Origin of the sequence: Bacteroides finegoldii DSM 17565 (assembly GCF_000156195.1) — a bacterium.
Classification (GTDB): domain Bacteria; phylum Bacteroidota; class Bacteroidia; order Bacteroidales; family Bacteroidaceae; genus Bacteroides; species Bacteroides finegoldii.
Map to the genome: position 1 here is coordinate 173,014 of NZ_GG688317.1, position 56,499 is coordinate 229,512.

Consider the following 56,499-nt stretch of genomic DNA (forward strand, 5'->3'; position numbering starts at 1 on the left):
TCCAATGCCACGATGGTATTTTCGAATGTAGGGATTTCCGGACTTTCGATGATAGCTTCGATGTTTTGATTTTGCTCCTCGATACCTTTCAGGAAGGCAGGCTCATAATGTTCCAATTTGATTTTGTCAAAGGAAGGAACGCCATACTCGGTTTGGAACTCTGCAAAGAAAGGATTACTTTCTGTTTTTGTAGCACAGGAGTACATCATACAACTTACTGCTAAAAGGGTTAATGTCTTTTTAATCATCATTATGTGTTTTATAATATAGAATTCTCCGTTTTTATCGTTTGCTGATATAACACCAAATCGGATAGTGGTCCGAAGCCTTAATAGAACGGTCTACAGTACAATTATAGGCTTTCAGGTCAGGACTAATCAGGATATTGTCGATTCGGAAGTAGAACTTGTTCTGGTTATAGGAGATTCCCAATCCTTTACCGGACTGTGTGAAAGCGTCATCCAGTTCTTGAGTGAGAACCCGGTGGGTATACGAAATAGAACCGTCGTTGAAATCTCCACATACAATCATTGTAGGATAATGGTTTTCTGTAATGATTCTCGCTACGGAATCTGCTTGGGAGGCACGGATAGCCGATGCTTCCCCTAGTTTTCGAATTAGTTGTCGGAGCCCGGTCTTTACTTTTTTAGCATTCGGATCTTTTATCATATCTTCATAGATCCCTCTGTCTTCTTTGGTGAGTTTGTTGGATTCCAAGTGATTGTTGATTAATGTAATAGTGTCATTATTTACATTCAGCACATATTTCATAGAGCCGTTATAATCACTTTTATACTCAATAAGTTGTGACGAGAGTATCGGGAATCTAGAGAAACAGGCAAGCTGCACATCTCCTTTCCTTTGTTGGCGAATGGATTGATAGGGATACGCTTTCAACGCTTTCTTTACATCCTGCTCCGTTACGAACTTTTTATTGCTGGCTGTGTTGTATTCTTGCAGACAGATAATGTCTGCATTACTGTTTTTCAGATAAGATAAAATCGGATTCTTCCCATCTTTCTTCTTCAGATTACTAAAGCTCATTACATTGTAAGACAGAACTTTGATACTTCCTTCCGGTATTGTCCGGGTAGTAGAGTTGAAAGGAATATAAGTCCGTATTTGCGGAAAGCAAATCAGAAAACCGATGACGGGTAGTAGTGCATATCTGTAATTGACAAATGCCCAAAGAAACAGGAAAAATAGATTGATAATCAGGAATATTGGAAATGCGAGTCCGAGACAGGAAACTAACGGATTGACTTTGGGGCTGAGATAGGGGCTATAAGCGCTTAATATCAGCGTTCCCACGAAGAATGCGTTGATAGCCAGTATCAGATATGCGACAATTTTGCCAATATGTTCCATTCTTTTATCTTTTGCTTGCGTCGAACAAGCTTTTCTTTTCTTCTGTCGTCAGACTGTCGTAACCGGATTTTTTCAACTTTTCCAGAATACGGTCCACTTCGTCAGATTGTGCTTTTTTATGGGCATTATAATCATAATCTTTCCGTCGTTCGGTAGCATTACTGCCATAGTGTACTTTCATTTTAGGTTTGCGTTCCCATGTTTTCTTTTGGAAAAGAGAGATGAAACCATCCAGAATCCAGTTAATCCAGGAAGTTAAGTCAGTCCCTTTGCTTAGACTGGCTGCAAACCAGAGCCCGGCAAGAGCGCCTCCTAGATGGGCAATGTGTCCTCCGGCATTACTTGAGGTAATAGACAGTACATCAATTCCGATAACGACCAGTGCGAGATATTTGAGACGGACAGCACCAAAAAGAAAAAGTTGCACCCTATAGTTGGGTTCACGATAGGCCGTAGCCGCTACGATAGCCAGTACGGAAGCGGAAGCCCCGACTAACGTTGCTCCGGTCACTTGTGAGCTGAATAAAGGAAATACGTTGTAGGCGACCATATAAAGCAAACCTCCGCAGATACCTCCCAATATATATAGCCCTCTTAAATGCTTTGCCGAGAAAAAATAAAGAAATAAACTCCCGAACCAGTATAGCCAAAGCATATTGAATAGAATGTGCAGAATACCGGCATGCATAAACATATAGGTAAACAACGACCACGGTTGATGGATAAACCCGACAAGAGAGGCCGGTAAAGCGAATATGTTGAATATATCGAGAGTGTTGACTTCAAACAGTCGTAGAAAAACATGAATCAATGTGCCGATCACAAAGATACCGACATTGATATAAATCAGTTGGATAAAAATGTTTCCTCTTCTGAATGTTTCCTTCAAATCAGCTATAATATGTCCCATTGTTATTACTTTTTTTTTCTCCAATACAAAATCAGTATCAGTCCGAACAGCATTCCGCCTAAATGGGCGAAGTGGGCGACGTTGTCTCCTATGTTGTTGGCAAGTCCTGACCATAACTCAATTGCGGCATATCCGATTACGAAAAATTTGGCTTTGATCGGAAAAGGTAGCGGGAAGATAAACAACCGATTGTCGGGAAACAGCATACCGAATGCCAGCAATATGGCATAGACAGCTCCTGAAGCACCTACGGTAGTCATCATGTTCAGATACTCTTCCATGGGAATAATACTGGTACCTATATTTACTTGTGAGTATTGGCTGAGTTCTGTTGCATATTGAATATATTGTACTCCTTCTTGGATAACTCCCGCACCGATACCACAAAGGATATAATAGAACAGAAAACGTCTGGGTCCCCATGTTTGTTCGAGAATCGGACCAAACATGAAAACGGCGAACATATTAAAGAAAATATGGCTGAATCCGCCATGCATAAACATATAAGTGATAAGCTGTGCCGGATTGAAGTCACTTGCGAGGAAAAAATGTAATCCCAGATAATTAGTCAGATCTACTCCATAGCGTTGTGCTACGAATGTACCGAAAAACATTAGTACATTGATAATTATCAGGTTTTTAGTTACAGTTGGCATCATTTTTTTATTCTGAATATTATGATAATAGATGCAAAAGTACGAATAAATTCTGTTTTAAAGCATGAAAAGTGCTTCCTATTAGCTCTTTTTCAATAATTTGCTGCGTTTTTTTTATGTTTTTATTTGATATGTTGTTTTGTTCGGCTATATTTGTAGAATTAATCCATTGTGGGAGAATCTTTTGTGTAACATATATATTAATTAATCATTTTACGTATTATGAATAAGTCTGATCTTATTAATGCAATGGCTGCCGAAGCTCAAATGAGCAAAGCCGATGACAAAAAAGGCACTTGATGCTTTTGTCACTTCAGTTACTAATGCCATGAAAGCCGGTGAGAAAGTATCTCTCGTTGGTTTTGGTACTTTCTCTGTAAGCGAAAGAGCTGAAAGAACAGGTATTAACCCTTCTACAAAAGCAACTATTACTATTCCCGCTAAGAAAGTAGCTAAATTTAAAGCCGGTGCTGAATTATCTGCAGCTGTTGAATAAGATAGATAGTTGAAAGAATTTAATTTAGGAGAGGAGGCGTGAAACGTCTCCTTTTTTTGTATCTTTGCGCCCAAGAAACAACTTGATTATGAAGATAGAAGATAAACTTGTAGCGTCCGTCATCAACGGACTCAAAGCACTCTGCGGTCAGGAAGTCCCTGAAAAGATGGTGCAGTTGCAAAAAACGAAGAAAGAGTTTGAAGGACATCTGACTTTGGTCGTGTTCCCTTTCCTGAAAATGTCAAGAAAAGGACCGGAGCAGACAGCCCAGGAAATCGGTGAGTATCTGAAAGCCAACGAACCGGCTGTAGCTGCTTTTAATGTGATAAAAGGGTTCTTGAACCTGACTATTGCGTCGGCTACCTGGATTGAACTGCTCAATGAGATTCAGGCTGACGAGCAATATGGTCTGGTAAAAGCTACCGAAACTTCTCCGTTGGTAATGATCGAGTATTCTTCTCCGAATACAAACAAACCGCTTCACTTGGGACATGTGCGCAATAACCTTTTAGGTAACGCATTGGCTAACATTGTGGCTGCCAACGGCAACAAGGTAGTAAAGACTAATATCGTAAACGACCGTGGTATCCATATCTGTAAATCCATGTTGGCATGGAAGAAATACGGAAACGGTGAAACACCTGAGACTTCGGGCAAGAAGGGCGATCATCTGGTGGGTGACTATTATGTATCTTTCGATAAGCATTATAAAGCCGAAGTGAAGGAACTGATGGCTCAATTTACAGCTCAGGGGATGAACGATGAAGAAGCGAAGGCGAAAGCCGAAGCGGAATCTCCGTTGATGCAGGAAGCCCGTGAGATGTTGGTGAAATGGGAAGCCGGTGACCCGGAAGTACGCGGATTGTGGGAGATGATGAACAACTGGGTATATGCAGGATTTGATGAGACTTACAAGATGATGGGTGTCGGCTTCGACAAGATATATTATGAATCCAATACTTACCTCGAAGGAAAAGAGAAGGTGATGGAAGGGCTCGAGAAGGGTTTCTTCTTCAAGAAAGAAGATGGTTCCGTATGGGCGGACCTGACTGCCGAAGGATTGGATCACAAACTGCTTCTTCGTGGTGACGGAACCTCTGTCTACATGACACAGGATATTGGTACGGCCAAACTTCGTTTCGCTGATTATCCGATTGACAAGATGATTTACGTTGTGGGTAATGAGCAGAATTATCACTTCCAGGTACTTTCTATCTTGCTCGATAAATTGGGTTTTGAGTGGGGAAAGAGTCTGGTGCATTTCTCTTACGGAATGGTGGAATTGCCGGAAGGTAAGATGAAATCCCGTGAGGGTACAGTAGTGGATGCCGACGATTTGATGGAAGAGATGATCGCTACCGCTAAAGAAACCTCACAGGAACTTGGCAAGTTGGATGGTTTGACACAGGAAGAAGCGGATGATATCGCTCGTATTGTGGGGTTGGGTGCTTTGAAATACTTTATCCTCAAGGTTGATGCCCGTAAGAATATGACATTCAATCCGAAAGAATCCATTGATTTCAATGGTAATACAGGACCGTTCATACAATATACCTACGCGCGTATCCAATCGGTTCTGCGGAAAGCGGCCGAATCCGGTATTGTTGTTCCCGAACAAATCCCGGCAGGAATCGAATTGAGTGAAAAGGAAGAAGGACTGATTCAGATGGTAGCTGATTTTGCAGCCGTTGTGAAGCAAGCCGGTGAAGATTACAGCCCGTCTATTATTGCCAACTATACATACGATTTGGTGAAAGAATATAATCAGTTCTATCATGACTTCAGCATTTTACGTGAAGAGAATGAAGCGGTGAAAGTATTCCGTATCGCTCTTTCTGCCAATGTGGCTAAGGTCGTTCGTTTAGGAATGGGACTGCTAGGTATTGAAGTTCCTGCCAGAATGTAATATTCTCTTGAACAATATGTTATAAACGGAAAAAGGTGTTGCAATGATTATCAGAGCAACACCTTTTTTCCGTTTATTTTTTCTTTGGAGTCGTTTTCCTTTTCTTGGTTGTACCAGGTTCTTTTTCGTTCTGTACCTTGATTAGTTCCAAGCAACTCTTCAATGTCAAATCCTGTGGAACAATATCTTTGGGAATCTTATAGTTGGAACCTTTGTAAGTGATATAAGGTCCGTAACGTCCGTTCAGAATTTCAAGTTCCGGTTCTTCTTCAAACTTCTTGAGGTGACGTTCCATCTCCTTCTGGCGTTTTTCCAGAATTAGTTGCTCCGCTTCTTCCAAAGTGATGGTCATCGGATCGGCAGCTTTCGGCAGAGATACATATACCTTGTTATGTAAAACATAAGGACCGAAACGCCCCACACCCACACTTACTGTTTTTCCTTCGTATTCGCCTAATGTACGGGGTAATTTGAACAATTCCAGTGCCTCTTCCAATGTGATGGTTTCCATAGATTGCCCTTTCTTCATTTGTGCAAAGCGAGGCTTTTCTTCATCATCTGCCGTGCCGATCTGTGCGACAGGACCGAAACGTCCAATCTTAACTGAAACAGGTTTGCCACTTACCGGATCTTCTCCCAATATGCGTTCTCCTACCTTATGTTCAGTCTTGATAGCCAGAGTGTTTTCTACAGATGGGTGGAACTTATCATAAAACGTTTTCATGATGGAAGTCCATTGCGCTTCTCCTTCTGCAATTTCGTCAAATTCCTTTTCTACACTGGCTGTGAAGTTGTAATCCAGAATGTTCGGGAAATATTCAGTGAGGAAATCATTGACTACGATACCTGTGTCCGTAGGAAATAATTTCGCTTTTTCCGCACCGGTTATTTCAGTATGATTTTCGTCTTTAATCTGATTTTCTCTCAGGGTTAATACGTTGAACAGGCGTTCTTCCCCATCTTTGTTTCCTTTCTCTACATATTCGCGTTGTTGGATAGTGGAAATTGTCGGAGCGTACGTAGACGGACGTCCGATACCCAATTCTTCCAGTTTGCGCACAAGACTTGCTTCCGTGTAGCGTGGCGGGCGTTGAGTGAACCGTTCGGTTGCGATGATAGGGCCGTATTCCAGTCGCTGGCCTTTTTTCAAAGGAGGTAATAAGCGGCTTTCATCTTCCTGTTCATTGTCATCATCGTAGGACTCACGGTATACATGCAGGAATCCGTCGAACTTGATCACTTCGCCGGTAGCTGTGAATACATCTTTGTTACCGCTTATGCTGATTGTAGCAGTTGTCTTTTCCAGCTCCGCGTCTGCCATCTGGGAAGCGATGGTGCGTTTCCATATCAAGTCGTACAATTTTTTTTCCTGCGCTGACCCTTCGATGGATTGGTTTTCCATATAGGTGGGGCGGATAGCCTCATGAGCTTCCTGTGCACCTTTGGTCTTTGTCTCGAAGTGACGGGGATGTACGTAGTTTTCTCCCATCATTTTAGTGATAGCCTCTTTGCTTCCTATTGTTGCAAAATCCGAGAGGTTGACAGAGTCCGTACGCATATAAGTGATAAATCCCGATTCGTACAGGCGTTGTGCAAGCATCATGGTCTGCGCAACGGTATATCCCAATTTACGTGCTGCTTCCTGTTGCAACGTAGAAGTGGTGAACGGTGCAGGAGGTGTTTTCTTTACCGGACGGGTAGTGATATCTTCGATTGTAAAAGTGGCTCCCTGACAAGCTTCGAGGAAAGCTCTTGCTTCTTCCTTCGTCTTGATGCGACGTGTCAGTTCCGCTTTCATCTCCACCGACTTGCCATCTGTGTCCGGAACGAGGAATATGGCGGTGACGCGATAAGCGGCTTCTGTCTTGAAGGCATGTATTTCACGTTCACGCTCTACAATCAGACGAACAGCAACCGACTGAACACGTCCGGCAGAGAGGGCCGGTTTTACTTTTCTCCAGAGTACAGGTGAAAGTTCGAAACCTACGATACGGTCCAGAATCCGTCGTGCCTGCTGTGCATTTACGAGGTTGAGATCAATATCGCGTGGTCGTTCGATCGCTTTTAAGATTGCGCTCTTTGTAATTTCATGAAATACGATTCGTTTGGTGTTTTCAGGTTTTAGTTTTAAGACTTCGTACAGATGCCAGGCAATAGCCTCCCCCTCGCGGTCCTCATCGGATGCGAGCCATACGGTTTCTGCGCTTTTTGCTTCTGCTTTCAGTGTACTAACCAGAGCCTTTTTGTCTGCCGGAATTTCGTAGTCGGGTTTGAAGTCCTTCTTTACGTCAATGCTGAATTCTTTTTTCTTCAGATCGCGTATATGTCCATAACTTGAAAGGACCTTGAAATCTTTCCCAAGAAACTTCTCGATCGTTTTTGCTTTTGCCGGAGACTCGACAATGACAAGGTTTTTCTGCATAATTCTTTCTTTTAGAATGGCTTGTACCATAATATTTGGGGACAAAAGTAAAAAAAAAGATTCTCCTTACCTTATATTATAAGGAGAATTTAATAAAATCTTAAGATTTAGCTTAGAGGGAGAATGCTTGCCGACTTATTTTGTTGCGGATGAGGGGGCTTCTTTTATTTTTTTGAGAAACTCTGTCGGTAACATTCCAAATTGCTTCTGAAAACATTTGGCAAAGTAGGAAGAAGAGCTGAACCCGACGAGGAATCCTATTTCGGTAACCCGATATTCTCCCTCCACCATCATTTTGCAGGCTTTCTTTAGGTGACCTTGATGAAATCATTGGGAGTCATGCCAATAATGCCTTTGATTTTACTTTCCGTACATTCATTAATTGGACGAGTGAGCGTGTCATGTGAAGCCCGATACCAATGCCCAGTTTATTTATTTCACTGTTGTTCTTAACCTGATAGAATGCGTCGAATATTTTAGTCTTTTCTTGATCGGTGATGCCTATACCGTCATCGGTTACGGTGACTACTATCTCGGAATCCTTTTCTGTAGTTGTAATACGAATCGTGCTTTTGGCATATTTCAAGGCATTGCTTAGTAGATTGCTGATAATCTTGGTAAAAGCTTCTGTTTCATCATTATATCTACAAAGTCCTTGCCCATAAGTTCCCACCCATAGTCGTTTCTTGTTGTCGATAGCTAGCGTGGTGATTACATTCTTTGTTAGTGAATTCGGATGATCCGAACGTTGATAAGATGTTATCTTTTGGGTTCTGACATTGTATGAATATAATCCACTGATGCTTGTTCCTATCCATATTCTTCCGAAGTAATCTTCAATGCTATCCGATATTTTGCCTGTAAAAGAACCGATTCTGATGAAATTGTTTTTTTCGGGGTTATAGTAACAGAATCCTGCAGAGGTGTCCACGTAAATACATCCATTACTGGCTTTATATAGAGTGAATACGCTGTGCATTCACCACGAATGAATGTAAGCACAGGATTTGTATGGCTATCGAAAGAAATACTTTTTGCATGGGGATTCGTTTTATCTGTATTGGTTTTCATTAATATAGGACAATATTAGGAAGAATAAGTTGCATAAACAAATGATAGGCAATTTTTTTGGCGGTGGAACAAAACTTTTGAAAACGAACAAAAAAATCGTTCAAATCTTGGATAATTACTGGTGAATATGTTTATGCTCTTTGGAATAATTTATCGGATGAAATTAAATTTCGGTTAGTATAGATTAGTATCTGTATATTCTATGTACATTTGTCTCGTTAGTATGTTTGTTTTCGTTTGACTTAAGTTAAACGAAAGAATGACTTAAGTTGAACTATCGCTTGAGTTAAGTCAAACGAAAATAGAAATGTACTTTAGAAAATAAATCTATGGGAGGGAAGATGTTTATCTCTCCTAATAAAGAACTAATCAATAATGAGTGTAAATTATGATCTTTATGAAACTCCCGACCTTGCTAAAAGCGGAGAAGAACAGCCTTTGCATGCACGTGTAGTGTTGAAGGGAAGTTATACAGCCGAAGAATTTGTAGAACAAGTGACTGCGCTTCAGCATATGCCCCATGCGCAGGTGGTGGGTATCATAGAGGCTATATCAAAAGAATTGAGGCATTTGCTTTTAAAAGGATTCTCTGTTGAATTAGGGGATATCGGTTATTTTAGCCTTTCGTTGAGTGTTGACAAGAAGGTGAAGGAGGCAAAAGAATTGCGTTCGCCGTCTATATCTCTGAAAGATATTAATTTTCGTGTGAATCGCCAATTTAAGAAGGATATTGAGAGTGGTCTTGAATTACGGCGTTATCATTCACCCTTTCGTGTGAAAAATCCGTTGCCAGAGGAAAAGTGCCTGCAACGGTTAGAAAGGTTTCTAAAAGAGCACCCATGCATTAATCGGCAGGATTATGCCCTGCTCGTTGGAAAAACGAAAACACAGGCATTGCAGGATATTAATGCTTTCATCGAACAAGGTGTTTTGAAGAAGTATGGAGTGGGGCGTTCGGTAGTATATATAAAGGTATAGTAAATCATTTTATTGGATATATATACTTGATATTAAACATTTTCTGCTTACCTTTGTTTGCATGAAAAAAGATAACGAGAAAGGAGACGAGTCTATGGCAAGTAATTATATTCGTTTCGATTGGGCTATGAAGCGCTTATTGCGTAATAAAGCCAATTTTGCAGTTCTTGAGGGCTTTTTGACAACACTTCTCAATGAAAAAATTGTTATTCAGAAGTTGTTGGAAAGCGAAAGCAATCAAGAGGACGAGTTTGACAAGTATAATCGGGTAGATATGCTTGCCGAAAACTCTAAGGGAGAGCTTATTCTGATCGAAGTTCAGAATAATAATGAGTATGCTTATTTTCAACGTATGCTGTTCGGCACTTCCAAGTTGGTGACCGAATACATTAATCGTGGAGAAGGCTATGATAAAGTACGTAAAATATATAGTATCAATATTGTCTATTTTTCATTAGGTAGCGGAAAGGATACGGTTTATCACGGAAAAACGGAGTTCAGAGGTATTCATCAGAATGATGTGCTGGAGTTGACTCCTTTTCAGAGACAAACGTTCAAGGTAGATGCTGTGAGCCAACTTTATCCGGAATATTATATATTGAAAGTGAATGATTTCAATCAGGTAGCCAAGAGCCCGTTGGAAGAGTGGATATGTTATTTGAATACAGGTGATATCCCTGACAGCGCCACAGCACCGGGACTGGAGGAGGCCCGCGAGCGATTGAAACTTGATAAAATGACGAAAACCGAGCTTGAAGCTTATTATCGGCATTTGGATAATATTGTAATATTGAGAGATAATATATTTACGGAGCGTGCGGAAGGTCGTGCAGAGGGTCGTGCGGAAGGACTTGAAGAAGGACTTGCGAAAGGACGTGAGGAAGAAAAGAAAGAAATGGCACGAAATATGAAGTCTTTGAATATCCCCCTTGATACTATCTCACAGATAACGGGGTTGGAAATAGAAAAAATACGTGATTTGAAAATTTAGTTATCACTGATAGCTTTTCTTATAAATTTAGTGTGTCTTATCTGAATTATTCTGATTTTATATCAGGACGATTGAGATGAGACATTTTTTTTGTTAGGGGGTAACGATAAAATCGTTCACATTAAGAACAAATAGAAATAAGACGGTGGTATGGCGGTAAGAAAAAAGTGTAGTTTTACGATATTTTTTCAATTACAATAAACGGATGCTCTCTTGTTTGGATATATATTGCACAGAAACAAAGGCAATCAGATTTATATTTTCTATGGTGGATTTGTTATAAGGATAACAAAATAATTGAAGATTGTTTTGGTTTGTAAAGAGGGTGTGTCAAAACTAAAATGACCACTCTAAAAAGTTACAGATTGTAACTAACAATTATAAAAGAACCATATCAAACTCTGTTCTTGAGTAATGATATGGCTCTTTTCATCATTGATTTAGGGAGTCAAGTTTCAGATTAAAAGTTGTCCTTTCATCAGATTACGTTTTGCCCCCCCCCTTTTCTTTATCTTAGAACCGGAAACTCAGTCCTCCTAAGAAGTTGAATCCTTCGGCGGGATAGCCCAAATAATATTGATATTTCTTGTTTAGCAGGTTATGTACTTGCGCATAAACGGATACTCCTTTGAATACATTATAGCTGGCTCCGATATGCAGATCGCTAATATCTGACATATTGAAAGATGTTGCTTCCTCCTTGTGGCTGATGTAATCAAAACCGGCATTCAGTTGAAGTGCAGAGGTGGGATGTACGTTGAGAGAGATGGATGCTTCATTTTCAGGCTTTACGGCAAGTAGATATTCGTTATTGTCACTGTTCCAGTTGCGGTATATGTAATGGGCGGACAGGGACAGTACATCTTTGTAGTCATAAGTTAATTTTATGCCGGCATAGACATTATCGGTGTGTATTTGTGTGAAAGCGAGCATGGTACTTACTGTTCCGATGCTTGTATCGGACAAACTTGAATAGGAGTAAAGCAAGCCATTCTTTAAATTCTGGTATCCACCGAACAGTTGGAACCATATACCTGGATAAGGGCTGGCTTTCAGTCCTAGGCTAGCGTTCAGTTGTTCATACGTGTCATAAGGACGGCGGTTGCTTAATTCGGCAGATGTTGTTGAAAAGTAAGAGTCTCCGTATGGACAAAGGCTTTCCAATCTTCGGAAATCATTCAGTTGCTTACCGCCAGTTGCTTTTGCATAAACAATGTAACTGTCCGAGAAAATGTATTGTGCAGTGACATCCGGTGAAATACGGAATGACTTGTCGAATCCGAAAGATAAATCTACATTGGCTCCGATGTGTAATTTCCAATCGTCATTATTCAATTCATAATATGGATTCACAAGTAGAGTCGTATAGTTCTTGAAATATTCATCTCCCGTAGATGGGTTCTTAGTGTATCCACTGTATAAAAGATTATTCATTTCCAATGCGATAGTAACGGATTGTTGATCGTTGATGGCTCCTGTGACATCACCTTTGGTGCGTATGATTGTTTCCTTGATGGCTGTATTTGCATCATTTTCACTGATCATATTGTGTTGGCGTTCGTACATCAACAGGTTCGTTTCTGCATTGAAACGCAGTGGTGCAGTCTCATCAATGAAATGAATACCCGCATGGAAGTCACCGGAGGTGAATTTCTGCTTGCTGTTGACGCTTCCCGGCAGGAAGTTGAAGTTGCTTAGCCCGAAATTTCCGGCAATATTCAAGTCTAATTTATTGAACTGGTGCGTATAATCCACATTGGCACGTGTGCGGTAGTAAAAAGCATTCCATTTTTCGCCGTCTGTGTAAGGGAGAGTCAACTTTCCATCCATACCGTCCATTTGAAAACGTACATTCAGCTTATCTTTCTTCGACAGACGGAATAGATAATTGGCGAGGATGTCTAGATTGCCTAAATTGCCGTAACCGGCACGTACATATCCGGGGGCGCTTCCGGGTTGTATTTCTTTTCCGGTATAAGGATTCATCAACCCTGCCGGAACGGAAGTTGCCGGAAAGAATGTAGTGGCATATTCCACTTCTTTTTTGCTGACAGTCGGTTCTTCGACTTTAGGCAGGACGTTCACTTTGGAAGCATCCATGATGTCCGGATTGTATTCTTGTTCCACAACGACGGTACGATTCATGGTCGTATCTTTCGGCTGTGTCGTTTGGGCTAGGAGATGGGATGGCATGGAGATTGCCAATGTGATTCCACCTATTATATAAAGAGATCGTTTCATTTTAGTTTTATATTTTAGTTCTCAACTTTCAATTTTTAACTTTCAATTTGCTCAGTCTGCTTTCGATCATAGTTGCGATGTCATCGTTGCCTTGATAATTCTGTTGCAGACTCAACAGGTATTGGCGTGCATCCAAGTCTTTGCCCATGGCGGCATATACATCGGACAAAAGGACAAAACTGCGTGCCAGCCAATAAGCGTGTGGTGTACTTTGCTCTATGTAGTTGAGAAGTTCTTTCTCGGCGGCGTTGTATTCTTTTGCATCGTAAAGCGATTGCGCCACCAGATATTTGGCTTCAGCTCCATATGCATTACGTGTATCTTTGGCTAACTCACGCAAATCATCCACAGCTTTTTTATCGGCTTTCTGCTTGGTATATGCTTTGGCGCGATAATAAAGGGCTTCGTTTCTTAGCTCCGGACTAAGTTTGGCTTCTGCCAGCAAGTCGGTAGCAGCATGAATTGTTTCGATGTCGTCTCTCAGCAGAAAAGCGCAACGAAGTACTCCGGTTTCAGCAAGCTGGCGGCGTTCCACATTAGTTGCTTTCTCTTTCAGCATTTTATAGCTGGTCAAAGCGTCTGCAGTCTGTTGCTGATTGAACTGTACTTCGGCACGAAGAATAAGAGCCTCTTCTGCAAACGGATTGTTGGGGTATTCCAATAGCTTTCCGGAATGGAGAAGAATCATATCATAGTTCTTCTGTTCGCTTCCGATCAAGCAAAGATGGTAATGTGCGTTCAAGCTGAAAGCTCCTTCCGGGAAAGTCTGCAAGTATTTGTTGAAACTTGTTTTTGCTTCTTCCAGTCGTCCCCGCATATAGATTTTTTCTGCGGCAGTATATGTCAGAGAGTCCTGCTCATTGGCATCGAAGCGGATATGTCCCGGCATGGCATTGGCAAGAGCAGCAAATTCATCGATACGGTTGAGATCTACATAGATCGATTTTAGATCGCGCATAGCCATCCGGGCTTCTTCACTGCCCGGATATTTTTCGATAACTTGTTTATAGGCTTCGATTGCCTGGTTGTAATCATCCTTTTGATAATACAGCAAACCGATTTCTGCAGCGGCTTTTCTGCTGACAGGGCTTTCCGGATATTTGTTCATTAGTTCTTTAAAGGAAGTAATAGCCTGGTTATTGTTATCCATCAGCACATACGACCGTCCTTTTTCATAAATGGCATTCACAGCGTATGGAGAAGCCGGATATTTTCCTACCAGACGATTCAGTAGGGTGATTTTGCCGGAATAATCTTTCTGTAGACCGGACACAAGAGCCAATTGATAGAAAGAATAGTCTCCGGAGGGAGTATTCATTTGTTCGGCTTGTGAATAATAATGCTTGGCCTCTTCGAAATTGCGTACGTGTAGGTAACAGTCGCCAACACGGTTATAGGCATCGGCAAGCGCGGTTGTATTTTCTCCTTTCTCCAGCCGGATATATTTTTGGAAGTAGTGACTTGCCTGGGAATAATCTTTTCGGTGGAAAGCGATGTATCCTAAATTGTAATTGGCAAGTGCATACGTTTCATTGTTGGGTTGGGTTGTCAGTTGCAGATATGCATTGAAGTCACGTGCGGCTTCCGTCATACGGTTGAGGCGATAGTAGGATTCTCCGCACCAATAATACGCGTCTGCTTTCGTCTGACGGTTGTATTGTCCGATAGCTATGGATTGATTCAGGTATTTCAAGGCTTGTTCAAAGTTGGCATTGGCGAAGGACTGTGTACCTAACTGAAACAATATTTTCTGTTTGGCTTCCAATATCTGAGCGCTTGGCTTGGCTATCCGGTCGATGGATTTCAGGGCTGCATCATAACTACGGGTATTCATGTAAACTTCTACCAAATAGCTGCTGACTTTTTCAGCGTAAGGAGAAGTCGGAAATTCGTTCAGGAATTTCTCGAAAGCAGTAACGGATTCGCCGAAAGCGGAGAAAGAGGTTTCATGCAGGCAAAGAGCGTAATTGTAAGCTGCCTGTTCCTTGATTTGCATATTAGCATTGGAGGCGGCTGCTTGTTCGAAAGCCATACGGGCTTTGTTTTTTTCTGCCAGTTGCAGATAAGAGAGCCCCATGTGGAGGTATGCGTTTTGTGTAAGGGCGTCGTTGGTTGTTGTCACTTTACCTAATGTTTCGGCTGCTTTGGAATAGACTTTTGTCTGATAATAAGAAAGTCCCAGCATATAAAGTGCATCACGACGAGCTGCTGAGTGATCTTTATCAAGATATTCGTTAAATGATTCTACTGCTTGGTGATATTGTCCGAAGTGGTAGTAGGCATCTCCCAGAATGCGGTACATTTCTGCAGTATGTTCGTTGTTTGGATAGGCCGACAGATAGTTTTGTGCTACAATCTGTGCCTTATCGTAGTTTTGAAGCTGTGCATAAATTTCGGCAATGTAGTAGGGGACAAGTGCCTTGTACTTCGAATCGTCCTGTAACGGCAGGAAGCCTTTCAGTGCTTCGTTATAGCGTTTTTGCGTATAGCGGATATAAGAGAGATAATAATCACAGTCTTTGGCATATTTGGGACTGTTGGCACGTAATGTTTCAAACCAAATTGCGGCTTCTCGTAGATTATTGGTTTTCAGATAACAGGTGGCCAATTGGTAAGTGCAGTCATCCCGTTCTTCATTACCCAGCAGACCGAGGTCGGCAGAGTTGAAGAGCGCCAGTGCTTCATCGTATTTTCCTTCATAGAAATAGCAGGAGGCTAATAGTGCATAAATACGGTTGGCGTAAGGAGTGTCCGGATAGCGGTCGAGATACTTGCGCAGGATTTCGATCCGGTTTTTGTCTTTCAGTTCATAAGCGGAACTGGCCAGCATGTATTCTGCGTCTTGAAGAAGGCTGGTGGCAGGCTTTTGTTTTACAAATGCTTTCAGTGCTGGCAGGGCGGCTGCATAATTTTTTTCCTGGAAAAGTTCTTTCCCTTCTTTATAAAGGTTGTCGGTCGAAGTGAACTTATCACTTGTCTGGGCAAATCCTATAATAGGCGTGCAGCAGATAGCCGCACAAATGAGTCTAGTAATTTCTTTTTTCATAATCGGGTGTTTATGCAAAAGTACAGAATGAAAGGGGATATGTTTCTGTAGTTTGTTATATTTTAACGAATTATCTGCCAGATAAGAACTTTTTAAGTCCTCGGCGAATAGAATCCAGTCCAAAATCTTCTGGATGAATTTCGGAGAGAGGCAGGAAGAAAGCATCTGCTACATCATCCATGGCAGAGAAATGGCTCATGTTTTCTACAGTGCAGAGGAAAAACATATCGAGTGTGTGTACAGGAAAACCTGAATAAACATAAATATTGGGAAGTGTGAACTGGTAAACGGCTTTTTTAACTTTCAGCCCTGTTTCTTCCAGCACTTCGCGTGCAACGCCTTCTTCGCCTGTTTCATTCATATCGATGAATCCGCCGGGTAGGTCGAGAGTTCCTTTGGCTGGCTCTTTGGCACGTCGGCAGACAAGCAGTTCATTTTTCTCATTCAAGATGAGTGCTACTGTGGCGGCAGAAGGATTGAAATAATAGACAAAGCCGCAATCTGCACATTTTTTAGATTTCTCGTTGTTGACCTCAAAATGAGAGGAACCACATTCAGGGCAATATAAGAATTGGGCAAGAGGATGTTCCATAATCGTATATATTTTCCAGGTTTTTGTTTATGCACGCAAAGGTATAAAATGCTTTTATTAATTTCATCTATCACCGCATAGAAATATTCGATTGGACTTTTTTTGCAAAGGCGGGGCTTCTGCCTTTATCTTTGCACCAGAAACAAAAAACAAAACATTGTTTCTGATGTTATAAGTCAAATCAATTAATAACAATAAAAGCAATAAAGATTATGGAACCAATTTTAAATTCTCAACTTCCTGAATTCAGCGTTCAGGCTTTTCACAACGGAGCTTTCAAGACTGTAACCAACAATGACCTGAAAGGTAAATGGGCGATTCTTTTCTTCTATCCTGCTGACTTTACTTTCGTATGTCCTACCGAATTGGTGGATATGGCTGAAAAGTACGATCAGTTCAAGGCGATGGGTGTAGAAATCTATTCGGTAAGTACTGACTCTCATTTCGTGCACAAAGCTTGGCATGATGCTTCTGAAAGTATTCGCAAGATTCAATACCCAATGTTGGCAGACCCGACTGGCGCTTTGAGCCGTGCACTGGGTGTATATATCGAAGAAGAAGGTATGGCTTATCGCGGTACATTCGTTGTCAATCCGGAAGGAAAGATTAAAGTGGTGGAACTGAATGATAACAATATTGGCCGTGATGCAAGTGAATTGCTTCGTAAAGTGGAAGCTGCACAGTTTGTAGCCAGCCATGACGGAGAAGTTTGCCCGGCTAAATGGAAGAAGGGTGAGTCTACCCTGAAACCAAGCATTGACCTGGTAGGTAAGATTTGATAGATCTTGATAATGGTGATTATGGGAGGCCGGTAACGGGAAACGCTGCCGGCCTTTTTTAAGCAGTGGAGAGAGTACAAGTAATGAAGAGAAAAAAGAGAGAGAAAAAGAATAAGCGAGAGAAGAAATAATAAAGGAGAAAAAGTATGTTAGAATCCGCATTAAAAGAACAACTGAAGGGTATCTTTGCCGGACTGGAGGCAAATTTCGCTTTTGATATATCCGTATCGTCCAGTCATGAGAATCGTGCTGAACTGCTGGAACTTTTGGGAGATGTGGCAGACTGTTCCGATCATATCACTTATTCGGTGAATGAAGGAAACGGGCTGAAATTTACTTTATTAAAGAATGGTAACGCCACAGGAATTACTTTCCGCGGTATTCCGAACGGACACGAATTTACTTCTTTACTGCTTGCTATCCTCAATCTGGATGGTAAAGGGAAGAACTTTCCCGATGAGGCTGTTTGTAACCGTGTGAAAGCACTGAAAGGCCCTATGCACTTAGTTACTTACGTCTCACTGACTTGTACGAATTGTCCTGACGTGGTACAGGCTCTCAATGCAATGGCAACGCTGAATCCTGCCATTACTCACGAAATGGTAGACGGCGCACTTTATCAGGATGAAGTAGATGCATTGAAGATACAGGGAGTACCTTCTGTATTTGCCGATGGAAAGCTGCTTCATGTAGGCCGTGGTGAATTCGGTGAGCTGCTCGCCAAGCTGGAGGAACAATATGGTATTGACGATACCAAAGCGATGAATGAGGTGAAAGAGTATGATGTGATTGTAGCTGGTGGAGGTCCTGCCGGAGTATCGTCCGCTATTTATTCAGTTCGTAAGGGGCTGCGTGTGGCTATTGTAGCCGAACGCATCGGAGGGCAAGTAAAGGAAACTGTCGGCATTGAGAATCTGATTTCTGTCCCAAAAACCACGGGAAATGAACTTGCTAATAATTTGAAAACTCATTTACTGCGTTATCCGGTAGATTTATTGGAACATCGTAAAATAGAGAAAGTAGAAGTACTTGGAAAGCAAAAGATAGTAACTACCTCTGTTGGGGAGAAATTTCTGGCTCCGGCACTGATTATTGCAACCGGTGCAAGCTGGCGTAAACTGAATGTTCCGGGAGAAGCGGAGTATATCGGTCGTGGTGTTGCTTTCTGCCCTCATTGTGATGGGCCGTTTTATAAGGGAAAGCATGTAGCAGTAGTAGGTGGAGGAAATTCTGGCATTGAGGCAGCGATTGACTTGGCTGGTATATGTTCCAAAGTCACTGTTTTTGAATTTATGGATGAGTTGAAAGCAGACAGTGTACTTCAAGATCGACTTAAATCATTGCCGAACGTGGAAGTGTTTGTAAGTTCACAGACTACGGAAGTGATAGGAAATGGTGATAAACTGACTGCCCTGCGCATCAAAGATCGCAAAACGGAAGAAGAACGTTTGGTTGAGTTGGATGGTGTATTTGTACAAATCGGGCTTTCTGCGAATAGCAGTGTATTCCGCGACATAGTGGAAACCAACCGTCCGGGCGAAATCATGATTGATGCACATTGCCGTACGAATGTGACGGGTATCTATGCAGCCGGAGATGTTTCTACGGTTCCTTATAAGCAAATCATTATCTCTATGGGCGAAGGAGCGAAAGCTGCGCTTTCTGCATTTGACGATAGAGTGAGAGGGATTATCTGATATATTCAGATATGAAAGACATACAAACAAGACAATAAGAGGCCGCAAAGGTATGAATCCATATCTTTGTGGCTTTTTATTTTTTTCTTACCTTTGGGGGAACTTAACATACCCCCAAAAAATGAAGAACATGAAAAAGATCTTTTTACTCATTTCCGTCATCTTATTTATTTTTCCGGTACAGGCTCAACATACATTGAGACTGATGACTTATAATATTAAAAATGCGAATGGCATGGATGATATTTGTAGTTTTCAACGAGTAGCCAATGTGATAAATAATGCTTCTCCTGATGTCGTGGCTATACAAGAGGTGGACAGTATGACCCGTCGGAGCGGACAGAAATATGTGCTGGGTGAGATAGCTGAACGTACACAAATGCATGCTTGTTTTGCACCTGCTATAGAGTTTGAAGGAGGTAAATATGGAATCGGACTGTTGACAAAGCAAGTTCCGCTACGTTTACAAACTATCCCTTTACCTGGTAGAGAAGAGGCCCGCACCTTGATTCTGGCAGAATTTGAGGATTATATCTATTGTTGTACTCATATGTCGTTGACCGAAAAAGACCGTATGAAGTCATTGGAGGTCGTGAAATCATTCGTCGCTCCTTATAAAAAGCCTCTTTTTCTGGCTGGGGACATGAATGCTGAACCGGAATCCGACTTTATAAAGGAGTTACAGAAAAACTTTCAGATGCTCTCCAATCCTAAACAATCTACTTATCCGGCTTCTGATCCCAAGGAGACTATAGATTATATTACCGCATTGAAGTCAAATGCTAATGGCTTCGCTCTTATATCCTCTCAAGTGTTGGATGAACCGATGGCCTCCGACCATCGTCCTATACTTGTTGAGTTGCGTACAGCTGAAAAGGCAGATAAAATATTTCGTACTAAACCTTATTTACAGAATCCCATAGGTAATGGTATGACAGTTATGTGGGAAACTACCGTTCCGGCATATTGTTGGGTGGAATATGGAACAGACACTACTCAACTGAAACGCGCTCGTACAATTGTTGACGGACAGGTAGTCTGCAATAATAAGCTGCATAAAATACATATCAACGATCTGATACCGGGACAGAAATATTATTATCGTGTATGTTCACAAGAAATGTTGCTTTATCAAGCATATAAAAAGATATTCGGAAATACCGCCCGGTCGGAATTCAGTGAATTTACTCTTCCGGCAACAAATGCGGATTCCTTTACTGCTATTGTCTTCAATGATTTGCACCAACATACGAAAACTTTCCGTGCTTTATGTAAACAGATACAGCATATCAACTATGATTTTGTAGTTTTCAATGGCGATTGTGTAGACGATCCTGTCGATCATGAACAAGCTACCTCTTTTATCTGTGAACTGACCGAAGGTGTACATAGTGACCGTGTACCGACTTTCTTTATGCGTGGTAATCATGAGATTCGCAATGCTTACTCTATCGGTTTACGTGACCATTACGACTATGTAGGAAATAAAACATACGGTTCTTTCAACTGGGGAGATACCCGCATCGTTATGCTTGATTGTGGAGAGGATAAACCGGATTCCCATTGGGTCTATTATGATTTGAATGATTTTACCCAGTTGCGAAATGAACAAGTGGATTTTTTGAAAAAGGAACTTTCCGCCAAAGAATTTAAGAAAGCGAAGAAACGTATCCTCCTGCATCATATCCCTCTTTATGGCAATGATGGGAAGAATCTTTGTGCTGAACTATGGACTAAACTGCTGGAAAAAGCTCCTTTTGATATCTGTCTGAATGCTCATACTCATAAGTATGCTTATCACCCGAAAGGTGAGTTGGGGAATCATTTTCCAGTTATTATAGGTGGAGGATACAAGATGGAGGGTGCTACCGTGATGATTCTTGAGAAGAGGAAAGAAGAGCTCAGAGTCAGGGTGTTGAATGCAAAGGGAGAAACTTTGTTGGATATAACGGTCTGAATAATGTATATGATAGCTTGAATCGTGGAATTGAATTTCACCCCAAAAGTTTAGTATCTAACTTTTAGGGTCATAAGATGTGTTTTTTTTATTATGACGCAAAGCTAAAAGGAAAAATTAAGATAGAAAATATGGCATCGCCGAGACGCTTGCTGAGAGATGATGGGAAAAGTATGAGAGATACAGGCTGGTAGGATCATCTCTCATTTGCTATTCTATTGATAGTGTATGTGTTAACTGTAATTTATGAGAGATATGAGAGGTGAAAAATAAAAAAACGTTCTAGTATGCTGGGATTTTTGTTTTCTTACTATGAATGTTTAAAGTTTGCTACTCTTATGAAAATAGCAATTCCTTTCAATGGTTTTTCGTGAGAAAAGCTATACCTTCGAGGACTTTTAATATAGATATTGGAATGTTAGATTTAAAGCAACTTACAGCAGATGTGTGTCGTATTGCAACTGAAGCTGGACATTTTTTGAAAGAAGAACGTAAGAATTTCCGTCGTGAACGTGTTGAAGAGAAACATGCGCATGATTATGTCTCTTATGTAGATAAGGAGTCGGAAGTACGTGTAGTGAGAGCTCTTTCCGCTTTACTACCCGAAGCTGGAGTTATAACGGAAGAAGGGTCGGTCACTTACCAGGATGAACCTTATTTTTGGGTGATTGACCCGTTGGACGGCACTACGAATTATATCCATGATGAGGCTCCTTATTGTGTATGCATTGCTTTGCGCAATCGTACCGAGCTTTTATTAGGAGTCGTTTATGAAGTTTGTCGGGATGAATGTTTTTATGCGTGGAAAGGTGGAAAGGCCTTTATGAATGGTAAGGAAATCCATGTATCGGATATTCGGGATGTAAAAGATGCGTTCGTCATTACCGAGTTGCCTTATAACCATCTGCAATATAAACAAACGGCTCTCCATTTGATAGATCGGCTTTATGGGGTAGTAGGTGGTATTCGAATGAATGGTTCGGCCGCCGCAGCCATTTGTTATGTGGCTATGGGGCGTTTTGATGCTTGGGCGGAAGCTTTTATTGGAAAGTGGGATTATTCGGCGGCAGCTTTGATTGTGCAGGAAGCAGGAGGAAAAGTTACTAATTTCTATGGTGAGGACCACTTTATAGAAGGACATCATATCATTGCAACGAACGGATACCTTCATCCTTTATTTCAGAAGCTATTGGCGGAGGTCCCTCCGTTAGATATGTAGGAGAAACGGTCTGCTTATTAAACCCTTGCTACTATTATGAAACACACATTTTTTATAAAAGACTGGCTCAATTCATTCTTATCTTTATTGTTCCCTCATTGTTGCGTAGTTTGCGGCAGACCGCTGGCAAAAGGTGAAGAATGTCTTTGTATCATGTGCAATATCAATCTCCCGCGTACGAACTATCATCTCCGGAAGGATAATCCGGTAGAGCGACTTTTCTGGGGACAAATACCTCTAGAACGAGCCACTTCTTTTTTCTTCTACCGGAAAGGGAGCGATTTCCGACAGATTCTTCATCAGTTGAAGTATGGGGGAAAGAAAGAGGTTGGAATAATCATGGGAAGATATATGGCTGCCGAGCTATCGGATTCGGGTTTCTTCGAAGGAGTTGACGTGATAATTCCTATACCGTTGCATAAAAAGAAGCAACAGATTCGTGGCTATAATCAAAGCGAATGTATAGCACGGGGTATTGCGGCTGTGACGGGTATTACCGTATGTGTAGAATCGGTGGTTCGCCGAAAGAATACGGAGACACAGACACGCAAATCCGTATTCGAACGTTGGGAGAATGTAGATGGAATTTTTGAACTGAATCATGCGGATTCTCTGACCGGAAAGCATATTTTGATTGTGGACGATGTATTGACTACAGGGGCCACGACTATCGCGTGTGCTTCACGGCTGGCGGAGGTCGAAGGAACACGGACTAGTGTGTTGACTTTGGCGATGGCGGATTGAATGGAATATCACAAAAAAGTCACCCGAAAAGGTGACTTTTGCTCTTCCTCTTGGACTTGAACCAAGGACCCTCTGATTAACAGTCAGATGCTCTAACCGACTGAGCTAAGGAAGAATGTTTGCAATCAAGATTTTCAACTTTGCTCTTCCTCTTGGACTTGAACCAAGGACCCTCTGATTAACAGTCAGATGCTCTAACCGACTGAGCTAAGGAAGAATGTTTTTCTCAATTGCGATGCAAAAGTACTAGGTTTTTTTGAAATATGCAATATCTTTGCAAAAAAAATATTAGAAATGGATAAAATAATAGGATTGGGCAACGCCCTAGTCGACGTACTTGCAACCCTAAAGGATGATACGCTTTTGGATGAAATGGGGCTGCCCAAAGGAAGCATGCAACTTATTGATGATGCTAAGTTACAGCAGATTAACGCAAAATTCTCGCAGATGAAAACGCATCTGGCAACAGGCGGATCGGCAGGAAATACTATACTTGGACTGGCTTGTCTGGGAGCTGGAACTGGTTTTATCGGAAAAGTAGGAAATGATCATTATGGAGATTTTTTTCGTGAAAATCTTCGGAAAAACAATATTGAGGATAAAGTATTGGTGTCTGAACTGTTGCCTTCCGGTGTTGCATCTACTTTTATTTCACCGGATGGAGAACGTACCTTCGGGACTTATTTGGGAGCTGCCGCTTCTTTGAAAGCTGAAGAGTTATCTCTCGATATGTTTAAAGGATATGCATATTTGTTCATAGAGGGATACCTGGTGCAGGACCATGAAATGATTCTTCATGCCATTGAGTTGGCGAAAGAGGCGGGTTTGCAAATCTGTCTTGATATGGCAAGTTATAATATAGTTGCCGGTGATATGGACTTTTTCTCCTTGTTAATAAACAAGTATGTAGATATTGTCTTTGCAAATGAGGAAGAGGCGAAAGCGTTTACGGGTAAGGAACCGGAGGAGGCTTTGGAAATCATTGCGAAGAAATGCAGTATTGCCATCGTAAAAGTGGGGGCAAATGGTTCTTATATTCGCAAAGGGACAGAAGAAATTAAAGTCTCTGCTATTCCGGTAAAGAAAGTGATGGATACGACCGGAGCCGGTGATTATTTTGCTGCCGGTTTTCTATATGGCCTGACGTGTGGATATTCATTGGAGAAGTGTGCTAAAATAGGTTCTATTCTATCGGGAAATGTTATCCAGACAATCGGTACGACGATATCAGGAGAACGCTGGGATGAAATTAAGTTAAATATTAACAGGATTCTGGCTGAATAACCAAGTATTGAGTTACTTTTACGATTCATTTATATGAAAAGAAGTATGAAAAAATTGCTGAATGGGCGGATAGCTGTTGTTGGGGTAGCGGTTACGGCTATCGTAGCTTTCTTTAGTTTCAAGAGTGGTGACGACCGCAATTTCCAGATCGCCAAGAATCTGGATATATTTAATGCGATTGTGAAAGAATTGGATATGTTTTATGTCGATACGATTGATCCGAATAAGACGATCAGAGAGGGTATCGATAATATGCTTTTCACGTTGGACCCTTATACGGAGTATTTTCCGGAGGAAGATCAGAGTGAGTTGGAGCAGATGATAAAAGGATCTTTCGGTGGTATCGGTTCTTACATTACTTATAATACAAAATTGAAACGCTCTATGATTTCCGAACCCTTCGAGGGCACACCGGCGGCTAAGGCTGGATTAAAAGCCGGAGATATTTTGATGGAAATAGATGGGAAAGACCTTGCAGGCAAGAACAATGCAGAAGTCAGCCAGATGTTACGTGGACAGGCGGGAACTAGTTTTAAGCTGAAAGTGGAACGCCCGAATGTGAGGGGGGGACGTACACCGATGGAGTTCACCATTGTACGTGAATCTATTCAGAATCCGGCCATTCCATACGCTGCAGTGCTTGATAATCATGTCGGATATATTAATCTGAGTACTTTTTCCGGCAATCCTTCGAAGGAGTTCAAGAAAGCATTCTTGGATTTGAAGAAGCAAGGAGCTACCTCGTTGGTTATCGATCTTCGTGGAAATGGGGGGGGCTTGTTGGACGAGGCTGTAGAGATAGCAAATTATTTCTTGCCGCGTGGAAAGGTGATTGTAACGACTAAGGGAAAAATCAAACAAGCCAGCAATACTTATAAAACATTACGTGAACCATTGGACCTGGATATTCCGGTAGCGGTTTTGGTAAATAGCGGAACTGCTTCTGCTTCTGAGATTTTATCGGGTTCCTTACAGGACCTAGATCGCGCGATTGTTGTCGGTAACCGTACTTTTGGAAAGGGATTGGTTCAGGTTCCGCGTTCTTTGCCTTATGGGGGAACAATGAAAGTGACTACTTCCAAATACTATATTCCAAGCGGACGTTGTGTGCAGGCTATTGACTACAAGCATCGTAATGAAGATGGAAGTGTTGGAACCATTCCGGATAGTTTGACTAAGGTGTTTCATACCGCTGCAGGGCGTGAGGTCCGCGACGGGGGTGGTGTAATGCCGGATATTGTTATCAAGCAAGAGAAGTTGCCGAATATTTTGTTCTATCTGGTACGTGATAATTTAATTTTCGATTATGCTACCCAATATTGTTTAAAGCATCCTACCATTGTTGCTCCGGAGAAGTTTGAAGTAACCGACGCTGATTATAATGACTTTAAGGCATTGGTGAAGAAAGCTGATTTCAAGTATGACCAGCAAAGCGAAAAAATTCTGAAAACCTTGAAAGAGGCAGCCGAGTTTGAAGGATATATGGCGGATGCTTCGGAAGAGTTCAAGGCGCTTGAGAAGAAGTTGAATCACGATCTTGACCGTGATTTGGATTACTTTTCCGGTGATATAAAGAAGATGATCGCTTCGGAAATTATTAAGCGTTATTACTATCAGCGTGGTAATATTATCCAGCAACTGAAAGACGACGATGGCTTGAAAGAAGCGGTGAAGATATTGAATGATCCGGTGAAATATAAGGAAATGCTGAGTGCACCGGTTGCTAAGAAATAATAATATATTAAATGATTTACAATATGTCTACAGAATTATTCTCTACTCTGCCTTATAAAGTGGCAGATATTACGCTTGCCGACTTCGGACGCAAGGAAATCGATTTGGCAGAAAAAGAAATGCCCGGCCTGATGGCTCTTCGCGAAAAGTATGGAGAATCCAAACCGTTGAAAGGCGCCCGTATTATGGGATCGTTACACATGACTATTCAGACAGCCGTGCTGATTGAAACATTGGTGGCTTTAGGGGCTGAAGTACGTTGGTGTTCTTGCAATATATACTCGACGCAAGACCATGCTGCTGCTGCCATTGCAGCTTCGGGGGTGCCTGTATTTGCTTGGAAAGGCGAGACTTTGGCTGATTACTGGTGGTGTACATTGCAGGCTTTGAGCTTTGCCGGTGGCAAAGGTCCGAATGTGATTGTGGATGATGGTGGTGATGCGACAATGATGATTCATGTGGGATATGATGCGGAGAACAATGCGGCTGTGTTGGAGAAAGAAGTACACGCTGAAGACGAAATAGAATTGAATGCTATTCTGAAGCGGGTTTTAGCGGAAGATAAAACGCGTTGGCATCGGGTTGCAGAGGAGGTACGTGGTGTATCGGAAGAGACGACGACCGGTGTACACCGTCTGTATCAGATGCAGGAAGAAGGCAAATTGCTGTTCCCGGCGTTTAATGTCAACGATTCGGTAACGAAATCTAAGTTTGATAATCTGTATGGTTGCCGTGAATCATTGGCTGACGGCATCAAACGTGCGACGGATGTAATGATTGCCGGGAAAGTTGTGGTAGTATGTGGCTATGGCGATGTGGGTAAAGGATGCTCTCATTCTATGTGCTCCTATGGAGCACGGGTGCTTGTGACCGAAGTAGATCCGATCTGTGCTTTACAGGCCGCCATGGAAGGTTTTGAAGTCGTAACTATGGAAGAGGCTTGTACGGAAGGTAATATTTTTGTGACTACCACAGGAAATATCGATATTATTCGTATTGACCACATGGAGAAAATGAAGGATCAGGCTATCGTTTGCAATATCGGTCACTTTGATAATGAGATCCAGGTAGATGCTTTGAAACATTATCCGGGTATTAAATGTGTGAATATCAAGCCGCAGGTGGATCGTTATTATTTCCCGGATGGGCATAGTATTATTCTGTTGGCCGATGGACGTCTTGTCAATCTGGGTTGTGCAACCGGACATCCGTCGTTTGTTATGAGCAATTCATTTACGAACCAGACTTTGGCTCAGATTGAGCTGTTTAATAATAAATATGATATCAATGTATATCGTTTGCCGAAACATCTGGATGAAGAAGTAGCTCGTCTGCACCTTGAAAAGATCGGTGTCAAGCTGACGAAACTTACTCCGGAGCAAGCTGCCTATATCGGTGTATCGGTAGACGGACCTTACAAGGCTGATCATTATAGATATTGATTTAAGTTGAAAAGTATATGAAGAAACTCCTTCCTGACATAATTGCTATATTGGCTTTTGTTGTTATTTCTTTTGTCTACTTCTTTCCGGCAGATATTGAAGGGCGCATTCTGTTTCAGCATGACTCTGCTGCCGGTGCCGGAGCCGGACGGGATGCTCAAGAGTATTTTGAACGTACTGGTGAACGTAGCCGCTGGACAAACTCGATTTTCGGTGGTATGCCTACCTACCAGATGGCTCCGAGTTATGATTCGACAAAATCTTTGTCTTGGGTGGAGAAGACTTATCAACTTTACCTTCCGGAGTATGTAGTACTGACCTTTATCATGATGTTGGGATTCTATATTCTCTTACGGGCATTTGGAATTTCGGCTTGGTTGGCGGGGTTTGGCGGTATAATATGGGCTTTCTCGTCTTACTTCTTTATTCTGATACCGGCAGGGCATATCTGGAAGTTTGTGACATTGGCTTACATTCCGCCTACGATTGCAGGGATTGTCCTGGCTTATCGAAGGAAGTATCTGTTGGGAGGAATAATTACGGCTTTGTTTATAGCTCTTCAGATTCGTTCCAATCACATACAGATGAGCTATTATTTCATGTTTGTGATTCTGTTTATTATAGGAGCCTACTTCGAAGAAGCTTATAAGAAGAAAGAATTGACGCATTTCTTCAAGGCTAGTGCAATTCTGGCGTTGGCTGCTATGGTAGGCGTTTGCATTAATCTTTCTAACTTGTACCATACGTATGAGTATAGTAAGGAGACTATGCGTGGAAAGAGCGAGTTAAAGCAGGAAGGGAATGCTGCCAATCAGACCAGCAGCGGATTAGACCGTGACTACATTACGAACTGGAGTTACGGAATTGGGGAGACCCTGACTTTATTGGTACCTAATGTAAAAGGAGGAGCGTCATCGGATAATTTGTCACAGAGTGAGACTGCTATGGAAAAGGCAAATCCGATGTATAGTAGTATCTATTCGCAATTTCCGCAATATTTTGGTGATCAGCCGTGGACTGCCGGTCCGGTGTATGTAGGGGCATTTGTTATGTTCCTGTTCGTCCTTGGGTGTTTCATCGTAAAAGGTCCGCTTAAATGGGCATTATTGGGAGCTACTATTTTCTCCGTTTTACTCTCGTGGGGAAAGAATTTCATGGGACTGACGGATTTCTTTATAGATTATGTTCCGATGTATAATAAGTTCCGTGCTGTATCGTCTATTTTGGTTATTGCTGAATTTACTATTCCGTTATTGGCTATTTTTGCATTGAAGGAAATATTGGGCAGACTGGAAATTTTGAAATTGAAAGAGAACCGTACAGGTGTGATCGTATCGCTTGTGCTGACAGCTGGTGTCTCATTGCTCCTGGCTGTTGCTCCCAGTGTTTTCTTTTCTAGTTTCGTAACGGCGCAGGAGATGGCGGCTTTGCAACAAGGCCTTCCGGCGGAACACCTTACTCCGGTTGTGACAAATCTGACGGAGATGCGCAAAGCGATCATTGCTTCGGATGCATGGCGCAGTTTCTTTATTATAGCTGTGGGATGTTTCTTGCTGTTCTTATTCTTGCAGAAGAGGTTGAAAGCTTCTTTCACGCTGGTCGGTATTGTACTTTTGTGTTTGGTGGATATGTGGTGTGTTAATAAACGTTATTTGTATGATGAACAGTTTGTCCCGAAATCAAAACGGACAGAAGCATTTGTGAAGACTCAGGCGGATGAGATTATCCTTCGGGATACAGCTCCGGATTATCGTGTACTGAATTTTGTCGGTTTTCCGAGCAATACGTTTAATGAAAACAATACTGCTTACTGGCATAAGAGTGTCGGTGGCTATCATGCAGCGAAATTGCGTCGCTATCAAGAGATGATTGATCATCATATCATGCCCGAAATGCAGGATACTTATCAGGCTGTGGCTGCTGCCGGAGGTAGGATGGATAGTGTGGACGCTTCCAAATTCCGCGTATTGAATATGCTGAATACGAAATACTTTATTTTCCCAGCCGGAGAGAAAGGACAGCCTGTTCCTGTTGAGAATCCGTATGCATATGGTAATGCCTGGTTTGTGGATAAAGTGCAGTATGTGAATAATGCGAATGAGGAAATTGACGCTTTGAATGATATTCGCCCGACGGAGACTGCTGTGGTGGATGCGAGATTTAAAGAACAGCTAAAAGGGGTGACGGAAGGATACAAGGATTCTTTGTCTACTATCCGGTTGACGGATTACGAACCTAACCGATTAGTTTATAAAGTTTCTACTCCTAAAGACGGAGTTGTGGTATTCTCTGAAGTATATTATCCGGGATGGCAAGCGACGATTGATGGTCAGCCGGTAGATATTACCCGTGCGGATTATATCTTGCGTGCCATGAATGTACCTGCCGGTGAACATACCATTGAAATGTGGTTTAATCCGCAGAGCATACACGTCACGGAAAGTATCGCTTATGTCGCGTTGGCTTTATTGTTGGTCGGAGTGATGATTCTTGTGTGGACGAAACGTAATAAGTTCACAGGAAAAACTGAAGCGAAATAAGTGAATGTTTGCTTTTGAATAATTAAAGTAGCTGAGTTTGATAGGAACGACTCTCTTCTGGAAGGAAGAGAGTCGTTTTGTTTTTCTATGCAGTATATCCGGAATAGTCCGGTTTTGGGTAGATTATTGCTCGAAAAGGGAAAATATGAATATAAACAAATAGTTTGTGGATACTCTTATTATGTCATAAGCTGCTAAATTTGCAGCCAATAATAGCATATATATTATGAGAAGACTACTATTCATATTTTCTTTTCTTTCCTTACTTGTTGTGGACGGAAAAGCGCAAGAGGTGGAGACCCTGACATTAGAGGATTGCCTTCGTATTGGTATTGACAATAACTTGTCGTTGGAGGGGAAACGCAAAGAAATACAGAAAAGCAAGTATGGCGTATCTGAGAACCGGTCGAAGTTATTACCACAGATAACGGTGATAGCCGGTTATAATAACAATTTTGATCCACCTGTGTCCGTTACTGACGGCTCTTCTTATGGTGTCCCTTATAATATTACGAAAACATTGCAGCATACTGCCAATGCGGGGTTGGAAATGCAAATGCCGCTTTTCAACCAGACACTCTATACCTCTATGTCCATAGCTAAGGTGATGGAGGAAATCAGCCGCCTGTCTTATGGAAAGGCTAGGGAGGATATCATTATGCAAATCAGTAAAATGTATTATCTCGGACAGGTTACGGCCGAACAGATAGTACTGATAAAAGCTAATATCACTCGTTTGGAAGAATTGAGGGATATTACGCAAGCTTTTTTTGATAACGGAATGTCTATGGAAGTCGATCTGAAAAGAGTGAATATAAATTTGGAAAATCTGAAGGTACAATATGACAATGCGCAGGCTATGATGAAACAGCAGTTGAATATGTTGAAATATATAATGGATTATCCGGCTGAAAAGGAGTTTGTATTAACACCGGTAAATACCGATAGTATTACTACAGTGGCTTTGACCGGTTTGTCGGAAAATATTTATGAACTTCAACTTTCACAATCACAAGTGCAACTGGCAGAGAAACAAAAGAAGATAATTAGTAACGGTTATATACCTTCACTTAGCTTGACGGGTAGTTGGCGATATGCTGCTTATACGGATAAAGGCTACCACTGGTTTCACTCCGGCCCATCCAACCATTGGTTCCGCTCTTACGGGTTGGGACTGACGTTGCGTATTCCTATCTTCGACGGGCTGGATAAGACATATAAAATCAAGAAGGCGATGATTGATATCGAGAACAGTAAGTTGGCATGGGAAAATGCCCGGAAGAGTCTGCAAACTCAGTATCTGAATGCCGTGAACGACTTGATGAACAATCAGCGTAACTTTAAGAAGCAGAAGGATAATTATTTGTTGGCGGAAGATGTGTATACGGTCACATCCGACCGTTACCGTGAAGGAATTGCTTCTATGACTGAAGTGTTGCAGGATGAGATGCAAATGAGTGAGGCGCAGAATAATTATATTAGCGCGCACTATAATTACCGGATCACTAACCTAATGTTGTTGAAACTGACCGGACAAATCGAATCATTAGTCAAATAATAATCATAAATATGGAAACAATGGAAAATAATATTCCTTCCGCTACTCATCAGGAGAAAGCGAAGAAGATGAAGAAACTTCGTCGGTGGCAGATAGCAGTCAGCCTTTTGGGAGTGGCTATTATCGTTTGGGGAGTGATTGAAGTGATCTGTCTTTTCCTGAATTATAGTCAGACGGAGACTAGTAACGATGCACAGATAGAACAATATGTGTCGCCTATCAACTTGCGTGCATCCGGCTATATTGACAAAATCTATTTTACCGAGCATCAGGAGGTACGTAAGGGAGATACGTTACTGGTACTTGACGATCGTGAATATAAGATTCGGGTAATGGAAGCGGAGGCTGCTTTGAAAGATGCGCAAGCCGGTGCAACGGTTATCAATGCGACACTCAATACAACACAGACAACAGCAACCGTTTATGACGCGTCTATCGCGGAGATTGAGGTGCGTTTGGCGAAGTTGGAAAAAGACAGGAAGCGATATGAGAATCTGGTGGAACGGAAAGCGGCTACTCCCATTCAGTTGGAACAGATTGTCACGGACTATGAAGCTACACGTAAGAAGCTGGAGGCTGTGAAAAGACAGAAAAAGGCAGCTCTTTCCGGTGTGGATGAAGTGTCTTATCGCCGTGTGAGTACTGAAGCTGCCATCCAAAGAGCAACGGCTGCACTCGAAATGGCACGTTTGAATCTTTCTTATACAGTTGTGGTGGCTCCATGTGATGGAAAACTGGGACGTCGTTCTTTAGAAGAGGGGCAATTTATTGCAGCCGGACAGACTATTACGTATATTCTCCCCAATACGCAAAAATGGATTGTGGCTAATTATAAGGAGACACAGATAGAAAATCTGAGTATTGGACAAGAGGTATCTGTTACGGTAGATGCGATCAGTGATAAAGAATTCAAAGGGAAGGTGACCTCCATATCCGGAGCTACCGGATCCAAATATTCATTAGTACCAACGGATAATTCAGCAGGCAACTTTGTGAAGATTCAGCAGCGTATTCCGGTGCGAATTGATTTTACCGATTTGTCCAAAGAGGATAATGAACGATTGGCTGCCGGTATGATGGTAGTGGTGAAAGCTAAACTCTAATTACCTACCACCTCCTCCCGCACTATATCTCCTTCTTTAATTTTTAATTTATAATTTTTTATTAAACCCAATGCCCTCTTATCCTAAAAACTATCCTTTTTACAGTTGGATGCCCAAGCCGTTGGGTATTATAATTCTTTTGTTCTTCTTTCTGCCGATTCTTACGGTAGGTGGGGTTTATTCGGTCAATAGTACCGAAATGATGAGTGGGCTTGGTATTATTTCCGAACATATACAGTTTGCCAACTTTGTAACTTCGATAGGTATGGCGGCTTTTGCTCCCTTCCTTTATCAATTGGTATGTGTGCGGCGGGAAAAGATGATGTGTATTGTCGGGTTTGCATTCATGTATATATTCAGCTATATCTGTGCAAAGACTGATAGTGTTTTTCTGTTGGCACTTTGCAGTCTTTTGACAGGCTTTTTGCGCATGGTGCTGATGATGGTCAATTTGTTTACGCTCATTTGGTATGCCGGTGGTATGGAAGCTACCCGCAACATTACTCCCGGTTTGGAACCGAAAGACGCTTCCGGATGGAATAAGTTGGATATTGACCGGTGTGTGAGTCAACCGGCAGTTTATCTGTTTTTTATGATTCTGGGACAGTCAGGTACGGCGCTGACGGCCTGGCTGTCCTTTGAATATGAGTGGAAATATGTATACTATTTTATGATGGGGATTCTGCTGGTATCTATTTTACTTCTTTTTATAACTATGCCGAATTATAAGTTTCCGGGACGGTTTCCTATTAATTTTCGTAAATTTGGCAATGTTACAGCGTTTTGCGTCTCTTTGACGTGCCTCACTTATGTGTTGGTCTATGGGAAAGTACTCGATTGGTATGATGATGAGTCCATCCGGTGGGCGACGGCTGTCAGTATTCTTTTTGCGGGAATATTTCTTTATATGGATGCGAGGCGCCGCTCTCCTTATGTATTGTTGGATGCGTTTAAACTGCGTACCATACGTATGGGAGCATTACTTTATTTGTTGTTGATGGTGATAAACTCCAGTGCAATGTTTGTCAATGTGTTTGCGGGGGTCGGTATGCATATTGATAATTTACAGAATGCGGCGTTGGGTAACTGGTGCATGGTAGGGTATGCTATTGGTGCTGTACTTGCTATGGCGTTGGGAAGTAAAGGATTGCATTTTAAGTATCTATTTGCTATGGGATTCTTTTTTCTGTCTTTGTCTGCCGTATTCATGTATTTTGAAGTGCAGACCGCAGGAGTTTATGAGCGTTTGAAATATGCGGTTATTATCCGTGCCACGGGTATGATGATTTTGTATGCGCTGACGGCTGCCTATGCTAACCAACGTATGCCCTTTAAATATCTTTCCACATGGATCTGCATTATGCTTACCGTGCGTATGGTTGTGGGGCCGAGCATTGGAGGAGCACTCTATACAAATGTATTGCAAGAACGGCAACAACATTATGTAACCCGTTATGCACAGAATGTGGACCTGCTTAATCCGGATGCTTCCGCTTCTTTTCTCGGTACGGTGCAAGGAATGAAATATCAGGGGAAGAGTGAGACGGAAGCCCGTAATATGGCCGCCATATCTACCAAAGGCCGTATTCAGGTGCAGGCTACACTTTCCGCTCTTAAAGAAATGGCGGGATGGACGATCTATGGTGGATTAATTTGTATGATATTTGTGCTTGTTATTCCTTATCCTAAACGAAAATTGTTAACTTAGTGCCGTTTTTAGTAGTACTCTGTTAATATGTTGTTATAATGGGAATTGGACGAGATCGTTTGCTGCAGTTTGAACGCGATTTGCTAAACGGAAAAAATATATGTAGTTCAAGAGGAATATTTGTGACTTTTCCCTCCCCGCTGCAAGCACCTTTTCGTATGAAGGGGTTGGGGGTGATTGTTTGTGGACAAGGAGAGTTTCTGTTTTTACTCAATCAGAAGAAACATTTGGCTAAGGCGGGTGAAAGTTTGTTTATTCCTGAAGATGGTGAATTTCAGATCCTCGAAGAATCTAGGGATTTGGAAATACAGATGTTGTTTTATCAGATAGATCCTATTCGGGATATTATGGGTAATCTGGTTGTTTCCATGTATATGTATTCTCGGTTGACATCTGAAGCCCCTTCTTGCGTGTGGAATACCGGTGAGGAGGAAGATATTCTGAAATATATGTCTTTGTTGGATAGTGCTTTGCAGCCTGAAGAGAATTCATTTAAGTTCTATGAACAGAAGTTGCTTCTGCTTGCACTGACATACCGGATTTGCTCTATTTATAATCGTAAACTTGTTGGTGAAAGACGAGATGCGGGAGGGCGTAAGCGTGAAACCTTTATCCGCTTGATTCAACTGATCGAGCAGCATTATATGCAGGAGCGGGGAGTCGAATTTTATGCAGATAAATTATGTCTGTCACCCAAATATTTGTCTGCTATATCTAAAAGTATCTGTGGATATACGGTACAGGAACTCGTTTTTAAGGCGATTATACGTAAATGTATCTCCTTGCTTAAAAATACTCAAAAAAATATTCAGGAAATATCCAATGACTTTGGCTTCCCAAATGCCTCCTATTTTGGTACTTTCTTTAAGAAGCAAATGGGGATGTCGCCACAACAGTATCGGAAAAGTCTCTAAAGGATTATTCCTTTTCTCCGTAAGCAAGGTCGCCTGCGTCACCCAATCCGGGAACGATATAAGAATGTTCGTTGATTTCAGGATCAATAGCGGCACACCAGATAATAGTCTTGTCTTCGGGGAATATATTTTTGATATGTTCGATGGCTTGTTGGCTGGCGATAATGGAAGCTACATGAATCTCGGCTGGGTGACCTTTGGTCAGCATTGCCTGATAACTGAGTTCCATGCTACTACCCGTTGCCAACATGGGATCTGTGATGATTAGTGTTTTGTCATCAATGCGTGGTGAAGCAATATATTCTATGTGTATATCAAATTTCAGTGTATCCTTATATTTACGGTAAGCAGAAACAAATGCGTTCTCCGCTCCGTCAAAATAGCTTAGGAAGCCTTGATGAAAAGGTAGACCGGCACGTAGAATAGTACTGATAACCAATTGGTCGTCCGGAGTGCTGACTGGGGCAATTCCGAGAGGTGTCCGAATGTTCTTTACCGAGTAGGTAAACTCCTTACTCATTTCATAAGCCATGATTTCTCCGATACGCTCAATGTTACGGCGGAAACGCAGGCGGTCGTTCTGAACTTCTACATTTCTAATTTCGGAGACGTATTGGTTTAGAATCGAATTTGTTTTGCTAAAATCAACTACTTTCATGATGAATAATTATTTAATGTATCCCGCATTATTTTGTTTTGCAAAGTAAGCGATAATCTTTCAAATTGCAATATTCAGTTTGCAGATATTGTTAGGAATTTATAAAAGAGATTCAATTAGGGAAAAATTTCTCTAATCCCTTCTTGCATTCCAAAGAAAGTATTACTTTTGTACCCGGATTTACAAGAGGGTATCCAATCTCCTCTGCATTTATATATCATAGAAAGAGATAATAAAACAAAATACCAATTTTAATTAATTCAAAAGAAAATGGCAAATTTAGATTTGAGCAAGTACGGTATTACAGGTGTAACAGAAATCCTGCACAACCCGTCTTATGATGTTTTGTTCGCTGAAGAAACAAAACCGAGTCTGGAAGGCTTTGAAAAAGGTCAAGTAACTGAATTAGGTGCTGTTAATGTAATGACAGGTATCTATACCGGTCGCTCTCCTAAAGATAAATTCTTCGTTAAGAATGAAGCTTCTGAAAATTCAGTATGGTGGACTTCTGACGAATACAAAAACGACAACAAACCTTGTACTGAAGAAGCTTGGGCTGACTTGAAGGCTAAAGCTGTGAAACAGTTGTCTGGCAAGCGCTTGTTCGTTGTTGATACTTTCTGTGGCGCTAACGAAGCTACTCGTATGAAAGTACGTTTTATCATGGAAGTAGCTTGGCAGGCTCACTTCGTGACTAATATGTTTATTCGCCCGACAGCAGAAGAGCTTGCTAACTACGGAGAACCTGATTTTGTATGTTTCAACGCTTCTAAGGCTAAAGTTGACAACTACAAAGAACTGGGCTTAAACTCAGAAACTGCTACAGTATTCAACTTGAAGACTAAAGAACAAGTTATCCTGAACACTTGGTACGGTGGTGAAATGAAGAAAGGTATGTTCTCTATCATGAACTACATGAACCCGCTTCGTGGTATCGCTTCTATGCACTGTTCTGCTAACACAGATATGGAAGGTACTAGCTCTGCTATTTTCTTCGGTCTGTCAGGTACAGGTAAGACTACTTTGTCTACTGACCCGAAACGTAAATTGATTGGTGACGATGAACACGGATGGGATAACGAAGGTGTATTCAACTACGAAGGTGGTTGTTATGCTAAGGTTATCAACTTGGATAAAGACAGTGAACCGGATATTTACAATGCTATCAAGCGTAACGCTTTACTGGAAAACGTAACTGTTGATGCTAATGGTAAGATCGATTTCACGGATAAGAGTGTAACGGAAAATACTCGTGTTTCTTATCCTATTTATCACATCGAAAACATCGTTAAACCTGTATCTAAAGGTCCTCACGCTAAACAGGTTATTTTCTTGTCTGCTGATGCGTTCGGTGTATTGCCTCCGGTATCTATCTTGAATCCTGAACAGGCTCAATACTACTTCTTGTCTGGATTTACAGCTAAGTTGGCTGGTACAGAACGCGGTATCACTGAACCTACTCCGACTTTCTCAGCCTGCTTCGGTGCTGCTTTCTTGTCATTGCACCCGACTAAATATGCAGAAGAACTGGTTAAGAAAATGGAAATGACCGGTGCTAAAGCATACTTGGTTAACACTGGCTGGAATGGTTCCGGCAAACGTATCTCTATCAAAGATACTCGTGGTATTATCGATGCTATCCTTGACGGTTCTATCGACAAAGCTCCGACTAAGGTTATTCCTTATTTCGATTTTGTTGTTCCTACAGAACTTCCGGGTGTTGATCCGAAAATCCTTGATCCGCGCGATACTTATGAATGTGCTTGCAAATGGGAAGAGAAAGCAAAAGATTTGGCTGGACGTTTCATCAAGAACTTTGCTAAGTTTACAGGTAACGAAGCTGGTAAGGCTTTGGTTGCTGCAGGTCCGAAGCTCTAATTGGAAAATCAGATATAATAGAAAAGCGGTTCGAATGTCGGACCGCTTTTTTGTTTGCTCAACATGAAAATATCTAAAGAAAATTGCGTTATTTTGCAGAATAACTATTAATCATATAAAATATGGAAGAACAAAATAATAACGGTCAATTGCAGATTGAATTGAAGGAAGAAGTGGCACAGGGTACATATGCCAATCTTGCTATCATTACCCATTCAAGCTCAGAATTTATTCTTGATTTTATACGTGTAATGCCGGGTATGCCTAAGGCTGGAGTGCAATCTCGTATTGTTGTAGCTCCTGAGCATGCAAAACGCCTGTTGCGGGCTTTAGAAGATAATATCGCTAAATATGAACGGGTATTTGGTCCGATACGTATTTCTGACGAATCTTCGATTCCTCCTTTAGCGAGCGTAAAAGGCGAAGCGTGAGACTGATATAAAAATATTAAAAAATAAAAAAAGGTTGTAGTGCATTGAATATTCAAATATTATTCGTATTTTTGCAGCCCAAAATGTATAGTTACGAAATTAATATAACAATAATATAAATCAAAAAACAATTAAAATGCCTACAATTCAGCAATTAGTAAGAAAAGGACGCGAAGTGCTGGTGGAGAAAAGTAAATCTCCGGCCTTGGATTCTTGTCCTCAAAGACGTGGCGTTTGCGTGAGAGTATATACTACTACTCCGAAGAAGCCGAACTCTGCAATGCGTAAAGTAGCTCGTGTACGTTTGACTAACCAAAAAGAGGTTAACTCATACATTCCGGGAGAAGGACACAACTTGCAGGAACACTCAATCGTTTTGGTACGTGGCGGTCGTGTAAAAGACCTTCCAGGTGTACGTTATCACATTGTACGTGGAACTCTTGATACAGCAGGTGTTGCTGGTCGTACTCAAAGACGTTCTAAATACGGCGCTAAGCGTCCGAAACCGGGACAAGCTGCACCGGCTAAGAAAAAATAAGGATTAAAACCTAATTAAAATTAAAGTAATAACTTACGTTTTAGTTTGTTGGAGATGCTAAAGGTTGAGTAAATTCTCCGGTGGGAGAGTTGAAGAAGTCAAGAAGTAGACAACCAAGAACAAAAAACATTATTTTTCAAACAAATGAGAAAAGCAAAACCAAAAAAACGCGTTATCCTTCCGGATCCCGTGTTTAATGACCAAAAGGTTTCTAAGTTCGTAAACCATTTGATGTATGATGGTAAAAAGAATACATCTTATGAAATCTTTTATGCCGCTCTGGAAACAGTGAAAGTGAAACTTCCTAATGAAGAAAAATCTGCTCTCGAAATCTGGAAAAAGGCTTTGGATAATGTGACTCCGCAAGTGGAAGTTAAGTCTCGCCGTGTAGGTGGTGCTACTTTCCAAGTTCCTACTGAAATCCGTCCGGATCGTAAAGAATCAATCTCAATGAAGAATCTGATTCTGTTTGCTCGTAAAAGAGGTGGTAAATCAATGGCTGATAAGCTGGCTGCTGAAATCATGGATGCCTTCAATGAACAAGGTGGTGCATACAAGCGTAAAGAAGATATGCACAGAATGGCTGAAGCTAACCGTGCATTTGCTCATTTTAGATTCTAATACTATAAGATACAATCATTAAAACTTAAAGTAAAAGGAATTAAGATGGCTAAGCAAGATTTACATTTGACTCGTAATATCGGTATCATGGCTCACATCGATGCCGGAAAAACAACAACTTCTGAACGTATCCTGTTCTATACCGGATTGACTCACAAAATTGGTGAGGTACATGATGGTGCTGCTACTATGGACTGGATGGAGCAGGAGCAAGAACGTGGTATTACTATTACATCTGCAGCAACGACTACGCGTTGGCAATATGCAGGTGATACTTATAAAATTAACTTGATTGACACTCCGGGACACGTTGACTTTACTGCTGAGGTAGAACGCTCATTGCGTATCTTGGATGGTGCTGTTGCTGCTTACTGTGCAGTAGGTGGTGTAGAACCTCAGTCAGAAACTGTATGGCGTCAGGCTGACAAGTACAATGTACCTCGTATTGCCTACGTAAACAAGATGGACCGCTCTGGTGCAGACTTCTTTGAAGTAGTTCGTCAGATGAAGGATGTGCTTGGAGCTAATCCTTGTCCTATTGTTGTTCCTATCGGTGCTGAAGAATCTTTCAAAGGTCTTGTTGACCTTATCAAAATGAAAGCTATCTATTGGCATGATGAAACAATGGGTGCTGACTATACTGTAGAAGAAATTCCAGCAGACCTTGTTGATGAAGCAAACGAATGGAGAGATAAAATGCTCGAAAAAGTAGCTGAATTTGATGATGCTTTGATGGAGAAATATTTCGATGATCCTTCTACTATTACAGAAGAAGAAGTCTTGAGAGCTCTTCGTAATGCAACAGTTCAAATGGCTGTTGTTCCAATGCTTTGCGGTTCTTCATTCAAGAATAAAGGTGTACAGACTTTGCTTGACTACGTTTGTGCTTTCTTGCCTTCTCCATTGGATACTGAAAATGTGATAGGTACAAATCCGAATACTGGTGCAGAAGAAGATCGTAAACCGAGTGATGATGAAAAGACATCAGCTTTGGCGTTTAAGATTGCTACTGACCCGTATGTTGGTCGTTTGACTTTCTTCCGTGTATATTCAGGTAAGATCGAAGCTGGTTCTTATATTTACAACTCTCGCTCTGGAAAGAAAGAACGTGTTTCTCGTCTGTTCCAGATGCACTCAAACAAACAGAATCCGGTTGAAGTAATCGGTGCTGGTGATATCGGTGCAGGTGTAGGTTTTAAAGATATCCATACAGGTGATACATTGTGTGACGAAAGTGCTCCGATTGTACTTGAGTCTATGGACTTCCCGGAACCGGTTATCGGTATTGCGGTTGAGCCTAAAACTCAGAAAGATATGGATAAATTGTCTAATGGTTTGTCTAAGCTTGCTGAGGAAGATCCGACGTTTACGGTAAAAACTGATGAGCAGACAGGTCAGACTGTTATCTCTGGTATGGGTGAGCTTCACTTGGATATCATTATCGACCGTTTGAAACGTGAGTTCAAAGTAGAATGTAATCAAGGTAAACCGCAGGTTAACTACAAAGAAGCAATTACAAAAACAGTTGATCTTCGCGAAGTTTATAAGAAACAATCCGGTGGTCGTGGTAAGTTTGCTGATATCATTGTTAAGATTGGTCCGGTTGATGAAGACTTCAAGGAAGGTGGATTGCAATTTGTTGATGAAGTAAAGGGTGGTAATATTCCTAAGGAATTTATTCCGTCGGTTCAGAAAGGTTTTACAACTGCGATGAAAAATGGTGTATTGGCGGGTTATCCGTTGGATTCACTGAAAGTAACTTTGGTTGATGGTTCATTCCATCCGGTTGACTCTGACCAGTTGTCTTTCGAAATTTGTGCTATCCAAGCATATAAGAATGCATGTGCTAAGGCAGGTCCGGTGCTGATGGAGCCTATCATGAAGTTGGAGGTTGTAACTCCGGAAGAAAATATGGGTGATGTCATTGGTGACTTGAACAAACGCCGTGGCCAGGTTGAAGGTATGGAGTCCAGCCGTTCAGGTGCTCGTATCGTGAAAGCAATGGTTCCGTTAGCTGAAATGTTTGGTTATGTAACAGCGTTGCGTACAATCACTTCAGGTCGTGCAACTTCATCTATGGTTTACTCTCATCACGCTCAGGTTTCTACTTCTATTGCTAAGGCTGTATTGGAAGAAGTGAAGGGACGTGCTGATTTACTCTAAAATATCTAAGGCAGCAGGCTAGCGAATGACTCTTAGCCTGCGGCTTTATTTTATTTATAACTATCTAAATTTAAAATTGTAATGAGTCAGAAAATTAGAATTAAATTGAAATCTTACGACCACAACTTGGTTGACAAATCAGCTGAGAAGATTGTAAGAACCGTAAAGGCTACGGGTGCTATTGTTAGTGGTCCAATTCCTCTTCCTACGCACAAGCGTATCTTTACAGTGAACCGCTCGACTTTCGTAAACAAAAAGTACTCGTGAACAGTTTGAACTCTCTTCTTACAAGAGATTGATCGACATCTATAGCTCAACAGCTAAGACGGTAGATGCTCTGATGAAGTTGGAGTTGCCGAGTGGTGTGGAAGTAGAAATTAAAGTTTGATAATTAAAAATTAGTGAAATGCCAGGATTATTAGGAAAAAAAATCGGAATGACATCCGTTTTCAGTGCCGATGGTAAAAATGTACCATGCACTGTTATCGAAGCAGGTCCTTGTGTTGTTACTCAAGTTAAAACTGTAGAAAAGGATGGCTATGAAGCTGTTCAGTTGGGTTTCCAAGACAAAAAGGAAAAGCACACAACTAAACCGTTGATGGGTCACTTTAAAAAAGCTGGAGTAACACCTAAGAGACACTTGGCTGAGTTCAAAGAATTTGAAACAGAATTGAATCTGGGTGATACAGTCACTGTAGAAATGTTTAATGACGCTAACTTTGTTGACGTTGTTGGTACTTCTAAAGGTAAAGGTTTCCAGGGTGTAGTAAAAAGACATGGTTTTGGTGGTGTAGGTCAGACTACTCACGGACAGCACAACCGTGCTCGTAAGCCGGGTTCTATCGGTGCTTGTTCTTACCCTGCAAAGGTATTCAAAGGAATGCGTATGGGTGGACAGCTTGGTGGTGACAGAGTCACTGTACAAAACTTGCAGGTATTAAAAGTAATCGCGGATCATAACCTTCTTTTGGTTAAAGGTTCTATCCCGGGTTGCAAAGGTTCAATCGTATTAATTGAGAAATAATGGAAGTTAACGTATATAACATTAAAGGTGAAGACACTGGGAGAAAGGTTACGTTAAACGAATCTATCTTCGGAATTGAGCCCAACGACCACGCTATTTATTTGGACGTAAAGCAGTTTATGGCTAATCAGCGTCAGGGTACTCATAAGTCAAAAGAAAGAAGTGAAATCAGTGGTTCTACTCGTAAGATCGGTCGTCAGAAAGGTGGCGGTGGAGCACGTCGTGGTGATATGAATTCACCGGTTCTTGTTGGTGGTGCTCGCGTATTCGGCCCGAAACCAAGAGACTACTTCTTCAAGTTAAATAAAAAAGTTAAGACATTGGCTCGTAAGTCCGCTTTGTCTTATAAAGCTCAAAACAATGCGATCGTTGTCGTTGAAGATTTCAATTTTGAAGCTCCAAAGACGAAAGATTTCGTTGCAATGACAAAAAATCTTAAAGTTTCCGATAAAAAGCTACTTGTGATTTTACCGGAAGCAAATAAAAACGTATATTTGTCAGCTCGTAACATCGAGGGTGCTAATGTTCAGACTATCTCAGGATTAAATACTTACAGAGTATTGAATGCTGGGGTTGTTATGCTTACAGAAAACTCTCTGAAAGCTATTGACAATATCTTAATTTAAATAGGAGGCTTAAATAATGGGAATTATTATTAAACCGTTGGTAACAGAGAAAATGACTGCAATTACAGATAAGCTGAATCGTTTCGGCTTTGTTGTGCGTCCTGATGCTAACAAACTGGAAATTAAGAAGGAAGTTGAAGCTCTTTATAATGTTACAGTGGTTGATGTGAATACTGTGAAGTATGCTGGCAAAAATAAGAGCCGTTATACCAAAGCAGGTATCATCAATGGTCGTACGAATGCTTTCAAAAAAGCAATCGTAACATTGAAAGAAGGAGATACTATTGATTTTTATAGCAATATTTAATAAAAATGGCAGTACGTAAATTTAAGCCCACAACACCGGGGCAAAGACATAAAATTATTGGTACTTTCGAGGAAATTACTGCATCAGTACCAGAAAAGTCTCTTGTATATGGTAAGAAATCATCTGGCGGTCGTAACAACGAAGGTAAGATGACTATGCGCTACATTGGTGGCGGTCATAGAAAGGTGATTAGAATTGTTGATTTCAAGAGAAATAAGGACGGTGTTCCAGCAGTGGTTAAAACAATTGAATACGATCCGAACCGTTCGGCTCGTATCGCTCTGTTATTTTATGCTGATGGAGAAAAAAGATATATTATTGCTCCCAATGGATTGCAAGTTGGTGCGACTCTGATGTCAGGTGAAACAGCAGCGCCAGAGATTGGTAATGCTCTTCCTCTTCAAAACATTCCGGTGGGTACTGTGATTCACAATATCGAATTACGTCCGGGACAGGGTGCTGCTCTGGTTCGCTCAGCTGGTAACTTTGCTCAGTTGACTTCTCGTGAGGGTAAGTACTGTGTAATTAAGTTGCCTTCAGGTGAAGTAAGACAGATTCTTAGCACTTGTAAAGCTACTATCGGTAGTGTAGGTAACTCTGATCATGGATTGGAAAGTTCAGGTAAAGCTGGACGTTCTCGTTGGCAAGGACGTCGTCCTCGTAACCGTGGCGTTGTAATGAACCCGGTTGATCACCCGATGGGTGGTGGTGAAGGACGTGCTTCCGGAGGTCACCCAAGATCACGTAAGGGATTGTATGCTAAGGGACTTAAGACTAGAGCTCCTAAGAAACAATCATCTAAGTACATTATTGAGAGAAGAAAAAAGTAATCTGATTAATTGAGTAAACTATGAGTCGTTCATTAAAAAAAGGTCCATATATTAACGTTAAGCTTGAAAAGAGAATTCTTGCCATGAATGAATCAGGTAAGAAAGTCGTAGTAAAGACATGGGCCAGAGCTTCAATGATTTCGCCTGATTTTGTAGGCCATACAGTTGCAGTTCACAATGGAAATAAATTTATTCCTGTTTATGTTACCGAGAATATGGTAGGACACAAGTTGGGCGAATTTGCTCCAACTCGTACATTCAGAGGACACGCTGGTAATAAGAAAAAATAACAGGATTTATTTGAAATAATAAAGTATAATAATAATGGGAGCAAGAAAAAAAATATCGGCTGAAAAAAGAAAAGAAGCCCTTAAGACCATGTATTTTGCAAAATTGCAAAATGTTCCTACTTCTCCGCGTAAGATGCGTCTGGTTGCAGACATGATTCGTGGTATGGAAGTGAACAGAGCACTTGGTGTTTTGAAATTTTCTTCAAAAGAAGCTGCTGCAAGAGTGGAAAAATTGCTTCGCTCTGCAATTGCTAACTGGGAACAGAAAAACGAACGTAAAGCTGAAAGCGGAGAATTGTTCGTAACAAAGATTTTTGTTGATGGTGGAGCTACACTCAAAAGAATGAGACCGGCACCACAGGGTAGAGGTTATAGAATTCGCAAACGTTCAAATCACGTAACATTGTTCGTTGGTGCTAAAAGTAATAACGAAGATCAAAATTAAGGTAGATGGGACAAAAAGTTAATCCAATAAGCAACCGTTTAGGAATTATCAGAGGATGGGATTCTAACTGGTATGGTGGAAATGATTACGGTGATTCTTTGCTGGAAGATAGCAAAATCCGTAAATATCTTAATGCAAGACTTGCAAAGGCAAGTGTATCAAGAATCGTAATTGAACGTACGCTGAAGCTCGTTACTATTACTGTTTGTACTGCTCGCCCAGGCATTATCATTGGTAAAGGTGGCCAGGAAGTTGATAAGTTGAAGGAAGAGTTGAAGAAGGTTACCGACAAAGATATTCAAATCAATATCTTTGAAGTGAAAAGACCGGAACTGGATGCTGTGATTGTTGCTAATAACATTGCTCGCCAGGTAGAAGGTAAAATTGCCTATCGCCGCGCCATCAAGATGGCTATCGCAAACACTATGCGTATGGGTGCTGAAGGTATCAAAATTCAGATTTCAGGACGTTTGAATGGAGCTGAAATGGCCCGTTCTGAAATGTATAAAGAAGGAAGAACTCCGTTGCACACTTTCAGAGCTGATATCGACTACTGTCATGCAGAAGCATTGACTAAAGTAGGTTTGCTGGGTATCAAGGTTTGGATTTGTAGAGGTGAAGTGTTTGGTAAGAGAGAATTGGCTCCGAACTTTACACAAAGCAAAGAAAGTGGTCGTGGAAACAATGGTGGAAACAACGGCGGAAAGAACTTCAAAAGAAAGAAAAATAATCGCTAAACGAATTTGAATTTTAGGAAACTATGTTACAACCGAAAAAGACAAAATTCAGAAGACAACAGAAAGGCCGTCAGAAAGGTAATGCCCAGAGAGGTAACCAGTTGGCTTTCGGTTCTTTTGGCATAAAGGCTTTGGAGACTAAGTGGATTACAGGCCGTCAGATCGAAGCTGCTCGTATTGCAGTAACAAGATATATGCAACGTCAAGGACAGATCTGGATCCGTATATTCCCGGATAAGCCGATCACTAGAAAGCCTGCCGATGTACGTATGGGTAAAGGTAAGGGTGCTCCAGAGGGATTTGTGGCTCCCGTAACTCCAGGTAGAATCATTATTGAAGCTGAAGGAGTATCTTACGAAATCGCGAAAGAAGCATTGCGCTTAGCTGCTCAAAAGCTTCCTATTACAACGAAGTTTGTCGTAAGACGTGATTATGATATTCAAAATCAAAATGCGTAAGTGTTATGAAAATTGCAGAAATTAAAGAAATGACTACTAATGATTTAGTAGAAAGAGTAGAGGCAGAAACAGCTAATTATGACCAAATGGTTATCAATCATTCTATTTCTCCTTTGGAAAATCCTGCTCAAATCAAACAATTACGCAGGACTATTGCGCGTATGAAAACTGAGTTACGCCAAAGAGAACTTAACAATAAATGATCAGCTTGATGGAAGCAAGAAATTTAAGAAAAGAAAGAACAGGGGTTGTGTTGAGCAATAAGATGGATAAGACTATCACAGTTGCTGCCAAGTTTAAGGAAAAACACCCTATATATGGTAAGTTCGTTAGTAAAACGAAGAAGTACCATGCTCACGATGAAAAGAATGAATGCAATATCGGTGATACTGTAAGCATCATGGAAACTCGTCCTTTGAGCAAGACTAAAAGATGGAGATTAGTAGAAATAATTGAAAGAGCTAAGTAATTATGATACAAGTAGAATCCAGACTTACAGTATGTGATAACAGTGGAGCGAAAGAGGCTTTGTGTATCCGCGTTTTAGGTGGTACAGGTCGTCGTTATGCTTCAGTGGGGGATGTCATTGTTGTTTCAGTGAAAAGCGTTATCCCTTCTAGTGATGTTAAAAAAGGTGCAGTATCAAAGGCTTTGATTGTACGTACAAAGAAAGAAATCCGTCGTCCTGATGGTTCTTATATACGTTTTGATGATAATGCTTGCGTGTTGTTGAATAATGCAGGTGAAATTAGAGGAAGTCGTATTTTCGGTCCTGTAGCAAGAGAACTTCGTGCTACAAACATGAAAGTTGTGTCACTTGCGCCTGAGGTACTTTAATTTTGTAAAAGATTTAAGTAATGAGTAAATTACATATTAAAAAAGGCGATACAGTTTACGTAAATGCTGGTGAAGATAAGGGCAAAACTGGTCGTGTATTGAAGGTTCTTGTTAAAGAAGGACGTGCATTTGTAGAAGGTATCAATATGGTATCTAAAAGCACAAAGCCGAATGCTAAGAATCCGCAGGGTGGTATTGTGAAGCAGGAAGCTTCTATCCACATTTCAAACTTGAACCCGGTTGATCCAAAAACTGGTAAAGCAACGCGTATTGGGAGAAAAGTAAGTTCTTTGGAAGGTAAAAGAACTGTAGTGCGTTATTCTAAAAAATCAGGAGAGGAGATTAAGTAATGAGTAATACTGCTAGTCTTAAGAAAGAATATGCAGAGCGTATAGCACCTGCATTGAAATCACAGTTCCAGTATTCTTCTACAATGCAGATACCCGTACTTAAGAAGATTGTTATCAATCAGGGTTTAGGTATGGCTGTTGCTGACAAGAAGATTATTGAAGTTGCAATCAATGAAATGACAGCTATCACAGGTCAAAAGGCTGTAGCTACCATTTCTCGTAAAGATATCGCGAACTTTAAGTTGCGTAAAAAAATGCCGATTGGCGTTATGGTGACTTTACGTCGTGAAAGAATGTACGAATTCCTTGAAAAATTGGTTCGTGTAGCTCTTCCTCGTATTCGTGACTTCAAAGGTATCGAAAGTAAGTTTGATGGTAAAGGTAACTATACCCTTGGTATTCAGGAACAAATCATTTTCCCTGAAATAAATATCGATAGTATTACAAGAATTCTCGGAATGAATATTACCTTTGTAACCTCTGCGGAAACAGATGAAGAAGGTTATGCATTGCTGAAGGAATTCGGTTTACCTTTTAAAAACGCTAAAAAAGACTAATAGATATGGCAAAGGAATCAATGAAAGCACGTGAAGTTAAACGTGCTAAATTAGTAGCCAAATACGCCGAAAAAAGAGCTGCTTTGAAGCAAATCGTAAGAACAGGTGATCCTGCTGATGCTTTTGAAGCTGCACAGAAATTGCAAGAGTTGCCAAAGAATTCTAACCCGATTCGTATGCACAATCGTTGTAAACTGACTGGACGTCCTAAAGGTTATATTCGTCAATTCGGAATTTCGAGAATTCAATTCCGTGAGATGGCGTCTAACGGACTGATACCAGGCGTAAAAAAAGCAAGCTGGTAATTATTGTTTAAATATTGTCAGGGTAGTCCTGATTAATTTAATTTATTTTTTATATGACTGATCCAATAGCAGATTATTTGACGAGGTTGCGGAACGCGATTGGTGCAAAGCACAGAGTTGTTGAAGTTCCCGCTTCGAATTTGAAAAAAGAAATCACTAAGATTCTTTTTGAGAAAGGCTACATTCTTAATTATAAGTTTGTAGAAGATGGTCCTCAAGGAACTATTAAAGTTGCCTTGAAGTATGATTCTGTTAACAAAGTTAACGCAATCAAGAAGTTAGAAAGAATATCTTCTCCGGGTATGCGTAAGTATACCGGTTACAAAGATATGCCGCGTGTTATTAATGGGTTGGGTATTGCTATAATATCTACTTCCAAAGGTGTAATGACTAACAAAGAGGCTGCAGAACTGAAGATCGGTGGTGAAGTCTTGTGTTATGTATATTAATTAGGAGGAATTAGAATGTCAAGAATAGGAAAATTACCCATTAGTATCCCTGCTGGAGTGACAGTCACTCTGAAGGATAATGTGGTTACCGTAAAGGGACCCAAAGGCGAAATGAGCCAATATGTGAATCCTGCTATCAATGTTGCGATTGAAGACGGACACGTAACTTTAACAGAAAACGATAAGGAAATGCTTGATAATCCGAAGCAGAAACATGCTTTCCACGGCTTGTATCGTTCATTGGTTCATAACATGGTTGTGGGCGTATCTGAAGGATATAAGAAAGAGTTGGAACTTGTTGGTGTAGGTTATCGTGCTTCTAACCAAGGTAACATCATTGAACTGGCTTTAGGTTATACACACAATATTTTCATTCAATTGCCTGCTGAGGTAAAAGTTGAAACTAAGTCTGAAAGAAATAAGAATCCTCTTATCATATTGGAATCGTGTGACAAACAGTTGCTTGGTCAAGTTTGCTCTAAAATACGTTCTTTCCGTAAGCCTGAACCATACAAGGGTAAAGGTATTAAGTTTGTTGGCGAAGTAATTCGTAGAAAGTCTGGTAAATCAGCCGGTGCTAAGTAAATCATATAAAATTAGATTATTATGACAACAAAAATAGAAAGACGAATTAAGATCAAATATAGAGTACGCAACAAAATTTCAGGTACTACTGAATGTCCGCGTATGAGTGTATTTAGAAGTAACAAGCAAATTTATGTCCAGATTATCGATGATCTTTCTGGCAAAACTTTGGCTGCCGCTTCTTCTTTAGGTTTGACTGAGAAAGTCGCTAAAAAAGAACAAGCTGCTAAAGTGGGTGAAATGATTGCTAAAAAAGCTCAGGAAGCAGGTATAACTACTGTAGTTTTTGACCGTAATGGTTACTTGTATCATGGGAGAGTAAAAGAAGTAGCTGATGCTGCTCGTAACGGTGGACTTAAATTTTAATCATTATGGCAGGAGTTAATAATAGAGTTAAGATTACTAACGATATAGAACTGAAAGATAGATTGGTTGCTATCAATCGTGTTACTAAAGTTACCAAAGGTGGTAGAACTTTTAGTTTCTCTGCAATCGTTGTTGTAGGTAACGAAGAAGGTATCATTGGTTGGGGACTTGGTAAAGCAGGTGAAGTAACAGCTGCTATCGCTAAAGGTGTTGAGTCAGCTAAAAAGAATCTGGTAAGAGTACCTATTTTAAAGGGTACTGTTCCTCACGAACAATCAGCTAGATTTGGTGGTGCTGAAGTATTCATCAAGCCTGCGTCGCACGGAACAGGTGTTGTAGCTGGTGGTGCTATGCGTGCCGTATTGGAAAGTGTTGGTGTTACTGATGTTTTGGCTAAATCTAAGGGTTCTTCAAATCCGCACAACCTTGTTAAAGCTACAATTGAAGCTTTGAGTGAGATGCGTGATGCAAGAATGGTTGCTCAGAACAGAGGTATTAGTGTTGAAAAAGTATTTAGAGGATAAGGAGGAGATATGTCAACTATAAAGATTAAACAAGTTAAAAGTAGAATTGGTGCTCCGGCTGATCAGAAGAGAACTCTTGATGCACTGGGACTTCGTAAACTGAACCGCGTGGTTGAACACGAAAGCACTCCTTCAATTCTTGGGATGGTAGATAAAGTAAAACACTTGGTTGCCATTGTTAAGTAATTATTTGTTGAATAATAAAACGAAATTACAATATGAACTTAAGTAATTTAAAACCTGCAGAGGGATCTACTAAGACAAGAAAAAGAATTGGACGTGGTGCTGGTTCTGGATTAGGCGGTACTTCTACAAGAGGTCATAAAGGAGCTAAATCAAGATCTGGATACTCTAAGAAAATCGGTTTTGAAGGTGGTCAGATGCCTCTTCAACGTCGAGTTCCTAAATTTGGTTTCAAGAATATCAATCGTGTAGAATATAAAGCTATCAACTTGGATACTATCCAAAAACTCGCTGAAGTTAAGAGTTTGGTAAAGGTTGGTATAAACGACTTTATCGAAGCAGGATTTATTTCTTCAAATCAGTTAGTAAAAGTATTGGGTAACGGAACTCTGACTAACAAGCTGGAAGTAGAAGCTCATGCATTCTCTAAGACTGCAACTGCTGCTATCGAGGCTGCTGGTGGAACTGTAGTAAAACTCTGATTCAATGAGAAAAGCTATTGAAACATTAAAGAATATATGGAAGATTGAGGATCTGAGACAGCGGATCCTCATCACCATATTGTTTGTGGCAATTTACCGTTTTGGGTCATACGTCGTATTACCGGGTATCAATCCGGCGATGTTGGCAAAATTGCACGAACAAACAAGTGAAGGCCTTTTAGCCTTGTTAAATATGTTCTCTGGAGGAGCATTTTCTAATGCCTCTATTTTTGCATTAGGAATTATGCCTTATATCTCTGCATCTATCGTGATCCAGTTGTTGGGAATCGCTGTGCCGTATTTCCAGAAATTACAGCGCGAAGGTGAGAGCGGCAGAAGAAAAATGAATCAATATACTCGTTATCTGACGATTGCTATATTGTTAGTTCAGGCCCCTTCTTATTTGCTCAATCTTAAAATGCAGGCTGGCCCTTCCTTGAATGCTTCATTAGATTGGACTCTGTTTATGATTACCTCTACCATTATTTTGGCAGCTGGTAGTATGTTTATTTTGTGGCTTGGTGAAAGAATTACTGATAAAGGTATTGGTAATGGTATTTCATTTATTATCTTGATTGGTATTATCGCTCGTTTCCCTGATGCTTTGTTGCAAGAAGTTGTATCCAGAGTAGCAAATAAGAGTGGTGGTTTGATCATGTTTATAATTGAAATCGTATTCTTGTTATTAGTGATTGGTGCCGCTATTCTTTTGGTGCAGGGTACAAGAAAGATTCCTGTACAGTATGCAAAAAGAATTGTAGGTAACAAGCAATATGGTGGCGCTAGACAGTACATTCCTTTGAAAGTGAATGCTGCAGGTGTAATGCCTATCATCTTTGCTCAGGCAATCATGTTTATACCTATTACATTTATCGGTTTCTCAAATGTAAATGATGCAGGCGGTTTCTTGCATGCGTTTACAGATCATACAAGTTTCTGGTATAACTTTGTCTTTGCGGTAATGATTATATTATTTACATATTTCTATACTGTAATTACAATCAATCCGACTCAGATGGCTGAGGATATGAAGAGAAATAATGGTTTCATCCCTGGTATCAAACCGGGAAAGCAGACAGCAGAGTATATCGATGATATTATGTCACGTATCACTTTGCCGGGTTCTTTCTTCTTGGCTTTGGTTGCCATTATGCCTGCTTTTGCCGGTATATTCGGAGTGCAAGCTGGATTCGCTCAATTCTTCGGCGGTACATCTTTGTTAATTCTTGTAGGTGTTGTTCTTGATACCCTGCAACAGGTTGAAAGTCATTTGTTGATGAGACACTATGATGGTCTGTTGAAATCCGGTCGTATCAAAGGGCGCGCTGGTGTAGCGGCATATTAATTCTTTAGATTAGAAATGATATTTCTTAAAACAGAAGATGAAATAGAATTGCTCCGTCAGAGTAACCTGCTTGTTGGTAAAACTCTTGCAGAGGTTGCTAAACTGGTGAAGCCTGGTGTAACTACACGTGAGTTGGATAAAGTTGCTGAAGAGTTTATTAGAGATCATGGGGCAACTCCAACTTTCAAAGGATTTCCGAATCAATATGGAGAACCGTTTCCCGCATCCCTTTGTACTTCTGTAAATGATCAGGTAGTACATGGAATTCCGAATGATATTGTTCTGAAAGATGGTGATATCGTGTCTGTGGATTGTGGAACTTATATGAATGGTTTCTGTGGTGATTCTGCTTATACTTTTTGTGTAGGAGAGGTGGACGAGGAAGTTCGTAATTTGCTGAAGGTTACTAAAGAAGCGTTATATATCGGTATTCAAAACGCAGTGCAAGGCAAGAGAATCGGAGACATCGGGTATGCTATTCAGCAATATTGTGAGTCTCACTCTTATGGTGTAGTGCGTGAGTTTGTAGGTCATGGCATCGGTAAAGAGATGCACGAAGATCCTCAAGTTCCTAATTATGGTAAAAGAGGATATGGACCTTTGATGAAGAGAGGTCTTTGCATAGCGATAGAGCCGATGATAACATTGGGAGACCGACAAGTGATTATGGAACGTGACGGGTGGACTGTGAGGACCAGGGATCGTAAATGTGCTGCGCATTTTGAACATACGGTAGCTGTTGGAGCTGGTGAAGCTGATATTTTGTCTTCATTCAAATTCATAGAAGAAGTTTTAGGAGATAAAGCAATATAATATGGCAAAGCAATCTGCAATAGAACAAGATGGAGTTATAGTTGAAGCATTGTCAAATGCAATGTTTCGTGTTGAATTAGAAAACGGACATGAGATTACTGCACATATTTCAGGTAAGATGCGGATGCATTACATCAAGATCCTGCCGGGAGATAAAGTGAGAGTCGAAATGTCTCCTTACGACTTATCGAAAGGAAGAATTGTGTTTAGATATAAATAAAATAAGATATGAAAGTAAGAGCATCATTAAAGAAACGCACGCCAGAATGTAAGATCGTTAGACGTAATGGCCGTTTGTATGTTATTAACAAGAAAAATCCTAAGTATAAACAACGTCAAGGATAATTTGTTATTTTTGCAAAAAAAATAATTTAGTATATGGCTATAAGAATAGTTGGTGTAGACTTGCCTCAGAACAAAAGAGGTGAAATTGCGTTGACCTATGTATATGGAATAGGTCGCAGTAGTTCAGCAAAAATTTTAGATAAAGCTGGTGTAGATAAAGATCTGAAGGTTAAAGACTGGACAGATGATCAGGCTGCTAAGATTCGTGAGATTATCGGTGCAGAGTATAAAGTAGAAGGTGATCTTCGTTCTGAAATCCAATTGAACATTAAGCGATTAATGGATATTGGTTGCTATCGTGGTGTACGTCACCGTATTGGTCTGCCTGTAAGAGGTCAGAGCACTAAGAACAATGCACGTACTCGTAAGGGTAGAAAGAAAACCGTTGCTAATAAGAAAAAAGCTACTAAATAATAATTGTTGATATGGCAAAAAAAACAGTTGCAGCTAAAAAGAGAAATGTGAAAGTAGACGCTAATGGACAGTTGCATGTTCATTCATCTTTCAACAATATTATTGTTTCTCTTGCAAATAGTGAAGGGCAGATTATCTCTTGGTCATCTGCTGGTAAAATGGGATTTAGAGGTTCTAAAAAGAACACTCCTTATGCAGCGCAGATGGCTGCCCAAGATTGTGCTAAAATTGCATTCGATCTTGGTCTAAGAAAGGTAAAAGCATATGTGAAGGGTCCAGGTAACGGACGTGAGTCTGCTATTAGAACTATCCACGGTGCTGGTATCGAAGTTACTGAAATCATTGACGTGACTCCGCTTCCACATAATGGTTGTCGTCCTCCGAAAAGACGTAGAGTTTAATTTACCTTTAACTTACACAATGATCTTGATTTTGTTTTTGGATTACATTTAATTTCTCTCTGTAAACGCGGCTGCAACAAATTAAGTTCATGAATAAACAATTAAATATTTAAAAGAAATGGCTAGATATACTGGACCAAAATCAAGAATCGCCCGTAAATTCGGTGAAGGAATCTTTGGAGCTGATAAAGTTTTGTCAAAGAAGAATTATCCTCCCGGACAACATGGAAATTCAAGAAAAAGAAAAACTTCCGAATATGGTGTGCAACTTCGTGAAAAGCAGAAAGCTAAATACACCTATGGAGTTTTAGAAAAACAATTCCGCAATTTGTTTGAAAAGGCAGCTACTGCGAAAGGTATTACCGGTGAGGTACTCCTTCAATTGCTGGAAGGCCGTCTTGACAACGTAGTATTCCGTTTGGGTATTGCTCCTACACGTGCTGCTGCTCGTCAGTTGGTTAGTCACAAACATATTACTGTAGATGGTGAAGTAGTAAACATTCCTTCATACGCAGTAAAACCAGGACAATTGATTGGTGTTCGTGAAAGATCTAAATCTTTGGAAGTAATTGCTAATTCTCTCGCTGGTTTCAATCATAGCAAATATGCTTGGTTGGAATGGGATGAAGCTTCAAAGGTTGGTAAAATGTTGCACATACCTGAGAGAGCAGACATTCCTGAGAACATTAAAGAACATTTGATCGTTGAATTGTATTCTAAATAATAATTAATTTCATGGCGATATTAGCATTTCAAAAACCTGATAAAGTATTAATGTTGGAGGCGGACTCCAGATTCGGTAAATTCGAATTTCGTCCGTTGGAACCCGGTTTTGGTATTACTGTAGGTAATGCGTTACGCCGTATCCTTCTCTCTTCATTAGAGGGTTTTGCTATCACAACTATCAGAATCGATGGTGTGGAGCATGAATTTTCTAGTGTACCTGGAGTAAAAGAGGATGTTACCAACATTATCTTGAATCTGAAACAAGTGAGATTCAAGCAAGTAGTTGAAGAGTTCGAGAGCGAAAAAGTGAGCATCACTGTCGAGAATTCCAGTGAATTTAAAGCAGGTGACATAGGTAAGTATTTGACTGGATTTGAAGTGTTAAATCCGGAATTAGTTATTTGTCATTTAGATTCTAAGTCAACTATGCAGATTGATATTACAATTAACAAAGGACGTGGTTATGTGCCTGCTGATGAAAATCGCGAGTACTGTACGGATGTTAATGTAATTCCAATCGACTCTATTTATACACCGATACGTAATGTCAAGTATGCTGTAGAAAACTTCCGTGTAGAACAGAAGACTGACTACGAAAAGCTGGTACTTGAAATTAGTACCGACGGTTCTATACATCCGAAAGAAGCGCTGAAAGAAGCTGCAAAGATTCTGATTTATCACTTCATGTTATTCTCAGATGAGAAGATCACGCTTGAAAGTAATGATACTGACGGCAATGAAGAGTTTGACGAAGAAGTATTGCATATGCGTCAGCTGTTGAAAACTAAACTCGTTGATATGGATTTGTCAGTTCGTGCCCTCAACTGCTTGAAGGCTGCTGATGTAGAAACTCTTGGCGACTTGGTACAATTCAACAAAACTGACCTGTTGAAATTCAGAAACTTCGGAAAGAAATCGCTTACCGAGCTTGATGATTTGCTGGAAAGTCTGAATCTGTCGTTTGGAACCGATATTTCTAAATATAAATTAGATAAAGAATAAAAAATGAGACATAATAAAAAATTCAATCATTTAGGTCGTACTGCTTCTCATAGAAGCGCTATGTTATCTAACATGGCTTGCTCTTTGATCAAGCACAAAAGAATCACTACGACTGTTGCAAAGGCAAAAGCTTTGAAAAAGTTTGTTGAGCCTTTGATTACTAAGTCTAAAGAAGATACTACGAACTCTCGTCGTGTTGTATTTAGCAACTTGCAAGATAAGATTGCAGTAACAGAGTTGTTCAAAGAAATCTCTGTTAAGATTGCTGATCGTCCGGGTGGTTATACTCGTATTATCAAGACTGGTAACCGTTTGGGTGACAACGCTGAAATGTGCTTCATTGAGTTAGTTGACTACAATGAAAACATGGCTAAGGAAAAAGTTGCTAAGAAAGCTACTCGTACTCGTCGTTCTAAGAAGAGCACAGAGGCTGCAGCACCTGTTGCTGTTGAA

The 56,499-nt window shown here is 40.8% G+C and carries 60 protein-coding genes, 2 tRNA genes and 3 pseudogenes (2 of these 65 cut by a window edge); 52 read left to right on the top strand and 13 right to left on the bottom strand.

All coding sequences use genetic code 11. From position 1 onward, the window contains the following. The 4 genes and pseudogenes from BACFIN_RS18625 to BACFIN_RS20380 all read right to left on the bottom strand — a co-directional run. A protein-coding gene (locus BACFIN_RS18625; RefSeq protein WP_007747823.1) for a M3 family metallopeptidase crosses the window boundary here: on the bottom strand, positions 1–251 show its 5' end (the start). The gene continues 1,837 nt to the left of window position 1, outside the view; 251 of the gene's 2,088 nt are visible here — the first part of the coding sequence; it begins with the start codon at positions 249–251; the stop codon falls past the left edge of the window. Between the two features lie 31 nt (positions 252–282). Next, positions 283–1,368: an endonuclease/exonuclease/phosphatase family protein gene (locus tag BACFIN_RS18620; protein ID WP_007747825.1), complete on the bottom strand. Its 1,086-nt coding sequence runs from the start codon at positions 1,366–1,368 to the stop codon at positions 283–285. 4 nt (positions 1,369–1,372) lie between these two features. Continuing rightward, positions 1,373–2,278 carry a rhomboid family protein gene (locus tag BACFIN_RS18615; RefSeq protein WP_032839011.1) on the bottom strand — a complete coding sequence of 302 codons (906 nt, stop codon included), beginning with the start codon at positions 2,276–2,278 and terminating at the stop codon, positions 1,373–1,375. Continuing rightward, positions 2,259–2,934: pseudogene (locus tag BACFIN_RS20380) on the bottom strand (rhomboid family intramembrane serine protease). Before BACFIN_RS20380 ends, BACFIN_RS18615 begins: the two are co-directional and overlap by 20 nt. Positions 2,935–3,156: 222 nt before the next feature. On the opposite strand from BACFIN_RS20380, the pseudogene BACFIN_RS20385 reads away from it, so the two are divergent. After that, a pseudogene (locus BACFIN_RS20385) lies at positions 3,157–3,430 on the top strand (HU family DNA-binding protein). Between the two features lie 88 nt (positions 3,431–3,518). After that, positions 3,519–5,336 (top strand): arginine--tRNA ligase, encoded by a 1,818-nt coding sequence (gene argS / locus BACFIN_RS18605; protein WP_007747835.1) that lies wholly within the window; start codon positions 3,519–3,521, stop codon positions 5,334–5,336. 73 nt (positions 5,337–5,409) lie between these two features. On the opposite strand, the gene topA is transcribed toward argS, so the two are convergent. From topA to BACFIN_RS18595, 3 genes are all read right to left on the bottom strand, one after another. Next, positions 5,410–7,758 (bottom strand): type I DNA topoisomerase, encoded by a 2,349-nt coding sequence (gene topA, locus BACFIN_RS18600; protein ID WP_032839013.1) that lies wholly within the window; start codon positions 7,756–7,758, stop codon positions 5,410–5,412. 135 nt (positions 7,759–7,893) lie between these two features. Beyond that, positions 7,894–8,052, bottom strand: a complete 159-nt coding sequence (locus tag BACFIN_RS23115; protein WP_007747839.1) for a helix-turn-helix domain-containing protein — start codon at positions 8,050–8,052, stop codon at positions 7,894–7,896. A gap of 43 nt (positions 8,053–8,095) precedes the next feature. Then, positions 8,096–8,689 carry a sensor histidine kinase gene (locus BACFIN_RS18595; protein ID WP_232281626.1) on the bottom strand — a complete coding sequence of 198 codons (594 nt, stop codon included), beginning with the start codon at positions 8,687–8,689 and terminating at the stop codon, positions 8,096–8,098. 515 nt (positions 8,690–9,204) lie between these two features. Between BACFIN_RS18595 and BACFIN_RS18590 the strand changes: the two genes are divergently transcribed. Together BACFIN_RS18590 and BACFIN_RS18585 are read left to right on the top strand one after the other, a co-directional pair. After that, complete coding sequence (locus tag BACFIN_RS18590; protein ID WP_007747844.1) at positions 9,205–9,807, top strand: HU family DNA-binding protein; 603 nt, start codon at positions 9,205–9,207, stop codon at positions 9,805–9,807. Positions 9,808–9,868: 61 nt separating this feature from the next. Next, positions 9,869–10,798: an Rpn family recombination-promoting nuclease/putative transposase gene (locus BACFIN_RS18585; protein WP_007747845.1), complete on the top strand. Its 930-nt coding sequence runs from the start codon at positions 9,869–9,871 to the stop codon at positions 10,796–10,798. 513 nt (positions 10,799–11,311) lie between these two features. Here BACFIN_RS18585 and BACFIN_RS18580 read toward each other — a convergent pair. The 3 genes from BACFIN_RS18580 to BACFIN_RS18570 form a co-directional block, all read right to left on the bottom strand. Continuing rightward, a complete protein-coding gene (locus tag BACFIN_RS18580; RefSeq protein WP_007747846.1) occupies positions 11,312–13,039 on the bottom strand; it encodes a TonB-dependent receptor in 1,728 nt (575 codons plus the stop codon). A 28-nt stretch (positions 13,040–13,067) separates the two neighbouring features. After that, on the bottom strand, positions 13,068–16,085 hold the full coding sequence (locus tag BACFIN_RS18575; RefSeq protein WP_007747847.1) for a tetratricopeptide repeat protein: 3,018 nt from the start codon (positions 16,083–16,085) through the stop codon (positions 13,068–13,070). 70 nt (positions 16,086–16,155) lie between these two features. Continuing rightward, the gene (locus BACFIN_RS18570; RefSeq protein ID WP_007747849.1) at positions 16,156–16,677 is read right to left on the bottom strand and encodes an NUDIX hydrolase; all 522 of its coding nucleotides are present in this window, start codon (positions 16,675–16,677) and stop codon (positions 16,156–16,158) included. Positions 16,678–16,889: 212 nt separating this feature from the next. On the opposite strand from BACFIN_RS18570, the gene ahpC reads away from it, so the two are divergent. The 5 genes from ahpC to BACFIN_RS18545 all read left to right on the top strand — a co-directional run bounded on the left by ahpC (position 16,890) and on the right by BACFIN_RS18545 (position 23,073). Further along, entirely contained in the window at positions 16,890–17,456 is a 567-nt protein-coding gene (ahpC, locus tag BACFIN_RS18565) for an alkyl hydroperoxide reductase subunit C (RefSeq protein ID WP_004307892.1), read from the top strand. A gap of 146 nt (positions 17,457–17,602) precedes the next feature. Continuing rightward, entirely contained in the window at positions 17,603–19,153 is a 1,551-nt protein-coding gene (ahpF, locus tag BACFIN_RS18560; protein WP_007747860.1) for an alkyl hydroperoxide reductase subunit F, read from the top strand. Positions 19,154–19,283: 130 nt separating this feature from the next. After that, positions 19,284–21,110: a metallophosphoesterase gene (locus BACFIN_RS18555; RefSeq protein WP_032839018.1), complete on the top strand. Its 1,827-nt coding sequence runs from the start codon at positions 19,284–19,286 to the stop codon at positions 21,108–21,110. Positions 21,111–21,525: 415 nt separating this feature from the next. Further along, positions 21,526–22,329 (top strand): inositol monophosphatase family protein, encoded by an 804-nt coding sequence (locus tag BACFIN_RS18550; RefSeq protein WP_032839020.1) that lies wholly within the window; start codon positions 21,526–21,528, stop codon positions 22,327–22,329. A 36-nt stretch (positions 22,330–22,365) separates the two neighbouring features. Then, positions 22,366–23,073, top strand: coding sequence for a ComF family protein (locus BACFIN_RS18545; protein ID WP_032839021.1), 708 nt, complete (start codon positions 22,366–22,368; stop codon positions 23,071–23,073). A 41-nt stretch (positions 23,074–23,114) separates the two neighbouring features. Here the strand turns inward: BACFIN_RS18545 and BACFIN_RS18540 are convergent. Both BACFIN_RS18540 and BACFIN_RS18535 read right to left on the bottom strand, forming a co-directional pair. Then, positions 23,115–23,188, bottom strand: a tRNA-Asn gene (locus BACFIN_RS18540). A 28-nt stretch (positions 23,189–23,216) separates the two neighbouring features. Next, positions 23,217–23,290, bottom strand: a tRNA-Asn gene (locus BACFIN_RS18535). Between the two features lie 77 nt (positions 23,291–23,367). On the opposite strand from BACFIN_RS18535, the gene BACFIN_RS18530 reads away from it, so the two are divergent. From BACFIN_RS18530 to BACFIN_RS18495, 8 genes are all read left to right on the top strand, one after another. Further along, the gene (locus tag BACFIN_RS18530; RefSeq protein ID WP_007747880.1) at positions 23,368–24,357 is read left to right on the top strand and encodes an adenosine kinase; all 990 of its coding nucleotides are present in this window, start codon (positions 23,368–23,370) and stop codon (positions 24,355–24,357) included. Positions 24,358–24,402: 45 nt separating this feature from the next. Then, positions 24,403–26,091, top strand: a complete 1,689-nt coding sequence (locus BACFIN_RS18525) for a S41 family peptidase (protein WP_032839022.1) — start codon at positions 24,403–24,405, stop codon at positions 26,089–26,091. Between the two features lie 23 nt (positions 26,092–26,114). Then, positions 26,115–27,533: an adenosylhomocysteinase gene (gene ahcY, locus BACFIN_RS18520; RefSeq protein WP_032839083.1), complete on the top strand. Its 1,419-nt coding sequence runs from the start codon at positions 26,115–26,117 to the stop codon at positions 27,531–27,533. A 17-nt stretch (positions 27,534–27,550) separates the two neighbouring features. Next, positions 27,551–30,073: a YfhO family protein gene (locus BACFIN_RS18515; protein WP_007747889.1), complete on the top strand. Its 2,523-nt coding sequence runs from the start codon at positions 27,551–27,553 to the stop codon at positions 30,071–30,073. A 226-nt stretch (positions 30,074–30,299) separates the two neighbouring features. Further along, on the top strand, positions 30,300–31,631 hold the full coding sequence (locus BACFIN_RS18510; RefSeq protein WP_007747891.1) for a TolC family protein: 1,332 nt from the start codon (positions 30,300–30,302) through the stop codon (positions 31,629–31,631). Positions 31,632–31,642: 11 nt separating this feature from the next. Further along, a complete protein-coding gene (locus BACFIN_RS18505) occupies positions 31,643–32,734 on the top strand; it encodes an HlyD family secretion protein (RefSeq protein ID WP_007747893.1) in 1,092 nt (363 codons plus the stop codon). Positions 32,735–32,804: 70 nt separating this feature from the next. Continuing rightward, positions 32,805–34,442, top strand: coding sequence for an efflux MFS transporter permease (locus tag BACFIN_RS18500; RefSeq protein ID WP_032839023.1), 1,638 nt, complete (start codon positions 32,805–32,807; stop codon positions 34,440–34,442). Positions 34,443–34,480: 38 nt separating this feature from the next. After that, positions 34,481–35,356: an AraC family transcriptional regulator gene (locus tag BACFIN_RS18495; RefSeq protein ID WP_007747898.1), complete on the top strand. Its 876-nt coding sequence runs from the start codon at positions 34,481–34,483 to the stop codon at positions 35,354–35,356. Positions 35,357–35,360: 4 nt separating this feature from the next. Here BACFIN_RS18495 and upp read toward each other — a convergent pair whose 3' ends face one another. Next, on the bottom strand, positions 35,361–36,014 hold the full coding sequence (gene upp / locus BACFIN_RS18490; protein ID WP_007747913.1) for a uracil phosphoribosyltransferase: 654 nt from the start codon (positions 36,012–36,014) through the stop codon (positions 35,361–35,363). A gap of 270 nt (positions 36,015–36,284) precedes the next feature. On the opposite strand from upp, the gene pckA reads away from it, so the two are divergent. The 35 genes and pseudogenes from pckA to rplQ all read left to right on the top strand — a co-directional run. After that, the gene (pckA, locus tag BACFIN_RS18485) at positions 36,285–37,892 is read left to right on the top strand and encodes a phosphoenolpyruvate carboxykinase (ATP) (RefSeq protein ID WP_007747916.1); all 1,608 of its coding nucleotides are present in this window, start codon (positions 36,285–36,287) and stop codon (positions 37,890–37,892) included. Between the two features lie 122 nt (positions 37,893–38,014). Further along, the gene (locus BACFIN_RS18480) at positions 38,015–38,323 is read left to right on the top strand and encodes a DUF3467 domain-containing protein (protein WP_007747918.1); all 309 of its coding nucleotides are present in this window, start codon (positions 38,015–38,017) and stop codon (positions 38,321–38,323) included. A gap of 136 nt (positions 38,324–38,459) precedes the next feature. Continuing rightward, positions 38,460–38,861, top strand: a complete 402-nt coding sequence (rpsL, locus tag BACFIN_RS18475) for a 30S ribosomal protein S12 (RefSeq protein WP_005675419.1) — start codon at positions 38,460–38,462, stop codon at positions 38,859–38,861. Positions 38,862–39,005: 144 nt separating this feature from the next. Next, positions 39,006–39,482 carry a 30S ribosomal protein S7 gene (rpsG, locus tag BACFIN_RS18470; protein WP_005675420.1) on the top strand — a complete coding sequence of 159 codons (477 nt, stop codon included), beginning with the start codon at positions 39,006–39,008 and terminating at the stop codon, positions 39,480–39,482. Positions 39,483–39,527: 45 nt separating this feature from the next. Beyond that, complete coding sequence (fusA, locus tag BACFIN_RS18465; protein ID WP_007747921.1) at positions 39,528–41,645, top strand: elongation factor G; 2,118 nt, start codon at positions 39,528–39,530, stop codon at positions 41,643–41,645. An 81-nt stretch (positions 41,646–41,726) separates the two neighbouring features. Further along, positions 41,727–42,033: pseudogene (gene rpsJ / locus BACFIN_RS20390) on the top strand (30S ribosomal protein S10). 18 nt (positions 42,034–42,051) lie between these two features. Continuing rightward, a complete protein-coding gene (gene rplC / locus BACFIN_RS18460; RefSeq protein WP_007747928.1) occupies positions 42,052–42,669 on the top strand; it encodes a 50S ribosomal protein L3 in 618 nt (205 codons plus the stop codon). Next, a complete protein-coding gene (gene rplD, locus BACFIN_RS18455; protein WP_007747930.1) occupies positions 42,669–43,295 on the top strand; it encodes a 50S ribosomal protein L4 in 627 nt (208 codons plus the stop codon). The genes rplC and rplD overlap by 1 nt, the downstream gene beginning before the upstream one ends. Before the next feature lie 16 nt (positions 43,296–43,311). Further along, positions 43,312–43,602 carry a 50S ribosomal protein L23 gene (rplW, locus tag BACFIN_RS18450; RefSeq protein WP_007747932.1) on the top strand — a complete coding sequence of 97 codons (291 nt, stop codon included), beginning with the start codon at positions 43,312–43,314 and terminating at the stop codon, positions 43,600–43,602. 5 nt (positions 43,603–43,607) lie between these two features. Then, on the top strand, positions 43,608–44,432 hold the full coding sequence (gene rplB, locus BACFIN_RS18445) for a 50S ribosomal protein L2 (protein WP_007747936.1): 825 nt from the start codon (positions 43,608–43,610) through the stop codon (positions 44,430–44,432). 20 nt (positions 44,433–44,452) lie between these two features. Next, positions 44,453–44,722: a 30S ribosomal protein S19 gene (rpsS, locus tag BACFIN_RS18440; protein WP_007747939.1), complete on the top strand. Its 270-nt coding sequence runs from the start codon at positions 44,453–44,455 to the stop codon at positions 44,720–44,722. A 34-nt stretch (positions 44,723–44,756) separates the two neighbouring features. Continuing rightward, on the top strand, positions 44,757–45,167 hold the full coding sequence (rplV, locus tag BACFIN_RS18435; protein ID WP_005675428.1) for a 50S ribosomal protein L22: 411 nt from the start codon (positions 44,757–44,759) through the stop codon (positions 45,165–45,167). Between the two features lie 5 nt (positions 45,168–45,172). After that, positions 45,173–45,904, top strand: a complete 732-nt coding sequence (gene rpsC, locus BACFIN_RS18430) for a 30S ribosomal protein S3 (protein WP_005675430.1) — start codon at positions 45,173–45,175, stop codon at positions 45,902–45,904. A 23-nt stretch (positions 45,905–45,927) separates the two neighbouring features. Further along, positions 45,928–46,362, top strand: coding sequence for a 50S ribosomal protein L16 (rplP, locus tag BACFIN_RS18425; protein WP_004291234.1), 435 nt, complete (start codon positions 45,928–45,930; stop codon positions 46,360–46,362). 5 nt (positions 46,363–46,367) lie between these two features. Next, positions 46,368–46,565, top strand: a complete 198-nt coding sequence (gene rpmC, locus BACFIN_RS18420; RefSeq protein WP_007747942.1) for a 50S ribosomal protein L29 — start codon at positions 46,368–46,370, stop codon at positions 46,563–46,565. Continuing rightward, positions 46,562–46,831, top strand: coding sequence for a 30S ribosomal protein S17 (gene rpsQ, locus BACFIN_RS18415; RefSeq protein ID WP_004296341.1), 270 nt, complete (start codon positions 46,562–46,564; stop codon positions 46,829–46,831). The genes rpmC and rpsQ overlap by 4 nt, the downstream gene beginning before the upstream one ends. A 2-nt stretch (positions 46,832–46,833) precedes the next feature. Further along, positions 46,834–47,199, top strand: a complete 366-nt coding sequence (gene rplN, locus BACFIN_RS18410; protein WP_004296340.1) for a 50S ribosomal protein L14 — start codon at positions 46,834–46,836, stop codon at positions 47,197–47,199. A gap of 20 nt (positions 47,200–47,219) precedes the next feature. Beyond that, positions 47,220–47,549, top strand: coding sequence for a 50S ribosomal protein L24 (gene rplX, locus BACFIN_RS18405; protein WP_007747948.1), 330 nt, complete (start codon positions 47,220–47,222; stop codon positions 47,547–47,549). Further along, on the top strand, positions 47,549–48,106 hold the full coding sequence (gene rplE, locus BACFIN_RS18400) for a 50S ribosomal protein L5 (protein ID WP_004310886.1): 558 nt from the start codon (positions 47,549–47,551) through the stop codon (positions 48,104–48,106). The genes rplX and rplE overlap by 1 nt, the downstream gene beginning before the upstream one ends. Positions 48,107–48,111: 5 nt before the next feature. Beyond that, on the top strand, positions 48,112–48,411 hold the full coding sequence (gene rpsN, locus BACFIN_RS18395) for a 30S ribosomal protein S14 (RefSeq protein WP_004310885.1): 300 nt from the start codon (positions 48,112–48,114) through the stop codon (positions 48,409–48,411). Between the two features lie 53 nt (positions 48,412–48,464). Continuing rightward, entirely contained in the window at positions 48,465–48,860 is a 396-nt protein-coding gene (gene rpsH, locus BACFIN_RS18390; protein WP_004296336.1) for a 30S ribosomal protein S8, read from the top strand. A 15-nt stretch (positions 48,861–48,875) separates the two neighbouring features. After that, positions 48,876–49,445, top strand: coding sequence for a 50S ribosomal protein L6 (rplF, locus tag BACFIN_RS18385; protein ID WP_004296335.1), 570 nt, complete (start codon positions 48,876–48,878; stop codon positions 49,443–49,445). A gap of 21 nt (positions 49,446–49,466) precedes the next feature. Then, on the top strand, positions 49,467–49,811 hold the full coding sequence (gene rplR / locus BACFIN_RS18380; RefSeq protein WP_007747951.1) for a 50S ribosomal protein L18: 345 nt from the start codon (positions 49,467–49,469) through the stop codon (positions 49,809–49,811). A 5-nt stretch (positions 49,812–49,816) separates the two neighbouring features. After that, entirely contained in the window at positions 49,817–50,335 is a 519-nt protein-coding gene (rpsE, locus tag BACFIN_RS18375; RefSeq protein WP_007747952.1) for a 30S ribosomal protein S5, read from the top strand. 9 nt (positions 50,336–50,344) lie between these two features. Beyond that, positions 50,345–50,521 (top strand): 50S ribosomal protein L30, encoded by a 177-nt coding sequence (gene rpmD / locus BACFIN_RS18370; protein ID WP_004296332.1) that lies wholly within the window; start codon positions 50,345–50,347, stop codon positions 50,519–50,521. 32 nt (positions 50,522–50,553) lie between these two features. Continuing rightward, entirely contained in the window at positions 50,554–51,000 is a 447-nt protein-coding gene (gene rplO, locus BACFIN_RS18365; protein WP_007747956.1) for a 50S ribosomal protein L15, read from the top strand. 4 nt (positions 51,001–51,004) lie between these two features. After that, a complete protein-coding gene (secY, locus tag BACFIN_RS18360) occupies positions 51,005–52,345 on the top strand; it encodes a preprotein translocase subunit SecY (RefSeq protein ID WP_007747959.1) in 1,341 nt (446 codons plus the stop codon). Positions 52,346–52,360: 15 nt separating this feature from the next. Beyond that, a complete protein-coding gene (gene map, locus BACFIN_RS18355; protein ID WP_007747962.1) occupies positions 52,361–53,158 on the top strand; it encodes a type I methionyl aminopeptidase in 798 nt (265 codons plus the stop codon). 1 nt (position 53,159) lies between these two features. Next, positions 53,160–53,378 carry a translation initiation factor IF-1 gene (infA, locus tag BACFIN_RS18350; protein WP_002558052.1) on the top strand — a complete coding sequence of 73 codons (219 nt, stop codon included), beginning with the start codon at positions 53,160–53,162 and terminating at the stop codon, positions 53,376–53,378. Between the two features lie 8 nt (positions 53,379–53,386). Continuing rightward, on the top strand, positions 53,387–53,503 hold the full coding sequence (gene ykgO / locus BACFIN_RS21340; RefSeq protein WP_002558051.1) for a type B 50S ribosomal protein L36: 117 nt from the start codon (positions 53,387–53,389) through the stop codon (positions 53,501–53,503). A gap of 33 nt (positions 53,504–53,536) precedes the next feature. Further along, positions 53,537–53,917 (top strand): 30S ribosomal protein S13, encoded by a 381-nt coding sequence (gene rpsM / locus BACFIN_RS18345; RefSeq protein WP_004296328.1) that lies wholly within the window; start codon positions 53,537–53,539, stop codon positions 53,915–53,917. An 11-nt stretch (positions 53,918–53,928) separates the two neighbouring features. Next, a complete protein-coding gene (gene rpsK / locus BACFIN_RS18340; protein ID WP_004296327.1) occupies positions 53,929–54,318 on the top strand; it encodes a 30S ribosomal protein S11 in 390 nt (129 codons plus the stop codon). 118 nt (positions 54,319–54,436) lie between these two features. Further along, positions 54,437–55,042, top strand: coding sequence for a 30S ribosomal protein S4 (gene rpsD, locus BACFIN_RS18335; RefSeq protein WP_007747964.1), 606 nt, complete (start codon positions 54,437–54,439; stop codon positions 55,040–55,042). An 11-nt stretch (positions 55,043–55,053) separates the two neighbouring features. Further along, positions 55,054–56,046: a DNA-directed RNA polymerase subunit alpha gene (locus BACFIN_RS18330; RefSeq protein ID WP_004296325.1), complete on the top strand. Its 993-nt coding sequence runs from the start codon at positions 55,054–55,056 to the stop codon at positions 56,044–56,046. A 3-nt stretch (positions 56,047–56,049) separates the two neighbouring features. Beyond that, positions 56,050–56,499, top strand: partial view of a 50S ribosomal protein L17 gene (gene rplQ, locus BACFIN_RS18325; protein WP_007747966.1) — the 5' portion only. The gene runs 60 nt beyond the window's last position; the window shows 450 of its 510 coding nt (coding positions 1–450); the start codon lies at positions 56,050–56,052; the stop codon falls past the right edge of the window.

Excerpts from the sequence above, each read along its gene's own strand:
- BACFIN_RS18620 (WP_007747825.1), bottom strand. The coding sequence starts at position 1,368 with ATGGAACATATTGGCAAAATTGTCGCATATCTGATACTGGCTATCAAC.
- BACFIN_RS18615 (WP_032839011.1), bottom strand. The coding sequence starts at position 2,278 with ATGGGACATATTATAGCTGATTTGAAGGAAACATTCAGAAGAGGAAAC.
- argS (WP_007747835.1), top strand. The coding sequence starts at position 3,519 with ATGAAGATAGAAGATAAACTTGTAGCGTCCGTCATCAACGGACTCAAA.
- topA (WP_032839013.1), bottom strand. The coding sequence starts at position 7,758 with ATGCAGAAAAACCTTGTCATTGTCGAGTCTCCGGCAAAAGCAAAAACG.
- BACFIN_RS23115 (WP_007747839.1), bottom strand. The coding sequence starts at position 8,052 with ATGATGGTGGAGGGAGAATATCGGGTTACCGAAATAGGATTCCTCGTC.
- BACFIN_RS18590 (WP_007747844.1), top strand. The coding sequence starts at position 9,205 with ATGAGTGTAAATTATGATCTTTATGAAACTCCCGACCTTGCTAAAAGC.
- BACFIN_RS18585 (WP_007747845.1), top strand. The coding sequence starts at position 9,869 with ATGAAAAAAGATAACGAGAAAGGAGACGAGTCTATGGCAAGTAATTAT.
- BACFIN_RS18580 (WP_007747846.1), bottom strand. The coding sequence starts at position 13,039 with ATGAAACGATCTCTTTATATAATAGGTGGAATCACATTGGCAATCTCC.
- BACFIN_RS18575 (WP_007747847.1), bottom strand. The coding sequence starts at position 16,085 with ATGAAAAAAGAAATTACTAGACTCATTTGTGCGGCTATCTGCTGCACG.
- BACFIN_RS18570 (WP_007747849.1), bottom strand. The coding sequence starts at position 16,677 with ATGGAACATCCTCTTGCCCAATTCTTATATTGCCCTGAATGTGGTTCC.
- ahpC (WP_004307892.1), top strand. The coding sequence starts at position 16,890 with ATGGAACCAATTTTAAATTCTCAACTTCCTGAATTCAGCGTTCAGGCT.
- ahpF (WP_007747860.1), top strand. The coding sequence starts at position 17,603 with ATGTTAGAATCCGCATTAAAAGAACAACTGAAGGGTATCTTTGCCGGA.
- BACFIN_RS18555 (WP_032839018.1), top strand. The coding sequence starts at position 19,284 with ATGAAAAAGATCTTTTTACTCATTTCCGTCATCTTATTTATTTTTCCG.
- BACFIN_RS18550 (WP_032839020.1), top strand. The coding sequence starts at position 21,526 with ATGTTAGATTTAAAGCAACTTACAGCAGATGTGTGTCGTATTGCAACT.
- BACFIN_RS18545 (WP_032839021.1), top strand. The coding sequence starts at position 22,366 with ATGAAACACACATTTTTTATAAAAGACTGGCTCAATTCATTCTTATCT.
- BACFIN_RS18530 (WP_007747880.1), top strand. The coding sequence starts at position 23,368 with ATGGATAAAATAATAGGATTGGGCAACGCCCTAGTCGACGTACTTGCA.
- BACFIN_RS18525 (WP_032839022.1), top strand. The coding sequence starts at position 24,403 with ATGAAAAAATTGCTGAATGGGCGGATAGCTGTTGTTGGGGTAGCGGTT.
- ahcY (WP_032839083.1), top strand. The coding sequence starts at position 26,115 with ATGTCTACAGAATTATTCTCTACTCTGCCTTATAAAGTGGCAGATATT.
- BACFIN_RS18515 (WP_007747889.1), top strand. The coding sequence starts at position 27,551 with ATGAAGAAACTCCTTCCTGACATAATTGCTATATTGGCTTTTGTTGTT.
- BACFIN_RS18510 (WP_007747891.1), top strand. The coding sequence starts at position 30,300 with ATGAGAAGACTACTATTCATATTTTCTTTTCTTTCCTTACTTGTTGTG.
- BACFIN_RS18505 (WP_007747893.1), top strand. The coding sequence starts at position 31,643 with ATGGAAACAATGGAAAATAATATTCCTTCCGCTACTCATCAGGAGAAA.
- BACFIN_RS18500 (WP_032839023.1), top strand. The coding sequence starts at position 32,805 with ATGCCCTCTTATCCTAAAAACTATCCTTTTTACAGTTGGATGCCCAAG.
- BACFIN_RS18495 (WP_007747898.1), top strand. The coding sequence starts at position 34,481 with ATGGGAATTGGACGAGATCGTTTGCTGCAGTTTGAACGCGATTTGCTA.
- upp (WP_007747913.1), bottom strand. The coding sequence starts at position 36,014 with ATGAAAGTAGTTGATTTTAGCAAAACAAATTCGATTCTAAACCAATAC.
- pckA (WP_007747916.1), top strand. The coding sequence starts at position 36,285 with ATGGCAAATTTAGATTTGAGCAAGTACGGTATTACAGGTGTAACAGAA.
- BACFIN_RS18480 (WP_007747918.1), top strand. The coding sequence starts at position 38,015 with ATGGAAGAACAAAATAATAACGGTCAATTGCAGATTGAATTGAAGGAA.
- rpsL (WP_005675419.1), top strand. The coding sequence starts at position 38,460 with ATGCCTACAATTCAGCAATTAGTAAGAAAAGGACGCGAAGTGCTGGTG.
- rpsG (WP_005675420.1), top strand. The coding sequence starts at position 39,006 with ATGAGAAAAGCAAAACCAAAAAAACGCGTTATCCTTCCGGATCCCGTG.
- fusA (WP_007747921.1), top strand. The coding sequence starts at position 39,528 with ATGGCTAAGCAAGATTTACATTTGACTCGTAATATCGGTATCATGGCT.
- rplC (WP_007747928.1), top strand. The coding sequence starts at position 42,052 with ATGCCAGGATTATTAGGAAAAAAAATCGGAATGACATCCGTTTTCAGT.
- rplD (WP_007747930.1), top strand. The coding sequence starts at position 42,669 with ATGGAAGTTAACGTATATAACATTAAAGGTGAAGACACTGGGAGAAAG.
- rplW (WP_007747932.1), top strand. The coding sequence starts at position 43,312 with ATGGGAATTATTATTAAACCGTTGGTAACAGAGAAAATGACTGCAATT.
- rplB (WP_007747936.1), top strand. The coding sequence starts at position 43,608 with ATGGCAGTACGTAAATTTAAGCCCACAACACCGGGGCAAAGACATAAA.
- rpsS (WP_007747939.1), top strand. The coding sequence starts at position 44,453 with ATGAGTCGTTCATTAAAAAAAGGTCCATATATTAACGTTAAGCTTGAA.
- rplV (WP_005675428.1), top strand. The coding sequence starts at position 44,757 with ATGGGAGCAAGAAAAAAAATATCGGCTGAAAAAAGAAAAGAAGCCCTT.
- rpsC (WP_005675430.1), top strand. The coding sequence starts at position 45,173 with ATGGGACAAAAAGTTAATCCAATAAGCAACCGTTTAGGAATTATCAGA.
- rplP (WP_004291234.1), top strand. The coding sequence starts at position 45,928 with ATGTTACAACCGAAAAAGACAAAATTCAGAAGACAACAGAAAGGCCGT.
- rpmC (WP_007747942.1), top strand. The coding sequence starts at position 46,368 with ATGAAAATTGCAGAAATTAAAGAAATGACTACTAATGATTTAGTAGAA.
- rpsQ (WP_004296341.1), top strand. The coding sequence starts at position 46,562 with ATGATCAGCTTGATGGAAGCAAGAAATTTAAGAAAAGAAAGAACAGGG.
- rplN (WP_004296340.1), top strand. The coding sequence starts at position 46,834 with ATGATACAAGTAGAATCCAGACTTACAGTATGTGATAACAGTGGAGCG.
- rplX (WP_007747948.1), top strand. The coding sequence starts at position 47,220 with ATGAGTAAATTACATATTAAAAAAGGCGATACAGTTTACGTAAATGCT.
- rplE (WP_004310886.1), top strand. The coding sequence starts at position 47,549 with ATGAGTAATACTGCTAGTCTTAAGAAAGAATATGCAGAGCGTATAGCA.
- rpsN (WP_004310885.1), top strand. The coding sequence starts at position 48,112 with ATGGCAAAGGAATCAATGAAAGCACGTGAAGTTAAACGTGCTAAATTA.
- rpsH (WP_004296336.1), top strand. The coding sequence starts at position 48,465 with ATGACTGATCCAATAGCAGATTATTTGACGAGGTTGCGGAACGCGATT.
- rplF (WP_004296335.1), top strand. The coding sequence starts at position 48,876 with ATGTCAAGAATAGGAAAATTACCCATTAGTATCCCTGCTGGAGTGACA.
- rplR (WP_007747951.1), top strand. The coding sequence starts at position 49,467 with ATGACAACAAAAATAGAAAGACGAATTAAGATCAAATATAGAGTACGC.
- rpsE (WP_007747952.1), top strand. The coding sequence starts at position 49,817 with ATGGCAGGAGTTAATAATAGAGTTAAGATTACTAACGATATAGAACTG.
- rpmD (WP_004296332.1), top strand. The coding sequence starts at position 50,345 with ATGTCAACTATAAAGATTAAACAAGTTAAAAGTAGAATTGGTGCTCCG.
- rplO (WP_007747956.1), top strand. The coding sequence starts at position 50,554 with ATGAACTTAAGTAATTTAAAACCTGCAGAGGGATCTACTAAGACAAGA.
- secY (WP_007747959.1), top strand. The coding sequence starts at position 51,005 with ATGAGAAAAGCTATTGAAACATTAAAGAATATATGGAAGATTGAGGAT.
- map (WP_007747962.1), top strand. The coding sequence starts at position 52,361 with ATGATATTTCTTAAAACAGAAGATGAAATAGAATTGCTCCGTCAGAGT.
- infA (WP_002558052.1), top strand. The coding sequence starts at position 53,160 with ATGGCAAAGCAATCTGCAATAGAACAAGATGGAGTTATAGTTGAAGCA.
- ykgO (WP_002558051.1), top strand. The coding sequence starts at position 53,387 with ATGAAAGTAAGAGCATCATTAAAGAAACGCACGCCAGAATGTAAGATC.
- rpsM (WP_004296328.1), top strand. The coding sequence starts at position 53,537 with ATGGCTATAAGAATAGTTGGTGTAGACTTGCCTCAGAACAAAAGAGGT.
- rpsK (WP_004296327.1), top strand. The coding sequence starts at position 53,929 with ATGGCAAAAAAAACAGTTGCAGCTAAAAAGAGAAATGTGAAAGTAGAC.
- rpsD (WP_007747964.1), top strand. The coding sequence starts at position 54,437 with ATGGCTAGATATACTGGACCAAAATCAAGAATCGCCCGTAAATTCGGT.
- BACFIN_RS18330 (WP_004296325.1), top strand. The coding sequence starts at position 55,054 with ATGGCGATATTAGCATTTCAAAAACCTGATAAAGTATTAATGTTGGAG.